The sequence below is a fragment of the Arthrobacter sp. MDT2-34-1 genome, from assembly GCF_059091365.1.
The window spans coordinates 338853-394629 of sequence record NZ_JBNHGO010000001.1 but is presented as its reverse complement, the minus strand read 5'-3'; the positions used below and the strand labels follow the sequence as shown (position 1 = coordinate 394629).

Sequence of the window (55777 nt, the reverse complement as noted above, 5' to 3'; positions counted from 1 at the left end):
ATTGGAGCTGAACAAAGCCGGCTTGACGCCGTTGGCCTTGGCGAATGCCTTGCGGATCGGTTCGAGCAACCCGGTGTAGGTGGCCGGATTGCTGCGCCGGGACCCTTTGATCGCTCCCTGGTCAATCACCACGACGCCGGGGCGGCGGGCGACCGAGCCGTGGATCAGCGAACTCTTGCCCGAGCCGGCGACCCCGGTAATCACCGCGAGTACTCCGAGCGGGACGTCAACGTCCACGTCCTGCAGGTTGTGCGTCGAGGCGCCCCGGACCTCCAAGGCACCGGTGAACGGGCGGACCGACTCCTTCAGGGACGCCCGGTCGTCGAAGTGGCGGCCGGTGGTGGTGTCGCTCCCCCGCAGTTCCTCAACGCTGCCTTCGAAGCAGATCGTCCCGCCCGACGTGCCCGCGCCCGGCCCGAGATCCACGACGTGGTCGGCAATCGCTATGGTCTCGGGCTTGTGCTCCACCACCAGCACGGTGTTGCCCTTGTCCCGCAACTGGAGCAGCAACTGGTTCATCCGCTCGATGTCATGGGGGTGCAATCCGATGGTGGGTTCGTCAAACACGTAGGTGACGTCGGTGAGCGACGAGCCCAGGTGGCGGATCATCTTCGTTCGCTGTGCCTCTCCCCCGGACAGCGTCCCCGCCGGCCGGTCGAGCGACAGGTACCCCAATCCGATCTCCGCAAACGAATCGAGCAGGTGCTGCAGCCCGGTGAGCAACGGCGCGACCGACGGCTCGTCCAGAGCGCGGATCCAGTCGGCCAGGTCGCTGATCTGCATCTGGCAAAGATCCGCGATGTTCTTGCCGCGGATTTTCGACGACAGCGCCTCCTGCGCGAGCCGGGTCCCGTTGCACTCGGGGCAGGTGGCGAAGGTGATTGCGCGGTCCACGAAGGCCCGGATGTGAGGCTGCATCGCCTCACGGTCCTTGGAGAGCATCGATTTCTGGATCTTGGGAATCAAGCCCTCATAGGTGAGGTTGATCCCCTCCACCTTGATCTTGGTCGGCTCCGAATAAAGCAGCTGGTGGAGCTCCTTCTTCGTGTACTTCGCAATCGGCTTGTCCATGGGCAGTCCTGCACCGCTGAAGATGCGGCCGTACCACCCGTCCATGCTGTAGCCGGGTACCGTCAGCGCGCCTTCGGAGAGCGACTTCGTGTCGTCGTAGAGCGCGGACAGGTCGAAATCGCTGACCGAGCCCATGCCTTCGCAACGCGGGCACATCCCGCCGAGGCGGTTGAAGGTGGCCTTCTCCGCCTTGGTCTTGCCGCCGCGCTCGACCGTGATGGCCCCGCTGGCCTTGACCGACGGGACGTTGAAGGAGAAGGCGTTGGGCGACCCGATATACGGGTCTCCCAGCCGGCTGAAGAGGATCCGCAGCATGGCGTTGGCGTCGGTGGCCGTGCCCACGGTGGAACGCGGGTTGGCGCCCATGCGTTCCTGGTCCACGATGATTGCGGTGGTCAGGCCGGCGAGGAAGTCGACCTCGGGACGCGACAATGTCGGCATGAAGCCCTGCACGAACGCGCTGTAGGTCTCGTTGATCAGGCGCTGCGACTCCGCGGCAATGGTGCCGAACACCAGCGAACTCTTGCCCGATCCCGAGACCCCGGTAAACACCGTGAGCCGCCGCTTGGGGATCTCGATATTGATGTCCCTGAGGTTGTTCACCCGCGCGCCCTGCACCCGGATCAGGTCGTGGCTGTCCGCCGAATGCAGCGACGGCTGCTGCAGGTCCCTCGTCGTGGCCGTGCTCATTGCTGTCTCCATCCCTTGGGTGCCTCGCCCGCACGGCCCGACCCTGCGCCGGCGAGACCGCTGTCCGCTCGGTTCGGGGTGCCTTGCCTGCGGGCGCCCTCCGCCCGACGCGGCAACGATTACGTCTCTTTACCTTAATGGACTAGCCCGGAACCCGCTCCGGATTTTTGGTCCGCCGCGCGGCCGGTCGTTACTCCGCCGCCTCGCCGACCGCTTCGAGCGCTTGGCGGATGCGGCGGAACGGTCCGCCCAGGTTCAGGTCCTTCGCGAGCTGCTCAAGCCGCTCTGCCTCTTCGGGGCGCAGCGGCCGGAGGGTGGCATCGAACGTCCCGAGCTCCAGGTCGCGGACCACGCCGACAACGGTCGGTGCGACGTCGAGGTAATCGGAGGCCTCCGTGATCCTGGCCCGCATCCGTGCCGCCATGACAGCCGTGGGATCCGCTGCCGCCGCAACGATCCCGCCGAGGCTGCCGTAGTCCTTCAGCAGCCCGGCCGCCGTCTTGTCGCCGATGCCCGCAACTCCGGGCAGGCCGTCGGACGTGTCCCCGCGCAACGTGGCGAAGTCCGCGTACTGACTGGGCAGCACGCTGTACTTGCGCACCACCGACACATCGGTCATCACCTCGAGGTTGCTCATGCCCCGCGCCGTGTAGATCACCCGCACATCGCGGTCGTCGTCCACCAGCTGGAAGAGGTCCCGGTCCCCTGTGACGATATCCACCGGCACATCGGCCTGGGCCGCGAGACTGCCGATGACGTCGTCCGCCTCATGATGGTCCGCGCCAACGACGGCGACATTGAGCGCGTCGAGCACCTCGCGGATCAGGGGCAGTTGCTCGACCAGGCCCGCCGGTGTCTCCTCGATATCGAGACCGTCGGGCACGCGCCGGGCCACGCGGTGGCCCTTGTAGGTGGGGAGCAGCTCAACCCGCCAGGCGGGGCGCCAGTCGTTGTCCCAGCAGGCCACCAGCCGGGTGGGCCGGTAGTCGGTGATCAGCCGGGCCATGATGTCGAGCAGCCCGCGCACGGCGTTCACGGGGGTGCCGTCCTTGGCCTTGATCGTGTCCGGCAGGGCGTGGAAGGCCCGGAAGTACAGCGACGCGGTGTCGAGGAGCATCAATCGTTCGGCCACAGGTTGCCCTTTCGCTGCCGGTGAGGAGCACGTCCACGGGAGTTGGTACTACCTTAGTGGCATGGCTCCCGGTCCCCTGCGGTACCGCAGCGGCTTGGTGGTGCTGCCGATGACGGCGGCCCTGCTGGCCGCATGTTCGGGCGCTCCCGGGAGCCTCTCCCCTGCTTCCCCGAGCGCCCGGAACGTGATCACTGCTGCCGTGGACCAGAGCCGGGCGGACTACACGGACCGGGTGGTCAGCCTCATGATCACCAACACCTCCGCGCAGCCCCTGCTCGTCACCTCCGCGGCGCTGCATTCCCCGCTTTACGACGACGCCGCCGACTGGAAGCCAACGCGCACCGGCGGGACCAAGGTGGCCCCCGGTGCGACGGTGAGCCTGCCGGCCGACCTGCCGGCCGCCCGGTGCTCCGCCGGTCCGTCCCCGACTGCGGCGGAGTATCGGATAACCGTGACCCTTGACGGCGAGGGCCCCGCGCCGGGCACGGTGGAGGTCCCTGCCGGGGATCCGCACGGTGTCCTCGCGCGCAACCACACCGGGGACTGCCTGGCCCAGGCGGCGGCTTCGGTGGCCGGGCTTCGGGTCAACCCCGGGCTTCAGGTGCTGGCCGGGAGCCGCGCTGCCGTCGTCGAAGTCGAGGTCCGGCCGTCCGGCGGGAAGGGCTCGCTGGTGATCGAATCCTTCGGGACCACCACCTTGCTCAGCGAAGACGCCGAACACCCGTGGCCCAAAAACATCCGGGTGGCCGGGACGGATCCGGCGTCGCGGCTGGCCCTGCATGTCGTGCCGACCCGCTGCGATCCCCATGCGCTGGCCGAAGACAAGCTGGGCACCAAGATTCCGGTAACGATCAGGACGGCGGGCGGAGCCGGCGTGCTGCGGTTGGACGGCGGACGGGATTTCACCCGCGAGGTATACCGGTTTATCGCCGACGCCTGCTCCTCCGCGGACCGAAGCGGCTAGCGGGGGCAGGATGGGACGGAGCGGCCAGCAGCGCAGCAAGGGCCGGCGCCCCTACACTGACAGCTGTGACTGACTACCCTGCGGAACGCCTGCGCGATCTCGTCCATTCGCTGACCGCCTCCGGCGACCTTGCGCCCATCCTGCAGGTCGGCGAGCCCGTGCTGAGGCAGCCTGCCGCGACGTTCGACGGGCAATTGGACGACGCGGAACTGAACGCCCTGCTCGCACTCCTGCGCCGGACCATGCACGCGGCGCCCGGCGTCGGGCTGGCGGCACCGCAGATCGGCATCCCGCTGCGCATCGCGGTCCTCGAGGATGCCTTCCCAACGACGCCCGAGGTGGCCGCGACCCGGGAACGGATCCCGCTACCCTACTTCGCCATCATCAATCCGTCCTACCGCGCCCGCGGCGACGAGACAGCCGCGTTCTACGAGGGGTGCCTGTCCTTCGCGGGCTACCAGGCGGTGGTGGAGCGCCCCCGCAGCGTCGACCTCGACTTCGAGCGGCCCGACGGCGTCCGCGTGCGCGAGACCTTCTCGGGCTGGCAGGCCCGAATCGTGCAGCACGAAACGGACCACCTCTCGGGCACGATCTACGTGGACAAGATGCAGCCCCGGTCTTTGAGCGGCAATGACGAGTACACCCGGCACTGGGCACAGCCGACGATTGACCTGGCACGCGCCGGCCTGGCCTTTTAGGCCCGCTACGGCCCGGCCGCCGTGCTACGCCCGGGCTGCGGGATCCGGTTCGGCGGCTGCCGCGCGTCCGCCGTCGTTGTTCTGCGCCGTGGGAAGGTGGGCCGCCCACCAGCGCAGGATTTCGTCGAAGCGCTGCTTCCGGTGCCACGGCGTACCGGTCCGGGACAGCTCATGGTTCTCCCCGGGGAAGATCAGCAATTGCGTGGGCACGCCGCGCTGCTTGAGGCCCACGTAGTAGCGCTGGGCCTGTTCCAGCGGGCAGCGCAGGTCGTCTTCGGAGTGGATGACGAACACCGGCGTCCGGACCGAATCCAGCCGGGCGAACGGGTTCTGGCTGCGCACCTGCTCGGGATCCGTGCCGGTGTATTCGTCGGAGAAGAACCAGCCGATGTCCGAGGAGCCGACGAATGACGGCGGATCCAGGTAGCCCCGCTCCACGATCGCGGCGGTGAACCGGTGGTCCCGGGACACCGTCCAGGCGGTCAGGTAGCCGCCGTATGATCCGCCCATGATGCCCTGCCGCGTACCGTCCAGCTGCGGGTATTTGGCGATGGAACCCTCCAGGAACGCCAGGACATCGGCCATGGCGAGGGTTCCCATCGCTCCCTTGACGGCGCGCCCGTGCGCCTGCCCGTAGCCCGCGGATCCGCGCGGGTTGCACATGACGACGGCGTAGCCGGCCCGGGCGTAGACCTGTGCCTCGTCAAAAACCTCCCAGCCGTACTGCGCGAACGGCCCGCCGTGGATATTCAGCAGCACGGGATGCGGCCCCCGGCCCCCGGGCAGCAGCACCCAGCCGTGCACCGGGTATCCGTCGGCCGAAGCAAAAGTCTCTTCCCGCGGCGCAATGAGGCCCGAGTCCCGCAGCTCCGCGGAGAAGTCGGTCAGCCGGACGAGTCCGCCGCCGGCCACGAGCCCCAAGTCACCGGCGGTCGACGCGTCGGAGAAACTGACGACGGTGCGGCCCGCCACCCGGTCGGCCGCCGCTGCGTTCAGCGGCCCGTCGACCAGGACCGCCATGCCGCCGGTTGCCGAGACCTCCACCAGTTGCACGGCGCCGCGCTGCCGGTTCAGGGCCAGCACCGCATCCGGGCCGGCCGCCACCAGCATGCCTTCGCCCAGGTCCGTCCCCTCCGGATCGGTCAGGCGGCGCACCTCGTGGGGGGCGGAGACCGGAGCCGCGTACAGCGCGGCATTCTGCGCGACGAAGTCCCTCCCGCCGCCGATGAGGCTGCCGAGGTAGAACAGCCAGCGGCCGTCGGCGCTGGGCTGCGGCGACGCGGCGGCCAGGAGCGGGCCGGAAAGGTTGGACATCAGCCACGGGCTGCCGCCGGCAGCGTCGGGCTCCAGCGCGTACACGTCCCGGCGCAGGTCCTCGTCGGCTCCCTCGTGGAGGGCGGCGGTGAAGTAGAGCGTGCGGCCGTCCGGGCTGAAAGCCGGGCAGTCATGGTCGGCGTCCGCGAACGTCAGCCGGCGCGCTTCGGGCACGGCGGTGAAAGCGGCTTCGCCGTCCCGGCCCGCCCGCCGGGCGGCGCGGCCCACCGGGGCGACCGGCGGTTCGGCCTGCAGATCCGGTGCGTCCACCGCGAACAGCTGGGCCCGCTTGTCGCCGGTGTAGCCGACCCCGTTCAGGCGGTACTTGTAGCCGGTGACCAGCCGGGCATCCTCGGCGCCGGGGCCAACGCCGTCCATCGTACCGTAGCGCCCGTCCGCGGGGACCCGGGCCGCGAAGACCAGGCGGCGTGAGTCCGGGGACCAGACGAACGAGGAGACCCCCAGTTTCTCGTCCGTGACCGCGACCGGCTCCCCGCCCCGGCTGTCCACCACCATCAGTTGCGCCCGTTCCCCCGGTCCGGCCGCGCGGAGGAACGCCAGGCAGAGCCCGTCGGGCGAGTAGGCGGGTGCGGTGTCCCTAAAGCCGCGCGTGAGGCGGCGGGGCGCACCGCCGCCGTCGTCCAGCGGGACTTCCCACAGTTGCCCCACGTAGCTGTCCGACGCGAAGTCGGGATGCGTGGCCGAAACCGCGGCCCGGCCGCCGTCCGGATGGAGCGTCGGGGCGGACACGGAATTTAATAAAGCAATGTCTTCAGATCGCACGCCTGTGAGCCTAGTCTCACCAGTGGGCCGGAGCCAATCGGCGGATCGTGGTCCGGCTTTGCCTAGGATGGAGCATGCCCTCCGCCCCGCACTTCCAGGACCTGATCCCGCTGCTGCTCTGTCCGGTCTGCGGGGAAGGACTGCTGGCCGCCGGGCCCACCCCGGCCCAGGGGCTGCGCTGCGCGGAGGGCCACCAGTACGACGGCGCCCGGCAGGGTTACGTCAATATGCTCACCGGGCGCGGCACCCGGTTCACCCCGGACACGGCCGAAATGGTGTCCGCCCGGGAGGCGTTCCTGGGCGCCGGCCACTACGCACCCCTGGCGGACCAGCTGTCCCGGACGGTCCGCGCCCTCCAGCCCGGCTCCCCCGCTCCCGTGGTGCTGGATGCCGGCGCCGGTACCGGCTACTACCTCGCGGCCGTCCTCATGGGGCTGGGCGACGGGCGGGCCGTGGCGCTGGACCTGTCCAAGTTCGCCCTCCGGCGCGCGGCCCGGATGCTGCCGGACGCCTTGTGCCTGGTCTGGGACCTCTGGAAGCCGCTGCCGCTGGCGGCCGGGACCGTGGACCTGATCCTCAACGTTTTTGCGCCCCGTAACCCGGCCGAATTCGCCCGGGTGCTGAAACCGAACGGGCACCTGGTGGTCGCCACCGCTGCGCCGGGGCACCTGGACGAGCTGCGTGACGTGGTCCCGCTGCTGGCCGTCGACACCGACAAGGCCGACCGGCTGGGGGCGGCCCTGGGCGGCGACTTCGAAGAACTGGCCGCCGATCCGCTGCAGGTGCCGCTTCAGTTGGGCGCCGAGGACATCGTGCGGCTGGTCATGATGGGGCCCAACGCCCACCACACCGACGCCGACGCGGTGCGTGCGGCCGTCGGGGATGCCGGACGGCCGCTGCAGGTCACCGCGCGTTTCACCGTGAGCACGTACCGGCGCCGCGGCCGCGGCGGGGAGCCCGTCCGCCCCGCCGGTTAGCCGCCGCCGGTGTCCGAGCGCCCCCTAGCCGCGGCCGGGCCTGGCGGGGGATTTTTTCCGCACGCCCGGATTCAGGTCGACGAACATCCACTTCAGGAACAGCTGGATCAAGGGTCCGATGGCCAGGACGAACACCAGGGTGCCGAGGCCCACGACGCCGCCGAGCAGCCACCCGGCGAGGGTTGCCGCTGCTTCGATGCCGGTGCGGACTATCCAGACCTGCCAACCGGTCGCGGCGTGCAGGCCGGTCATCAAGCCGTCCCTGGGTCCGGGTCCGAGGCCTGCCCCGATATACAGCGCGCTGGCCGCCGCCAGCAGGACCAGTCCGGCCGTGAACGAGAGGACCTGCGCGGCCAGGTGATCCCAAACCGGGATGAGCAGCAGCCCGAAGTCGGCGAAAAACCCCACGAGGATGGCGTTCGCGACCGTTCCCGCGCCCGGCTTTTGCCGCAGCGGGATCCACAACAGCAGCACGGCTGCGCTGATCGCCACCGTGGCCCAGCCGAAACTGATGCCCGTGGCCTTGGCGACGCCCTGGCTGAGCACATCCCAGGGGGCCGAGCCAAGATTGGCCCTGATCATCAGCGCGATGGCGATCCCGTAGGCGAAGAGGCCGGCCAGCAGCCGCAGCGTCCGCAGGGACAGCCGATTGCTGGTCAGCAGGGTTCGCATGGCCGGTTCCGGGGTGCGCGGCAGGGCGCGGTGTTCAGCACTGGATCATCCTATCCGGCAACGCGCCCAGGCCCGCGGGACGGCCTATCTGGTCACAACTTGGCCACGAAACGCCTCGGAGCGTCCGGAAGTGACGGATTTCACTCCGCCGCGCGTCGTCGTCGGGCATGATGGAGGTACTAAGGGCACCGGCAGCCCGCGGTTTCATGCATGCGTGCAAGAGGCAGGCTCGGGAGACGGCGGCTGCTCCAACATCAGGGGGTACTGATGATCGAATGGCTCGTCGCCAACAGCTGGGTCCTCTGGCTGGCCGTGTTCCTGATCCTGGCCATCGTCGAAATGATGACGCTGGACCTGTTCTTCATCATGATGTCCTCCGGGGCGCTCGTGGCCCTGTTCGCGGCGCTGCTCGGCCTGCCCTTCTGGATGCAGGTGGTCATCTTCTGCGTGGTCGCGTTGCTGATGGTCCTTTTCGTCCGACCGGTAGCGCTGCGGCATCTGCGCAGCGGACCGCGGGACCTGGCTACCAACGTTGACCGGCTGATCGGCGAATCGGCGATGACCCTCGAATCCGTCACCGATCATTCCGGCGTCGTGAAGATCGGCGGCGATACGTGGTCGGCCCGGTCGGCGGACGGCTCGCCCATCCCGGCCGGCCAGCGCGTTTCGGTCGCCCGGATCGAGGGGGCGACCGCCGTCGTGACTCCGCAGCGCGCGGACGGGCCGCTGCCGGCCCAGTAAGACCCGGGCGGGCATCGTGCCGGCACCGTGACCCACTGAAACCACTCTTAGAGGGGAACTATGGATAGCAATATCGGAATCTGGATCGTGCTGCTGGTCCTGATCGTCTTCGTCGTGATCGTGCTCGTCCGCGCCGTGCGGATCATCCCGCAGGCACGGGCGGGCGTCGTGGAACGGCTGGGCAAGTACCAGCGCACGCTGAACCCCGGGTTGACCATCCTGATCCCCTTCGTGGACCGGCTGCTGCCGCTGCTGGATCTGCGCGAACAGGTCGTGTCCTTTCCCCCGCAGCCGGTCATCACCGAAGACAACCTGGTGGTCTCCATCGACACCGTCGTCTACTTCCAGGTGACCGATGCCCGCGCCGCGACCTATGAGATCGCCAACTACATCCAGGCAGTGGAGCAATTGACCACCACCACGCTCCGCAACGTGGTGGGCGGCCTGAACCTGGAAGAGGCGCTCACCTCACGCGACCAGATCAACGGCCAGCTCCGCGGCGTCCTGGACGAGGCGACCGGGCGCTGGGGCATCCGCGTCTCCCGCGTGGAACTCAAGGCGATTGACCCGCCCCACTCCATCCAGGACTCCATGGAAAAGCAGATGCGGGCCGAGCGCGACCGCCGGGCGGCCATCCTGACGGCCGAAGGCACCAAACAGTCCCAGATCCTGACGGCCGAAGGCCAGCGCCAGGCGGCCATCCTCGCCGCCGAAGGCGACGCCAAGGCAGCGATCCTGCGTGCCGACGGCGAGGCCCAGGCAATCCAGAAGGTGTTCGACGCCATCCACAAGGGCAACCCCACGCAGAAGCTGCTGGCCTACCAGTACCTGCAGACGCTGCCCAAGATCGCCGAAGGCGAGTCGAACAAGCTCTGGATCATCCCCAGCGAGGTGGGCGAGGCGCTCAAGGGCATCGGCAGCCTGCTGGGAACGGCCACCCCGGACAGCGAGACGGCCCCGGCCGGCTCAACAATCGGCAGCGAGCTGCGCGGCTGACACAGCAGAAAACAGGCACGGGGCCGGGAGCCCGGAGCGTCAGCCGGTCGGATGCTCCGCGCCCCTGCTTCGGTTTACCCGGGACCGCCGCCCGGACTATAATGGGTGGTTTGCCGGGAAGTTGCCGCCTACAACCATCCTTGACGCAGGCGGGATTCGCGTTATCATCGCGGCCGGGAACAGACGGCCGCCCGCCGACGTTGAGAGTGTTAGCGAGCCATCGCGGACGCGGTCCAGCCGCCGGTCCGCCACAAGACAAGAGGGAGAGATCATGAGCGATCGTAGCCTGCGGGGTATGCGCCTCGGAGCGCAGAGCATGGAGACTGAATCCGGTGTTGAACCGGCTCCGCGCCAGCGCGTTGAGTACCGTTGCGAGGACGGCGAGCAGGTGTTCGTGACCTTTGCCGCAGAAGCCGAGATCCCCCCGGTATGGGTTTCCAAGTCGGGGAAGGAAGCACTCCTGGTCAACGGAGAAAAGCCCGTCGACCCGAATGCCAAGCCGGTGCGCACCCACTGGGACATGCTGCTGGAACGCCGCAGCGTTGAGGAGCTCGAACAGATCCTCGAGGACCGCCTGACCAAGCTGCGCGAACGCCGCGGGGAACGGCGCACGGCTTAAGGCCTGACCGCCCCGTCCTTAAAGAGAGGGAGCGCGCCCGCCGGGGCGCGCTCCCTCTCTTTGTGCCGTGGGGTTGTGTACGGTCGCGGTCAGCCTTTGCGGGCGCGGAGTCTCCGCCACTTGTCCGCGATCCCCCACTTGGTGACCAGCAGTATGGACTCCAGCACGATGCCGCCGCTCATTTTCGAGTCGCCGTATTCGCGTTCGACGAAGGTGATCGGCACTTCACGGACCGCCAGTCCTGCCTTCAGCGTCTGCCAGGTGAGGTCGATCTGGAAGCAGTAACCAACCGATTCCACGCTGTCGAGATCGATGGCGCGCAGGGTCCCGGCCTTGAAAGCGTTGAAGCCGCCGGTGATGTCGCGGATAGCCACGCCGAGCATGAGCCGGGAGTACAGGCTGCCGGCCAACGAGATGGCCTTGCGGTGGAGTGGCCAGTTGACGACCTTCCCGCCCGGAATCCACCGCGAGCCCTTGACCATGTCCGCGCCGCCATCGAGTGCGCCCAGTAACCTGGTCAGCTCCTCGGGCTGGTGTGAGCCGTCGGCGTCCATCTCCACCAGGACGTCGTACCCGGCGTCAAGCCCCCAGCGAAAGCCGGCGATGTAGGCGGCGCCCAGCCCCGCTTTCCCTTCGCGGTGGAGGACATGGATGGCGGAGTCATCGGCCGCCAGCCGATCGGCCAAGGTTCCGGTGCCATCCGGGGAATTGTCGTCGACCACCAGGATGTCCGAGCCGGGTACGGCGGTGCGGAGGCGGGCTACTGTCTTCGGGAGGGACTCGATCTCGTTGTACGTCGGGATGATGGTGACGACCCGCACTCAGTGGCCTTTCGAACGTTGTGCTGCAAACCGCAGATTTCCTCGTGCCGGAGATACCCGGAGGCTTCCGCATCGACGGTCCAGTATAGGCCATGAGTTTGTACCGGAGGCCGGCGGGCACGCCCGGCCGCGCGGCCTGAAGGTGAAAGGAAGGGTAGGTCCACACGCCTTCGGGCCACGAAAGCAAACCTGTGGGGGAACGCAGACATGTTTTCTACTGACGTGCGGACCTACCCCGGAAGTGCCGGTTCGTCAAGGGACGTCGGGCGCAACCGCCCGCAGGCAGGTGCCGCCAGCAGCCTCTCTCCCCGGCACGGACCGGTATCCGCGAAGAAATACCGGCCCATTGAGAGTTCAGCCTACTGGTTGTGCGGGATGTGTCAATACCGCTCTGACCTGCGGTTTTGTCCATACCTGCACGTCAGAGCGGGGCTCCCGGCGGTCGAAAGTTCTCGAAATCAAACAAATCGTTCAGATTTTTCCGCGACCGCCGAAAACGGAACTACCTCAGGAGCCGTCATAAATGGTTACTCCATTCATCACCGTGCGGACACACACCGGCAACCTGCCGCTGTCCAGAGAGGGCAGCATCGGCGTGCCCGCACGCGCATCGGTGCTCCAAGCGGACACCCGCGAGTCGGGAGTCTGGATGGAGAGTTCGTCCGCGTCCCAGACGGCGAACGTCGCGGGAGTACCCGGAGCCAGCTGGCCCTCCATGGGGTTCCGTTCGCCCGCAGCCCGCCAACCGGCCCTGGTGTGCGCCAGGAACGCCGCCCGGGCGGAGATCTGCTCGGACCGGTTATGGTGCTCCAGGCACGCCTTCACGGCGGCCCACGGGCTTTGTTCCGTGACCGGGGCGTCGGACCCGATCGCGACCGGAACGCCCGCAGTCTGCAACGTTCCCACGGCGTTCATGGCGAGTGCAGACTCGGCGCCCAGCCGCGTGGCATACATGCCTTCCGCCCCGCCCCAATAGGCGTCGAAGAGCGGCTGCATGCTGGCGGTCACCCCGTGCCGGAGCATCCGCTCCAGGGCACCCTCGGGCACCATTTCCACATGTTCAAGGCGCGGGCGGGCCGAACGTACCGCAGCGTCCCCGACGCGTTCGGCGGCCAGGTCCAGGGCGTCAAGCACCCGCAGCAACCCGGCATCGCCAATCACGTGGAAACCCGCCTGGATGCCCTGCTTCGCCGTCAGTTCCACATGCCGCGCCGCAGCCTCGGTGTCGAGATAGAGCGTCCCGTGCTCCCCCGGGAGGTCGGCGTAGCCCGCACTGACGGCCGCCGAATGCGATCCGACGGACCCGTCCATGGTCAGGTCCCCGCCCAGCCCCCGCAGGCGGCCGGAGAAGTAGTGCACCGTTTCCTTGACCTGTTCGGCGGAGGTCATCAGCTCCCCCCAATACGGCAAGATCCTCGGCCCGGGCTCGGCATCGCCGAGTTCGAGCAGCGCCAGCAGGTCCTCGGCGGGACCCAGCTGCGGGGCGGCCATTTCCGTGACGGCGACGTACCCGCGGGACGCAGCGTGCCGCAGGGCCAGCCGCTGGAGCTCTTCGCGCCGGCCGGATGCAGGGATCTGGACCGCGGCCCGGGCCCGTGCAAGGGCCGGCCCGCTGGCCGTCCCGGTCTCCGACCAGCCGGGCAACTCCGAGAGCGACAGGCGGGTCGCCAGCGCGGCCGAGACGGCCGCGGAATGGACATCCACCCGCGTCAGGAAGACATCCGCCCCGCCCGACGCGCGATCCAGTTCGGCGGCGGAGGGGGCGCGGTTCTCGGGCCAGCGGGTTTCGTCCCAACCGTGGCCCAGGACGGGGCCGCCGTCCTGCCGGGAAGCGGCGGCGACGGCGTCGAGCAGTTCCACCAGCGACGCGCAGCCGGTCAGGTCGAGCGAGGACAGGGCGAGCCCCGTCTGCGTCACGTGGGCGTGCGCGTCCACGAAACCGGGCGCCACCAGGCGTCCATCGAGGTCGACCACGCGCATGCTGCCGTCCGCGATGGACGTCGCGGCGTGCTCCGACCCGATCCAGGCCACGGTGCCGCCGTCGACGAGCATCGCCGTGGCATACGGGTCGGCGGCGCTGTAGACGCTGCCGTTGCGGTACAGCGTAAGGCCCGTGGCAGCGGGCAGGACAGATTCGCTCATGGAAATCCTTTCAGAAGGTGGTGTGCGCGCGGTAGCCGGGCTATTCGGCCACGGCGGCGTAGGCGACGACGCCCCGGCGGACCAAGCCAATGGCTTGCCTGCCGCGGGCCGCGAGCTGAGGATCGAGGGCGGGCACTTTGATCAGCTGGTCCAGCAGGTCGATCACCTGCTTGGCCCACCGGACAAAGTCGCCGGCGGCGAGGTCCGTGCCCTTGAGCGCGGTCTGCAGGGACCGGCCGCTGGCCCACTTGTACATCGGCCAGGCGAGTCCCAGCTCCGGCTCGCCGGTGAGCGGCAGCCGGTGCTGTTCCTCAAGATCGGTCAGCTGCGACCATTCACGGACGGCGATCATGACCGACGCTTCCATGGCGGCCGAGGGCATCTTGGGCCGGATGCCAGCCTCTTCCCGCTTGGCCTGGTACACGAGGCAGGACACGAAGGCCGCAAGTTCCGCGGCAGTGAGCCCGGCGAAGGCGTCCTGCTCCAGGCACAGCGCCACCAGCAGGTCACGGTCGCCGTAGATGCGCCGCAGCCGTTCCCCGGCGGGGCTGATGGCAACACCGTCGCCGCCGGTCTCCAAGTAGCCATAGCTGTCCAGCACCTGGCAGACCCGGTCGAAGGTCTTGGCGATGGTGTTGGTGCGGCCCTGGATCTGCGTCACCAGCTGGTCGGTTTCCTTGCGGAGGTTCCACCAGCGCTCCGCCCAGCGGGCATGGTCTTCCCGGTCGCTGCAGCCGTGGCAGGGGTGGGCCTTGAGCTTGCGGCGCAGGTCGTTGATCTGCCGCTCGGCCTGTGTCCCGCCGGGGACGATGAAGTCACGGTGCTCGCTCCCCCGCCGCGGCGGGCGCTTGTCGTGCAGGGCATTGCGCAGCGAGGACGCCAGATCGCGGCGTTCCTTGGGGCTGCGCGCGTTGAATGTCTTGGGGATCCGGATGGTGGAGAGTACCTCCACCGGGCCCTGGAAGTCGTCGACGGAAATGCGGCGGATGTGCTTTTCCTGGGTCAGCACCGTGGGGCGGGGCTCGCGGGCGGCTTCGTCCCGGTCCAGCACCACGGCATAGCCGAGGTTCCGGCCCGCCGAAATATCGATGATATCGCCGCGGCGCAGGCGGTCCAGGGACGATGCCGCCGCCGAGCGCAGGTGCCGGGACTGGGTGCGGGAGGCGCGTTTCTCGACCTCGTTCAGGTCCCGGCGCAGGCGGGCGTATTCGTTGAAGTCGCCCAGGTGGCAGCTCATGGCCTTCTCGTAGCCGGCCAGCGACTCTTCCCGGCTGCGCACCTGCTTGGCCAGGCCCACCACGGAGCGGTCGGCCTGGAACTGCGCGAACGAGGTTTCCAGGATCTCCCGGGCCGGGCCGCGGCCAAACTGCGCGATCAGGTTGATGCTCATGTTGTAGGTGGGCCGGAAACTGGAGTTCAGCGGATACGTCCGCCGCGACGCCAGGCCGGCTACGGCTCCCGGATCCGTGCCGGGCTGCCAGAGCACCACGGCATGGCCTTCGACGTCGATGCCCCGCCTGCCGGCGCGGCCGGTGAGTTGCGTGTACTCCCCTGCCGTGATGTCGACGTGCGCCTCGCCGTTGAACTTGTCCAGTTTCTCCAGCACCACCGTCCGCGCCGGCATGTTGACGCCCAGCGCCAGCGTCTCCGTGGCGAAAACGGCGCGGACCAGGTTGTCGGCGAAGAGCTTCTCGACCACTTCCTTGAACGTCGGCAGCATGCCGGCGTGGTGGGCGGAAAAGCCGCGGGACAGTCCTTCGCGCCAGGTCCAAAAGCCCAGCACGTCCAGGTCCTCTTCGGCTATGTCCTGCACGGCCTCGTCCACGCGGCGGACGATGACGGCGCGTTCCTTTTCCGTGGTGAGCAGCAACCCGGATTCCAGGCACTGCTTCACGGCGGCGTCGCAGCCGTTGCGGGAGAAAATGAACGTGATGGCCGGCAGCAGTCCCTCGCTGTCGAGCTTGGCGATGACCTGCGGCCGGCTGGCGCGCCGAATCCGGGTCAGCGCCTGCCGCGGGGGTTCGGGCGCGCGCCGCCCGCGCCGGCCGCCGGAACGGCCCCAGTTGGCGCTGCGGTTGAGCCGGTGCTCGGCCGACGCCAGTTTCAAGAGTTCGGGGTTCACCTCGTAGGCGCGGCCGCTGCCGGTGCCGGATTCCTGCGCGGTTTCGTCGAAGGCGACGTCGCCGGCGAAAAGATCGAACAGGTCCGAGCCGACCATGACGTGCTGCCACAGCGGCACCGGGCGGTGCTCGGACACCACCACGTCGGTGTCGCCGCGGACGGTGTCCAACCAGGCGCCGAACTCCTCCGCGTTCGAGACGGTCGCGGACAGTGAGACCAACTGCACGTCGTCGGGCAGATGGATGATGACCTCTTCCCACACGGCGCCGCGGAACCGGTCGGCCAGGTAGTGGACTTCGTCCATCACCACATAGGCCAGGTCCAGGAGGGTGTCGGAATTGGCGTACAGCATGTTCCGCAATACCTCGGTGGTCATCACCACCACGTCCGCGTGCGGATTGACCGAGGTGTCCCCGGTGAGCAGCCCCACCCGCTCCGCGCCGTAGGTAGCCACCAATTCGTTGTACTTCTGGTTGCTCAGGGCCTTGATCGGCGTCGTATAGAACGCCTTGAGTCCCCGCTGCAGGGCCATGTAGACGGCAAACTCGCCGACGACGGTCTTGCCGGCGCCGGTAGGGGCCGCAACCAGGACGCCGCGGCCGCGCTCCAGGGCCTCGCACGCCTCGCGCTGGAAGGGGTCGAGTTCGAATCCGAGCCTCTGGCTGAACGAGTACAGCCGGGTCTTGGAGAAGGCCACCCGTTCGGCGGCCGCAAGGTAGCGTTCGGAGGGGGAACTCATAGCAAAAGCCTATCCGCTTAAATCCGCCGGCCCGATGGGTGCCGCCGGCCCCTGGCCGGGCCGCAGCCTATTTGGCTCCGTCCTGCTCCGGGTTGTCGGCCTTCAGCTGATCGAGCGGCGTGGCCTGGTCGACGCCGGCGGCTACTTCCGCTTCACGGACCTTGCGCCGCTTGTCCCGGCGCTTGTCGTTGAGCAGGCTGATGCCGGTTGCCACGAAGAACAACGCCAGCAAGGGGGCCGCCAGCAGGAACATGGACATGGCATCCGGGCCGGGGGCGGCCATCGCCGCCACCAGGCAGACCACGAACACCACGATCCGCCAGCTCTTGATCACGCGGCGGCCGGACAGCAGGCCGGCGAAATTCAGCCCCACCAACACCACGGGGAGCAGGAACGCGATGCCGAGGGAGAGGAACATCCGCATCACGAACGTCAGGTAGTCGGTGGCCAGGATCTGGTTCACGCCGCCTTCCGGCGTGAACATGGTCAGCACCTTGACGATCTCCGGGAGCACGATCCAGCCGAAGTAGATCCCCAGCAGGAACAGCGGCACGGCGGCGACCATGAAGCCGAGCGTGTAGCGGCGTTCCTTGGTCTTCAGGCCGGGCGTGATGAAGGCCCACACCTGGTAGATCCACACCGGGGAGCTGACCAGCAGCCCCAGGAAGATGGAGACCTGGATTTTCAGGTCGAACGGAGATCCGACACTGCCGTAGTTGATTTCCGCGCGCCGGCCCTCTTCCGCCGAGATTTCCATCAGCGGTGCCTGGACGGCGACCATCACGGGGTCGTACAGGAACCAGCCGGCGACCGCGCCGAGCAGGACGGCAATGCCGGAAACGATGAGCCGGTTGCGGAGTTCTTTCAGATGGGCCTTGAGCGGCATCCGCCCCTCAGGGTTGGCCTTCCGGCCTTTCTTACCGGCCACGGCCCTTACTGCTGGTGCGGCGATGGGGATCCGCCGTTCGCATTCGGCTGCTGTCCGCGGTTGTCAGTGTTGTTCCGCGGCGGGTTGACCACGCGGCCCTCGACGGGTTCCGAGTCCGGGGCGGCGGTGGACGCGTCGTCGTCCTTCATCTGCTTCACCTCGGACTTGAAGATCCGCATGGACTGGCCCAGGCTCCGGGCAAGGCCCGGCAGCTTCGGTGCGCCAAAGAGCAGCAGCACAATGATCACCAGAATAATGATGGTCCAGGGGTTATCGAAGAGTCGTCCCATGCGTGGTTCCTTTCGTCTAGTCCATCCTATGCCATCGGCGGGTCAGGACAGCCGCAGATCTCGGAGGGACTGCCGCTGGCCGCGGGCGGCGCGCCGGGCGAATCTGCGCTGCCTCCGCTCCTCGCGCCGCCGCTCCTTGCCCTGGACGTATTCCTCCTTGAGTACCGCGGAGTCGGCGAAGAGTGCCAGCCGGGGGCGGTGCGGGTCGGCGGGCTGCCGTTCCGTTTGGAGTCCGCCGGCCAGCCGGTCGGCCGCCGCCTCGAATTCACGCAAAGTTCGCATGAACTGGCGGAAAATGCGCCAGCCGAGCAGGGCGATGAACACGAGGGCCAGCGCACAGAGGGCAACCCAGAGCAGGATCCAGAACCAAAGGGGCATGCTGTCCACTCTAGCTTCCGGCCGAAGCCGGGGCCGCGCTGTAGGCCTCCAGCGCCTGCCGCAGCCATTCCCGGGTCTGGCCGGCCGCCTCCGCCGGTTCCAGCACGGCCACTTCGCCGCCGTGGCGTGCCGCCAGGCCGGGCAGCACCGCCGTGCTGGACAGCCGGATTTCGGCTGCGAGCGAACCGTCGGCAAGGACCGCGCGGCGCCGGGCGTTGTATTGGTCGGCCAGTTCGGCCAGGCGCTCGGAGATCCGCAGCACCACCACCTGGTCCGTCTCCTGCGGGGTGAACAGGCTGTCGGGGAATTCGCTGCTCCGTTCGGCCGGCGGCTCAAAGTGCTCGGCGGTGGCGGCCAGGGAGCGCATGCGGTCTACCCGGAACTGCCGCACGGCCTGCTGGCGGTGGCACCAGGCCTCGGTGTACCAGTGGCCGTCCACGGCGAAGACCCGGAGCGGATCGATCCGGCGGTTCGTCATCTCATCCCGGGACGGCACGAGGTAGTCGATGTCCACGCTGCGCCGGGCGGCCGCGGCTTCCTGCAGCGCGAGCACCTCGGGCGTGCTGTCCTCGGCCGCCAGATCCGCGGCGATGGCCGTGTGGCGGGCGGCAACTCCGCCGGCCGCCGCCAGCAGCTTGCTGAGCGCGCTGCGCAGGGCGGGCTGCTCCCCCACCCCGGGCACGGTCTCGAGGGCCTGCAGGCCGACCACCAGCGAGAGCGCCTCGTCCAGGCTCAGGCGCACCGGCTTGTCGATCTCGTCGGCATTGTTGATGGAGATGGTGCCGTCTTCCCAGAAGGCTTCGATGAGCTGGTCCGGGCCGTAGCCGGGAGTCCCGCAGACGAACAGCAGGTTCAGGTCCTTGATCAGCTGGTTCTTGCCGATCTTGAACTTCTCGGCGGTGGCGTCCAGCGGCACCCCCGGATTCGCCGTGACGTAGGAGACCAGGTCCAGCAGCCGCGGCAGATGGTCCAGGGACCCCGTCTTCCGTGCCGGCCGTGAGCTGTCCTCCAGCAGGGTGTACGACGGCGGTGCCTGGGTGGCGGCGGCCAGGGCGCCTTCCAGCCGGCGCACCACGGCGCCGCGCAGCTCGTCCGGACCCTGGACCAGGGCGTTGGCGCCGTGCGAGGCAATTTCCTCCGCCAGCACCTCCGCGTCGCCGTAGCCAAGCGTGACGGCGTCCCAGCCCGCCGGCGGCCGGACGTCCTCGGCGGGTGCGGCGGCCGCACGCAGCGAGTTGGCCTTGTCCTGCCGGAGCAGGAGGACGGCGGTCCCGTTGTCCTCCGGCGCCTGCAGCCCGTCCAGCACCGTGCGCATGGCGAAGCCTTCCGGGATGCTGTAGGTCCCGTTCAGCTTCTTGATGGTGGAGGTGATCCTGGACAGCCGGAAGGTGCGCTGGGCGTCCCGGTCCAGGTCGCGGCCGGCCAGGTACCAGTGGCCGTAGCGGTTGCCCAGCCCCCAGGGCTCCACCCGCCGCGGCTGCGGCCGGCCGTCTTTGGGCGACCGGTAGTCGAAGGAGACCGGGGTGTGGTCCAACACCGCCTTGAGCAGCGGTTCGAAGGCCGGCTCCGCGGTGCGGATCCGCGGTTCAACCCCGATCAGTGGATCGCCGTCGGCCAGGGCTCCGTGCACGTCGAGCCGGCGGACGGCCCGGGCGGCTGCCGACCCCAGCGAGGCCTGCTGCCACAAGCGGGAGGCCAGCGAGAGCACCGCGCTCTCCCGGGCGGTGAAGTGGAGTTCCGGCAACCGGTACTTGTGCCGGTCGATCCGGTACCGCAGCCCGCTGTTGTCGTTTTCGTAGAGCGTGTCGTCCGGGAACGTCTCCACCGGGATGCCCATTTCCCGCAGGTCCTCTTTGTCCCGCTCGAACAGCCGGTTGAAGGCGTCGTCGCTGGTCGCCTCGCGATACGGCGGGATCAGCGCGCGCAGCTCCTCCTTGCTGTAGCCCCGGCGGCGTTCCAGCAGCGCGATCAGCAGGTTGAGGAGTCGTTCGGTCTTGGAGGCGGACATAGTTGAAACGTTACTGGCTGGAGGGTTTCGGGGTGAAGTCAACGCCGAAGGGGCGGAGTAACGATGAACTAACGTTCTCCGTCGCTCCGCCCCCTGCTGCCGGTCGGGCTCAGCGGACGCCGAGCAGGTCCACCACGAAGATCAGCGATTCGCCCGGCGCGATCGCGGACCCGGCGCCGCGGTCGCCGTACGCGAGGTGCGCCGGGATCTCCAGCCGGCGGCGGCCGCCCACCTTCATGCCCAGCAGGCCCTGGTCCCAGCCCTGGATGACCTGGCCGACGCCAACGCGGAAGTCCAGCGGTGCGCCGCGGTTCCACGATGCGTCGAACTCTTCACCGGTGGACCAGGCGACGCCCACGTAGTGGGTGGACACGGTGTCGCCGGCCTTGGCCTCGGCACCGTCTCCCACGATGATGTCTTCGATCACCAGGTCCTGCGGGGTTTCGGTCCCCGGGAAGTCGATCTCGGGTTTGGTGCGGGCGTATTCGCGCTTGCCAAAAGACATGCTGAACCTCTCTTGCTTGACGTGTATCTGTTGCTGCGTCGGCTACGTTACCGCACGGTGCGGCGGCATCCCTTACCGGACGTCCGTCAGCTCCACATAGAAGATGAGGTCACCCACGGCATCTCCCTGGCCCTGGACGTAGGCCAGTTCGGTGGGAATGGACAGCATGACCTTCGAGCCTTCCTTCAGGCCGGTCAAACCCTTGGTCCAGCCTTCGATGACGCCGTCCAGCGGGAATTCGGTCGCCTCCCCGCGGGAGAAGCTGGAATCAAATTCGGTGCCCTCGGCCCAGTTCCACCCGGCGTAGTTCGCCTTCACTGTGCTGGTTTCGGTGGCTTCCTTGCCGTCGCCTTCTTCGATGACCTTCACGATGAGGTTGTCCGGGGCGTCGTTGCCTTCCGGGATCTTGACCGAGGGGACGCCCTCGTCGTCGAGCGTGATCTCGGGCAGTTTGCCGGCCTTCTCCAGCTCGGCGACCTCGGCGGCGTCGGCCTTGACGCCCTTGTCCTTGACATCCTGCACGGTCAGGAACAGCAGTTGCGGGTTCTGGGCGGGCGCGGAAGCACCGGCATCCGCCGGCGGCTGGACGTAGTAGGCGATTTCGCTGCCCGGGTTGGAACCGAGCAGCGCCTCGTACAGGGCGGGGTCGGCGGTCTCGAAGCCCTCGCTCAGTTCCACCGTCTGGTCGGCCAGCCCGGAGTAGGTCTCGCCGAGCTGTTCCCCGGTGACGGCGTCCTTGGCCAGCAGCCGGTAGCGGATCCACTGGCCCGCGGCAGCACCGTCCCCCTCGCCTTCGGTGATGACTTCGGCCCGGGATTCGGGCAGTTCCAGCGGCGCGGCGAATTCGACGGCGGGGGCGGCGCCCTCGGCGCCGGAGGTCACGGAGATGTCATCCAGGCTGTCCGAACCCGAATCGCCGTTGCCGCCGCACGCGGTGAGCAGCAGGGCGGCCGGCAGGAGGATGGAGAGTATTTTGCGCACAATCGACTTTCTTATCGCGGAACTTGCGGGCACGGGACATTCTCGCAGAGAAATCTGGTGATCCGCTTGGAATACGGGGCGGAGGTCACAAGGTGGCGAGCAGCGCCTCGACCCTGGGGTCCTCGCTTTTGAACGGATCCTTGCAGAGGATGGTCTGCTGGGAGCGGTCGTTGAGCTTCAGGTGGACCCAGTCGACCGTGAAGTCGCGGCCGTTTTCCCGGGCCGCGCGGACGAAGTCGCCGCGCAGCTTGGCGCGGGTGGTCTGCGGCGGCCGGTCCACGGCGTCCTTGACGTCCTGTTCCTCCACCACCCGGGCCACCTCCCCACGTGCCTGCAGCAGGTGGTAGAGGCCGCGCCGGCTGGAGATGTCGTGGTAGGTCAGATCCACCTGCGCGATACGCGGGTGATCCAGGTCGATGGCCTGGCGGTCCATGATCCGGTTGATCAGCCGCTTCTTGATGGCCCAGTCGATCTCCCGCTCGATGCCGCGGTGGTCGCCCGATGCGACGGCCGCCAGGGTCCGTTCCCACAAATCGAGGATGCGTTCCACGTGCGGGCTGTGCGCCCCGTTGGCCTGGACGAACCCGCGCGCCTTGGCCAGGTATTCCTGCTGCATGGCCAGTGCGGACATCTCCCGCCCGCTGGCCAGCTTCAGCGGCCTGCGGCCGGTCAGGTCGTGCGAGATGTCCCGGATGCTGCGGATCGGGTTTTCCAGCCGGAGGTCACGCATGATGACCCCTGCTTCGATCATCCGCAGGAGCAGGTCCACCGTCCCGACCTTGAGCATGGTGGTGGACTCGGACATGTTTGAGTCGCCGTTGATGACATGCAGCCGCCGGTAGTACTCGGCGTCTGCGTGCGGTTCGTCCCTCGTGTTGATGATCGGCCGCGACCGGGTGGTGGCGGACGAGACGCCCTCCCAAATGTGGTCGGCGCGCTGGGAGAAGGCGAAGATGGAGCCGTTCTGCGTCTTGAGCACCTTGCCGGCGCCGACCAGGATCTGCCGCGTGACCAGGAACGGGATCATGATGTCGGCCAGCCGGGAGAATTCCAGTTTGCGCGGGATCAGGTAGTTTTCGTGGCTGCCGTAGGAATTCCCGGCAGAATCGGTGTTGTTCTTGAACAGGTAGACGCTGCCGCCGAAGCCCTCCCGCGCCAGGCGCTCCTGGGCTTCGTTCATCAGGTCTTCGAGGATCAGTTCCCCCGCTCGGTCCTGCGCCACCAGTTGGGCGACGTCGTCGCATTCCGCGGTCGCGTACTCGGGATGGGACCCGACGTCCAGGTACAGCCGGGACCCGTTGGTCAGGAACACGTTGGACGACCTGCCCCACGTGACCACCTTGCGGAAGAGGTAGCGGGCCACCTCTTCGGGCGAGAGCGGGCGCGAATCCGGCGCCGAATAGGAAATGCCGAATTCGGTCTCGATCCCGAAGATGCGTCGGTCCATGGCTAGCCGTCCATTCCCTCGCCTAATATCCGGTGCAGTTCAGCGGTCGGCAACCGGCGGAAGGCGCGCCGGCTCCCCCGGGTGGACAGCGGGTCGCGGTCCAGGACGGCGACTTCCAGGCCCTCGGGACGCAGTTCCCTGCCCTGCCCCGCGTCCTGCTCGCCGGTCCCGCCGGACAGGGCGGCCACCGCCGCGCGGACCGCGTCCGAAAAGTCCCGGTCCGCGGCCGGGTTGCCGCGCAGCCTCTCGCCCACCGCCTCGGCCGAACCGCCCATCACCACGAAGCCGCGTTCGTCGGCGATGGACCCGTCGAAGGTCAGCCGGAACAGCCGGTCGTCGCCCGGCGTATCGCCGACCTCGGCGACGGCAAGCTCCACTTCGAACGGCTTGCTGTCGGCGGTGAACACGGCGCCCAGGCTTTGCGCGTACACGCTGGCGAGGCCACGGCCGGTAACGTCGTCCCGGTCGTAGGAGTAGCCGCGCACGTCGGCGTAGCGGACCCCGGCCTGGCGCAGGCTTTCGAACTCGTTGTATTTGCCGACCGCGGCGAACGCGATCCGGTCGTAGATTTCCCCGATCTTGTGCAGCGCCGGCGAGGGGTTTTCGGCGACCAGCGCGATTCCCTCGGAGCAGCTGAGCACCACCACGGAACGGCCCCGGGCGATGCCTTTCCGGGCGAAGTCCGCCCGGTCCTTCATCAGCTGTTCGGGCGAGACGTAGAACTGCTGCGTCATGCTCACGCCTCCCGTCCGGCCACGGCGCGCGCGCCGATGACGGCCTCGGACGTGGAGGCGAGTTCCCGGTCCGGGATCCGGCGGGCGCCGGCGGCGTTGACGGTGTAGATCACGGGCCACACCTGCCGGACGGCATCCGGTCCCCCGGTCGCCGAGTCGTCGTCGGCGGCGTCGTACAGGGCTTCGACGGCCACCCGGACCGCCGCCGCTTCCTCCAGGTTCGGCTGCCAGAGCTTCTTCAGCGCCCCGCGGGCAAAGACCGATCCGGACCCTACGCTGTGGTGCTCCTGCTCCTCGTAGCGTCCGCCCGTGACATCGTAGGAGAACAGCCGGCCAACCCGCCGCTCGGCATCGAAACCGGCGAAGAGCGGAATGACCGCGAGGCCCTGCATCGCCATGGGCAGGTTCGACCGGATCATCGCGCCCAGTCGGTTGGCCTTGCCGTCGAGGCTGAGCAGTGTGCCTTCGATCTTCTCGTAGTGCTCGAGTTCCACCTGGAAGAGCCGCGTGATGTCCAGGGCGATGCCGGCGGTGCCGGCGATGCCCAGCAGCGAATGGGAATCGGCCGGAAAGACCTTTTCAATGTGCCGGCTGGCAATCAGGTTGCCCATGGTTGCCCGCCGGTCGCCGGCCATGAGCACGCCGCCGGCGAACGTCATCGACACGATGGTGGTGCCGTGGGGCACCATCGGTGCCGCCCCCGCCGGCAGTTGCTGGGCCCCCCGGGCGCCCGGCAGCAGATCCGGGGCGGTGCGCGCCAGATACTCGCTGAAGGAGGCGGTGGCTGAATGGGAAATGTGGGCGAAAACCGAGCCCGGACCGCCGGCCGGCATGTCCATCAATTACTGGCCGCCCTTCTGCACGAAACCGCGCACGAATTCTTCCGCGTTCTGTTCCAGCACGCCGTCGATCTCGTCCAGCAGATCGTCCGTGCCTTCGGTCTCGGCCTGCGCGGCGGGTGCGGCGGCAGGCTCGGGCGTGGGCTCGTCGTCGTACTCTTCGTCGTCGCGGCGCGAGTCCACGTTCTTGCGGTCCTGGGTTGCCATGATGGCCTCCTTCTGGTGGGACGATCGACTCTGTCCTAGTGCTTATGTTGCCACGTGGGGCTCGTCCGCGGGGCCCAGCAACGCCGTGATGAACTCCTCTGCCGACGAAGCTTCCTCGAAGAGCCTGCCGGTCAGCGCGCGGTTGCCGCGCAACGGCTCGCGGGTGGGGATGCGCTGCAGCCGGCGCCGGTCTGGAAGATCGAAAATCACCGAGTCCCAGCTGGCCCCGACGACCTCGCGGGGGAAGTGTTGAATGCACTTGCCGCGGAAGTAGGCCCTGGTGTCCTCGGGTGGCTCGCCCACGGCGGCGTCGATCTGGGCGTCCGAGAGCAGCCGGCGGATCCGGCCGCGTGCGGCCAGGCGGTGGTAGAGGCCCTTCTCGGGCCGCACATCGGCATATTGCAGGTCGATCAGGCCCAGGCGCGGGTCGCCCCACTCCATGCCGTCCCGGTCCCGGTAGGCCTGCAGCAGTTTGAGCTTGGCCACCCAATCCAGTTGGTCGGCGGCGTCCATCGGGTCCCGGCGGAGCGTGTCCAGCACCGCAGCCCAGCGCCGCAGCACGTCCGCGGTCTGGCCGCTGTCGGTCCCGTGCCGGCGGCAATGCTCCACCGCTGCCTGCAGGTAGATCTCCTGCAGGTCCAGGCCGGTGACCATGCTGCCGTCCTTGAGCGCGACCTTCTGCTGCAGGGAGGGGTCGTGGCTGATCGCCTGCAGCGCCTGCACCGGGTCGGCCAGCTGGACGTCCGGTACCTCGCCGTGTTCGATCATGGACAGCACGACGGAGGTGGTGCCCATCTTCAAAAAAATCGACACCTCGCTCAGGTTCGCGTCGCCGATGATCACGTGCAGCCGCCGGTACTTGTCCGCGACCGCGTGCGGTTCGTCCCGGGTGTTGATGATGGGCCGCCGGATGGTGGTCTCCAACCCCACTTCGGCCTCGAAGAAGTCCGCGCGCTGGCTGACCTGGTAGCCAGGGGTGCGGCCGTTGCTGCCCAGCCCCACCCGCCCGGCACCGCACACGACCTGCCGGGACACGAAAAACGGAATCAAGCCGGTGACAATCCGGTTGAACGGCACGCTGCGCGGCATCAGGTAGTTTTCGTGCGCGCCGTAGGAGACCGACTTGTTGTCGGTGTTGTTCTTGTACAGGTTCACCGGCGGGAATCCCGGCGTGGCGGCGATCCTGCGCATCGCGGCGAGCACGACGGCGTCGCCCGCCTTGTCCCAGCGCACCGCATCCAGCGGGTTGGTCACCTCGGGCGAGGAATATTCCGGATGGGCGTGGTCCACGTACAGCCGGGCCCCGTTGCTGAGCACCATGTTCATGAGCACGCCGGAGGATTCGTCCGTGTAGAACTCGTTGCCGGCCGCGCGGCCGCCGGCCAGCGCTATCTGCTCGGCGTCGAGGATCGGCGGGACATCGGTGAGCTGGGATGGGTCCGCCTGGTCACGCGACAGGTCGAATCCGCGGGCATCGTGCAGCGGCTCCTCGTCGGTGTAATCCCACCGGGTGCCGGCCAGGTTCCCCAGGCCCTTCCGCATGGTCGCCGCGTACGCGTTGATCACCTGCGAGGAGAGCACCGTGGAGTTGGCCAGGGGTTCGCCGGGAGCATGGATGCCATACTCCGTCTCCGAACCCATCACGCGATAGACGCTCACAGGTACTGCCCGGTGTTGGACATCGTTTCGATGGCCTTGCCGGCCTCCTGCCCGGCCTTGCCCTGCACGATCGTGCGGATGTAGGTGATCCGTTCGCCCTTCTTGCCGGAAATCCGGGCCCAGTCGTCCGGATTGGTGGTGTTGGGGAGGTCCTCGTGCTCGCGGAATTCGTCCACCACGGCGCTGAGCAGATGCTCGATCCGCAGGCCCTTCTGCTGGTTGGTCAGCAGGTCCTTGATGGCGTTCTTCTTGGCCCGGTCCACCACGTTCTGGATGACGGCGCCGGAATTGAAGTCCTTGAAGTAGAGCATTTCCGTGTCGCCGCTGGCGTAGGTGACTTCCAGGTACTCGTTCGACTTGTCGGTGGAGTACATTTCCTCGACCGTGCGCTGGATCATCGCGTCGATGGTCGCCTTGCGGTCCTGCCCGTGCTCGGCGAGGTCCTCGGCATGGATGGGGAGGTTGGTGGTGAGGTACTTGGCGAAGATGTCCGCGGCCGCCTCGGCGTCGGGCCGGTGGATCTTGATCTTCACGTCCAGCCGGCCGGGGCGCAGGATGGCCGGGTCGATCATGTCCTCGCGGTTGGAGGCGCCGATGACGATCACGTTCTCCAGCTTCTCGACGCCGTCGATTTCGGACAGCAGCTGCGGCACGATGGTCGTTTCGACGTCGGACGAGACGCCGGTGCCGCGGGTGCGGAACAGCGAATCCATTTCGTCGAAGAAGACCACCACCGGGCTGCCGTCGGATGCCTTCTCGCGTGCCCGGGCGAAAATCAGCCGGATGTGCCGCTCGGTCTCGCCCACGTACTTGTCCAGCAGTTCCGGTCCCTTGATGTTCAGGAAGTAGCTGCGGGTGTCCGTGCCGCTGCGCTCGATGGCCTTGGCGGCCAGGGAGTTGGCCACGGCCTTGGCGATCAGCGTCTTGCCGCAGCCGGGAGGGCCGTAGAGCAGGATGCCCTTGGGGGCCTTCAGGCCGTGCTCGCGGTACAGGTCGGGATGCAGGAAGGGAAGCTCGACGGCGTCGCGGATCTGGTCGATCTGCGGGCCCAGGCCGCCGATGTCCTCGTAGGAGATGTCCGGCACCTCCTCGAGGATGAGGTTCTCCACCTCGCTGCGCGGAATCTTCTCCAGCGCGTAACCGCTGCGGGCGTCGATGGACACGGCGTCGCCGACCCGGAGCCGTTCGGTCCGCAGGGCGCCGGACAGCTTGACAACCCGTTCCTCGTCGGCCCGTCCGACCACCAGGACGCGGTCGCCGTCGAGCATTTCCTTGATGGTGACCAGCTCGCCGGAGCGCTCGAAGCCGAGCGCGGCGATCACTGTGAGCGACTCGTTGAGCAGGACTTCCTGGCCGGGGGCGAGGTGGTCCATCTTCACCAGGGGGCTGACCGCGACGCGCAGCTTGCGCCCGGACTGCACGATGTCGACGCTCTCCTGCACCACGGCAGCGTTGCTCGTGCCGGGCCGCGGCCGCTGCGCCTTGTTGACCTGGGTGATGGTCGCGAAGCTGAAGGGGGTTTCGCCGTCGCGTTCGAGGGCGGACTTAAGCCGGACGATTTCGCTCTTCGCGGTCTCGAGCGTGGACACGAGGCGGGAATTGTTTTGGGTGGCCGCGGCCAACTGCTTGTCCAGGTGGCGGAGTTTGTCGCGCAGGACGTTGATCTGGCGCTGGGCGACCGTCAACGCGTCACGCTGGTCGTCCTGCCGTTCAGCCGGTGCCGGTTGGTTGTTCTGGTTCTGGTCGTTCATCACCGCGACCTGCTTCCGTGATCGGTTCCTTCCCTAGACACTAACCGGCCCCCGCCCCGGCTGCACCTGTCTACGAAAGAAAACGCCAAACCGAGACATCTTGTTCCGATGCCCCCACGGAAGCGGCCCGCGCCCCGCCCTCAGTCGGTTTCGGGGTTGATGTCCTTGAACGCTCCGCGTTGCACGGTGGAGGCGGCATCCTTGGCAGCGCGGCGCAGCCGGCGGTCGGACACGGTCCGCTCCCCCAGTGCCTCGGCATTCCAATCCTCCTCGTTGCCGGTCCACGCCTGCACGTCCTCGGCGGCGAAGCCGGTCTTGGACGGACGGCGCTTGGGCGTCAGGCCCGTCTCGCCGCCGGCCAGCCGGCGGGCCGTGAGCAGGAAACCGGTGTGCGCCACCATGCGGTGGTCGGGCCGGACGGCCAGGCCCTCCAGGTGCCAGCCGCGGACCATCGACTCCCAGCCGTCGGGCTCGGTGAACCGGCCGTCGGCCCGGATCGCCTCGGCAGTACGTGACAATTGCGTAACGGTCGCGACGTAGCTGATCCAGACGCCGCCGGGCGCCAGCACCGTCGCCACCGCGTCCAGGCACTCCCACGGCGCCAGCATGTCCAGCACCACCCGGTCCACGCTGCCGGGCTCCTCGGCTTTGACAACTTCGTCCTGGAAATCTCCCAGCGAGATCTGCCAGGCGGGGTGCGGCCCGCCGAAGAACGTTTCCACGTTGCCGCGGGCAACGTCGGCAAATTCCTCGCGCCGCTCGAACGAGTGCAGCCGTCCGCCGTCGCCCACGGCGCGCAGCAGCGAGATGCTCAGGGCACCCGAGCCGACCCCGGCCTCCACCACCCGGGCGCCCGGGAAGATGTCCGCCATGGTCACGATCTGGGCGGCGTCCTTGGGGTAGACCACGGCGGCGCCGCGCGGCATGGAGAGCACGAAGTCCGAAAGCAGCGGGCGCAGGGCCTGGTACCGGTGGCCCACCGTGTTTGCCACGACCGTGCCCTCTTGCCGTCCGATCACCTCGTCATGCGGCAGGAAGCCCTTGTGCGTATGGAACGCGCCACCGGGCGTCAGGGTGATGGTGTTCATCCGGCCCTTTTCGTCCGTGAGCTGGACCCGTTCCCCGGGCCGGAACGGCCCGCGTCGCTGGTCGGCGCCGTGCGCGCTGGTGGTGGAGCTCATGCGTGGGATCACTTCCGGTCGTTGTGTGTGCGGCCGCGGCGGTGTGTGCCGGGCCGGTTCGTCGATTGTATTCCGGCCGGCGGCCGGGTTCCCGGCGCCGACCGGCGGGATCAGAGCCTGCCGGCCTTGCCGGTGATGGCGCGGACCACCGTGCTTTGCTGGAGCACCCCGGTGACGCGGCCCTCGCCGTCGATCACGGCGTACTCGCTGCCGGCCAGCCGGGCCAGGTACTGCACCAGCTCCTGGCCGGCAGCCGCCTCCGGCACGTAGGCCCCCGGCGCCAGAGCCCGGGAGACGGCCGCGGCGGGAGTCCGGGGGGCGGCCGGCGGCGGCACCTGGTCCAGCGCCGTGCGGTCCACGACTGCTTCGGGCTGGCCGGTCGCGGCGGTGAGCACCACGGAGAGCCCGGGGTGCCCCTGGATCAGCTGCCGCACCTGATCCACCGTGGCGGTGGACGGCAGCGACGCGGCCGGAAGCTTGAGCTGCCCGGCGCTGACGGACGGCAGCCGCAAGCGCATCCGGGCGTGCGAGATGGCCGAGCTGGCGCCCATCCAGAGGAAACCGCACACCAGCACCATGAGCACCACCAGCTGGAGGTCCGGCGTGCCGCCACGCAGCAACGGGACGCCGATCACGCCGATCACCAGCAGCACCACGATGGCGCGGCCGGCCCAGCCCGCTGCCACGGTCCCCTTTTCCTGGCTGCCGGTCGCCTTCCAGACGGCGGTCTCCACCAGACGCCCGCCGTCCAACGGGAGCCCCGGAAGGATATTGAAGACGGCCACCAGGAAGTTGGCCCAGATGAAGATGTCGGTCAGCAGGAACGGAATCGGTTCGCCGCGGAACAGCGGCAGAACGAGCATGCCGGCGCCGGCCAGCGCGAAGTTGGCCACGGGCCCGGACAAGGCCACCAGCAGGGACTTGCCCGGCGTGGCGTTGAAGTTGTCGAACTGTGTGTGGCCGCCCCAGAGATTGAGCACGATCTTGGCCGACGGCCACCGGAAGGTCCGGGCCGTCAGGGCGTGGGCGAGTTCGTGCACCAGCACCGAGAACAGCAGCAGCAGCGCGTAACCGAACGCCACGGCGTACGCTCCCACGCCGATCTCCGGCATCAGGCGCTGCACCTGGGGGCCGAAGATCAGCACGATGAAGGCGGCGATCACGAACCAGGACCAGGCCAGGACCACCGGGACGCCGAACATGCGGCCCAGGGGAATGCCTTCGCTGCGTTCCTTTTCCTCGGCCGGCCGGGGGGTTTGCGTGCTCATACTCCTGCTTCCTGGGCGGCGCCCACCAGGACGCCCTCCACGTCCGCCAGGCCCTTTCCGGCCAGGCTGTCCCAGTGCGGGCGCCCCGGTGCCGGCGGAACGGGCACGACGTGTGGGATGGCCACGGTCACGAGGCCGGCGGCTTCGGCGGAGGCAACCCCGGGAACCGAGTCTTCCAGCGCCACGACGTACTGCTTGTCGGCGCCGGGCAGGTGGCCGCTAAGCCAGTCGAAGGCCTGCTGGTACGGTTCCGGGTCCGGCTTGCCGCGCGTGACCATGTCACCGGTGACGACGTGGCGGAAGCTGCCCTCGGGCAGCGCCCTGACCACTTCGGCGGCGAGCTTGGTCTCGCTCATGGTCACCAGGACCGACGGAATGCCTGCCCCGGCCAGCTCCGCGAGCAACTCCCGTGCGCCGGGGCGCCACGGGATGCGCCCGCGGACGCGTTCGGTCACGGCGTCGATCAGCCGGTCGACAATCTCGCGGATGCCCAGTTCGACGCCGGCCTGCTGCAGCACGGCGGCGGATGTCTCCAGCGCATTGCCCACCAGCTTTTTGCCCAGTTCGTCGTCCCACACCCCGCCGAACGAAGCAACCAATTCGGTTTCGGCTTCGATCCAGTACGGCTCGGTGTCGACGAGCGTTCCGTCCATGTCCCAGAAAACGGCCTGCAGGCCGGACGACGGATGGCTGGACGCAGCGGGGGAAGGGGAAATTTCGGGCATGCATCCAGTCTACGGGCCCTTCCTGCCCGGCCCCGGCATCGGCCCCATCACGGGCTCCGGCACGGGGCTACGGCACCGGAATCGGGGGCTATGCTGGGCGCGAATCGAATGTCGGCTCACTGACAAGCCGTGCCGGGAGGATTAGGGTGAAACCGTGAGTACTCAGGACAGTGGCGACCTGCCCACGGAAGGCGACGGCGAGCAGCGCGGTTTGCACTTGCTGTTCCCGCAGACGAAGCCCGGCGAGACACCGCGGCGTTATACCGTGATGCTGGCTGCATTCGAAGGCTGGAACGATGCCGGCGAAGCCGCCACGGACGCCGTCAAGTACCTGAGCCGGCTCTGGGACAGCCACAAGGTGGCCACGGTGGACCCGGATCTTTATTACGACTTCCAGTTCACCCGGCCGGTGGTGCACCGCACCGCCTCCGGGGAACGCCGGATCAAATGGCCGACGACGAAACTGACGCGCAGCAGCATCCCGGGCAGCCGGCTGGACATTATCTTTGTCCACGGGGTGGAGCCGTCCTACCGCTGGCGGGCGTACACCGCGGAACTGTTGGCCCACGCCGAAGAGCTGGGCGTGGACTGCATCATCCTGGTAGGCGCCCTCTTGGCCGACGTGCCGCACACGCGTCCCATTCCCGTCACGGTCACCAGCGACGACGACGACGTCCGCCGCGCCCTGAATACCGAGTCCAGCCAGTACGAAGGCCCCACCGGAATCGTCGGAGTGTTGTCCGATGTCGCCTCGCTGGCCGGCATTCCCACGATGTCCGTCTGGGCCGCGGTGCCGCACTACGTGGGACAGTCGCCCTCCCCCAAGGCCGAGCTTGCTTTGCTGCACCGGCTGGAGGACATCCTGCAGGTCCCGCTGGAAGTGTCCGTCCTGAGCGAAGAAGCCGAAGCGTGGGAGCGCGGCGTGGACGAACTTGCCACCGAGGATCCGGAAGTCGCCGCCTACGTGCGGCAGTTGGAGGAGGCCAAGGACACGGCCGAGCTGCCGGAGGCAACCGGGGAATCCATCGCCCGCGAATTCGAGCGCTACCTCAAAAAGCGCGGTAAAGAGTAGGGGCCTCCACGGGAACCACACGCCGCTTAGCCGGTTGGGGCGGGCCCAGTCGTGTCGACTTCGTCGCCACGCCGGGTCCCTGCCCGCCCCGCCCTTCTCGCTCGGCGATGCGCGGCTTAGTGGTTCCCGCCTCCGGCCCTAACTCTTGGCTTAGAGCCGGATGCCCAGCAGCGCGTCGAGCAGCGCCGCGAACTGCCCGGCGCCGTCACCGGCCTGCCCTCCGGCCTGCTGCCGGGAGTGCTCGGCGAAGCCGTCGATTTCGGCCAGGGCCGCGGGTGCGTTGAGGTCGTTCGAGAGCGCCTGGCGGATTTGCTGTGCCAGCTCGGGTACCTGTTCGGCCTGCACATAGGGGGCCGCGCCGCGCCACGCAGAAAGCCGCGCCTGCGCCTGGCGGAGCAGATCGCCGGTCCAGAACCAGTCGCTGCGGTAGTGCTGGCCCAGCAGCACGGTGCGGATCGCAGCCGGCTCCACGCCTTCTTCGCGCAGGGCCGAGACCAGCACGAGGTTGCCCTTGGACTTGCTCATCTTTTCGCCGTCGAGGCCGACCATGCCAGCGTGCATGAAGTGCTTGGCCAGCGGCTTACCGGTCATCGCATAGGCGTGCCCGGCGCTCATTTCGTGATGCGGAAAGCTCAGGTCCGAGCCGCCGGCCTGGACGTCGAAGGTTTCCGGCAGGAATTTGCGCGCGATCACCGAACACTCGATGTGCCAGCCGGGGCGGCCGGGGCCGAGCGAGGCGCCCGGCCACTCGGGTTCGCCGTCACGGGCAACGCGCCACAACAGTGCGTCCAGCGGGTGCTTCTTGCCCGGGCGCTCCGGATCGCCGCCGCGCTCGGCAAAGAGCGGCAGCATTTGATCTTCGGTCAGCCTGGAGGTGGCGCCGTTGTGCCAGCCCGGTCCCGCTGCGGCAACGGAATCGAAGTACACGTCGCCGTGGGGCTCGCCGCCGGTGCCCGGTACGCGGTACGCGAGGCCGCGGGCCAGCAGGTCCTCCACCACCGGAACGATCCACTCAATCGATTCCACCGCTCCGATGTACTCGCCGGGCGGGATGACGTTGAGTTCTTCCATGTCCGTGCGGAAAAGCTCGGTCTGGTCCTTCGCCAGCAGCTGCCAGTCCATGCCGGTGGCCGCGGCGCGTTCCAGCAGCGGATCGTCAATGTCCGTGACATTCTGCACATAGTTGACGGTGCGCCCGGCGTCGCGCCAATAGCGGTTGAGCAGGTCGAAGGCCACGTAGGTGGCGGCATGGCCCATGTGCGTGGCGTCGTACGGGGTGATGCCGCAGACGTACAGGCTTCCCGTCGAGGACGGCTCAAGCCGTACCAGCGACCCCACGGAGGTGTCGTGGATGGTCAGTTCGTCTTTGCCGCCCGGAATTTCGGGTACGGCACGGGCATTCCAACCAAGCACTCTTGGGTTTCCTTCCGATGAGGTGAACGGACGCGGATGGCGGGCGGGACCGCCGTCGTAAATGACGCTCCTAACATTCAAGGATGCAGGAGCCGGATAAATTCCCGCAGGTCAGGCGTTGATGACTCCGGCGCCCAGCAGCACGAACAACAGCGCGCCGAGGGCGATCCGGTACCAGACGAAGAGCCGGTAGCTGCGGGTGGACACATACTTCAAGAACCACCCGATGATCACGAAGCCGACGCCGAAGGCCACCACCGTGGCCAGCGCCGTCTCCCCCAGCCCGTACGGCCCGGGCTCGCCGAAGCTCTTGGCCAGCTGGTACAGGCCCGAGGCGAAGACCGCCGGAATCGCCAGCAGGAACGAATACCGGGCGGCGGCCTCGCGGGTGTAGCCCATCAATAGGCCGGCCGTGATGGTGCCGCCCGAGCGGGAGACGCCCGGGACCAGGGCCAGCGCCTGGGCCAGCCCGTACAGGATGCCGTGCTTGTAGGTGAGCTTGTCCAGCGTGCGCACCTGGCGGCCGATGGAGTCGGCGATGGCCAGGAACACGCCGAAGACAATCAGCATGGTGGCCACGATCCACAGGCTGCGGAAGGTGGATTCGATCTGGTCCTGGAACAGCAGCCCGAGCACACCGATGGGGATCGAGCCGATGATGACCAGCCAGCCCATCCGGGCGTCCGGGTCGTTCCGCGGCACCTTGCCGGTGAGCGAGCCGAACCAGGCCTTGAGGATGTTGACGATATCGCGCCAGAAATAGACGACGACGGCGGTTTCCGTGCCCAGCTGGGTGATGGCGGTGAAGGCGGCCCCGGGATCGGCGGCACCGGGCAGAACCTCTCCGATGATGCGCAGGTGCGCACTGGATGAGATCGGGAGGAACTCGGTCAGGCCCTGCACGAGCCCCAGGATGATTGCTTCTAGCCAATTCACATCCTCGACCTTATGGCACCAAGGCCCGCGGAACGGAAAGGGACACAGCCGCGGCGGCGAAGATCCGCCCACGGCACGACGCCGGGTGCCCGGCGCGGGACCGGGGCGGATGGGCTGCCCGTGCGGGAGGACGAGGCACGCGCCTGCGTCGGCGGGCCGCTGCCAAGGGCGCGGCAGCGCAGGCCATAAGCTGGCTTTATGGAGCACAATCGCTTGGGTCACAGCGGGCTGAAGGTCCCGCAGCTGTCGCTGGGGACGATGACGTGGGGAGAGGAAACGGACGAGGAGGCCGCGGGCACCATGCTGCGCGCCTACCTGGACGCCGGCGGCACCCTCCTGGACACCGCCGCGCCGTACGCCGAAGGCCGCAGCGAGGCCATGCTCGGGGCGTTCCTGGGCGAACTCGTTCCCCGGCAGGAGGTGCTGGTGGTCTCCAAGGCGGGCGTGACGCGCAGCGAGGGCCGGCGCGAGGTGGACACGTCCCGCGGCGCCATGTTGCGCAGCCTGGACGCCAGCCTGGCCCGGCTGGGCACGGACTACCTGGACCTGTGGCTGGTCCATCTCTGGGACGACGGCGGCGCGCCGCTGGAAGAGACCCTGTCCGCCCTCGAGCACGCGGTGTCGTCGGGCCGCGCCCGCTATGTGGGAGTCTCCAACTACTCCGGCTGGCAGCTGGCCCGGGCTGCCTCGATCAGCCCGGTTCCGCTGGTCGCGGTGCAGAACGAATATTCGCTGCTGCACCGCCGGGCCGAACACGAAGTCATTCCGGCGGCGCGGGCCCTCGGGCCGGGCCTGATGGCCTGGTCGCCGCTGGGACGCGGCGTCCTGACCGGCAAGTACCGCACCGGCATTCCGGCCGATTCCCGGGCCGCCTCCGAGCAGCGCGCCGGGTACGTGGAACCGTACCTAAGCGGCCGGCCGGCCCGGATTGTGGATGCGCTGGCCACGGCGGCGCGCGGCCTGGACGTCCGGCCGCTGGACCTGGCGTTGAGCTGGGTGCTGCAGCGGCCCGCCGTCGGCACGGCCGTGGTGGGTCCCCGCACCCCCGCCCAGCTGGCAGAAATCTTGAAGGCGCCCTTGGACGCCCTGCCCGCCGCGATTGGCCAGGCGCTGGACGAGATTTCCACGCCGTAACGTTCCGTCCCGGGCGCGGCGGCGCCGGCCCGTCAACGCTTGATCGGGTCCGGGCGGCCTCGGGGGCGTGCTACTTTTCTTCGATCTCCAGATCGTCGTCGAAGGGGTCCACCACGTCGTCGGGCTCGTCCATGCCCTCGTCGTCCGACTCGTCGTAAATGACCAGCGGGGTAACTTCGCCGTAAGCATCGTAGAGCGCGTCCTCGTAGGTTTCGAACGATTCCATAATGGACGAGAAGGCCGCTTCCACGGCAGGATCGTCATCACCCCGGCGGCTGGATGCGGCGGCCAGGTGCTCTTGCAGGGCGGAAACCAGTGACTCGAGTGCGACGCGCGGATCAATGCTCATGCTGTAGACGTTAGCCGCATTGTGGAGAATAAGTGAAGAGAACAGGAGGGCAATGAGAGAACAATTTCTGGGTGCCGCCGTCACCCGCGAACGCGACTACGCCCGGCAGTACGAATACCTGGTCCTGACCGTGAACAAAGACGAATCCGTCGGCGAGGCCCGCCGCGCGCTGACCGAGCACGCCGAGTACGGCAAGTGGGATCTGGTCCGGACCCGGTTGTACCTGGGCGGCGGCCGCAAGTACTGGCTCCGCCGCAGGGTGCTGAAGGTCGAACGCACCGCCTGACCCCCGGCAGGCGGTGCGCGGCCCGCGTCAGTCTTCCAGCGGCCCCAGCCAGGCCGTTGCAACAGTGCTGTGCGCGGACTCGTCGTCCGAGGGGTGGTAGAGCCCGGCCAGCACGTCGCGGTACAGCCGCTCCAGTTCACCGCCGCGGAAGTACCCGCCGCCGCCGGAGACGCGTACGGCCTTCTCCACCACGTCCTTGGCGGTTTCGGTGGCCCTGATCTTGATGCCGGACAGTTTGGCGAACCAGAACCTGCCGTGGTCGGCCAGCGTATCCACGTCGCGGGCAATGGACGCCAGCTGCGGGTACAGCCCGTCCATGGCCAGGGCGGCGTCGGCCACCCGCCAGCGGATGTCCGGATCCTGCGCGTAGCTTTTGCCCGTTTTCAGCGAACGACGGCGGTGCACGGCTTCCACCGCGAGGTCCAGGGCCCGGGTGCCGATCCCCGCATAGACGGACGAGAGCAGGATTTCGAAGCACGCGAAGATGCCGAAGATCAACGGATCCGGGTTGGGTCCCACCGGCAGTTTCCGGAAGATCCGCTCCGGCGCGGCGACCGCGCCTTCCAGCACCGTGGTGTTGGACTGGCTGGCGCGCATGCCCAGTGTGTTCCAGTCGTCCTTGATCCGGTAGCCGGGCTTGTCCCGGTCGATGAACCCCCACACCAGCTGCGGTTCGGTGCCGGAATCGTCGCGGCCGAAGACACCGAGCCGCGTCCAGGCGGGCGAGAGGCTGGTGAACACTTTCGTGCCGGTGAACCCGTACCCGCCGTCCCCGCGGGGTGCGGCGACGGTGCGCGAATCGAAGAGGACCTGGTCGTTTCCGGCCTCGGAGACCCCGAACCCGAAGACTTCGCCGCGGCCGGCCTCGGCGAGGACGTAGTCCATGCTGTCGTCGCCACGGGCCTGGAGGACCCGCGCGACGCCGGTCCACACCAGATGCATGTTGACGGCCAGCGCCGTGGCGGGCGCCGCGGTGGCCAGCCGCATCTGTGCCCGGGTTGCCTCCTCCAAGGTGTAGCCCAGGCCGCCGTCTTCCTCCGGGACGAACATTTTCAGGTAGCCCGCCTCGACGAGGTCGGCGAAGTCTTCGTGGAAGAAGCTGTTCGCTTCGTCGTAACCTGCGGCCCGGCCCCTGATGGTCTCAAGCAGGTCGTCCGGGAGCAGTTCTTCAACACTGGCGGGCATGCCGGTGGTCCTTTCGTCGTCGTTCCAAGTGGTCAGTAGGTGGTGAGCAGGCGCTGCAGGACGCGGGTGCCGAACTTCAGCGAGTCAACCGGCACCCGTTCGTCCACGCCGTGGAACATCCCGGTGAAGTCCAGGTCGTCGGGCAACCGCAGCGGAGCGAAGCCGTAGCCGGTGATGCCCAGCCGGGCCAGCGCCTTGTTGTCCGTGCCGCCGGAGAGCGTGTACGGGAGCACCACGGCGTCCGGATCCTCGTGCGCCAGCGAATCGATCATGGCGTCCACCAGGTTCCCGGCGAACGGCACCTCCAGCGACCTGTCCTGGTGCACGTAGCTGACCTGCACGTCGGGGCCCGCCAGTTCGCGGATGGTGGCCAGCACGAGCTCTTCCTGTCCGGGCAGTGTCCGGGCGTCGATCCGCGCCTCGGCCAGCCCGGGGATCACGTTTTCCTTGTAGCCGGCCTTCAACACCGTGGGGTTGGACGTGTTCTGCAGGGTGGCGCCGACGAAGCGGGCCAGGGTGCCCAGTTCCTTGAGCAGGATGTCCGGGTTGTCCGGGTCGAATTCGACGCCGGTCAGCTCGGTCACCCCGTCGAGGAACCGGCGGGTGGTGTCCGTCAGCTCGATTGGCCACTGGTGGGCCCCGATCCGGGCCACCGCCGCCGCCAGCGTGGTTACCGCGTTGTCCGTGTTGATCTGGGAACCGTGCCCGGCCCGGCCGGCGACTGCCAGCCGCAGCCACGCGATCCCCTTCTCCGCGGTCTGGAGCAGGTAGGCGCGGCGGCCGCCAATGGTGGCCGAGAAGCCGCCCACCTCCGATATGGCCTCGGTGGCGCCGTCGAAAAGCTCGGGACGGTTCTCTACCGCCCAGCGCGCCCCGTAGGTGCCGCCGGCCTCTTCGTCGGCGAAGAACGCGAAGACGATGTCCCGGCGCGGGCGGGTGCCGCTGCGTGCCATGTGCCGCGCCACCGAGAGGATCATCGCGTCCATGTCCTTCATGTCCACGGCGCCCCGGCCCCAGATGAGGCCGTCCCGCTCCTCGCCGCTGAACGGGTCCACCTGCCAGTCATCGGCTTGCGCCGGCACCACGTCCAGGTGGCCGTGCACGACCAGCGCCGGCGCCGAGGGGTCCGTGCCGGCCATCCTCGTGACCACCGACGTCCGGCCGGGCGCGGACTCGAACACATCGGTGGCCAGTCCGGCTTCTTCCAGCAGACCGGCCGCGTACTCGGCGGCCAGCCGCTCCCCCGGCCCCTCGTTGCCGCCGTAGTTGGAGGTGTCGATCCGGATCAGTTCCTGGCAGATCTGGGCCACTTCTTCGTGCGGGCTCGGTACAGTCATGAAGGCTCCTCGGAATCGATGTCTGTCCCCAGCCTAACGAGCGGGAGCGGTCGAAGGCAGCAGCTGTCCGCAGGAGGCGCCGCAGGTGGCGCCGCAGTTGGTACAGCCGGAGTCGGGCCCCGGTGCCGGCTCCGTCGCGCGCACGGAGGGCCCGATTCAACAGTTCGGGCAAAACATGTTAGAGTTTTTCTCGCTGCTTTCGACGGAATCGGTGCGCCTGAGGGCCTCTGGAGAACCGGCGAAAGTCCACCTGCGCGGGTGGCGGAATGGTAGACGCGCTAGCTTGAGGTGCTAGTCCTCTTATTGAGGGTGAGGGTTCGAGTCCCTTCCTGCGCACAGAGAAAGCCCCGGACTTCCGGGGCTTTTTTGTGCCCGCAGCGCGCGAAGAGTACAGGCGGCCCGGCGCAGCCACGGGTCCTCGTCTTCCGCCCACCGATCGAGGATTGCTTCCGCACGCATGCGGGACCGGCCGGTCAGCCCCTGGATCAAGGGACCGACGACGTCAATGGCGAGCGGGTCCGCCAAGGCCGCCAGGCGCGCGTCGCGCAGGAAGCCTTCCAGCCGGGTGAGGTCCGAGCTTCGCAACAGGCGTTGGTTCGACTGCAGCAGCACGACGGCGGCCAGGCGCCGCTCGAAGACCGGCCGGGCCCACAGTTCGGAGCTGAGGGCGGTCACCTCGTCGTGCGAGAGCAGCCGGAACTTCCGCCCGGCGTCCCGGACCGTACCCCGGACCGCACCGACCGACGCACCGTAGTAGCGCAATCCGTCGCCCGCCTCGTTCTGCGCTTCCGCCCGTGCCCAGGAGGCTTCCCGCCGCAACGTGCGGTCGATGAATTCTGCCGCCTCGCTCATCCAGCAATTCTTTCATTCACTCACCGTCCCGGCAGCTACCCTCCTATCCGGATGCCCGATCGTTGCCGGCTTCTTACTGGCCGGGCGCCGGTTCGTGACCGGCTTCTTCCTGGCCGGTGTAGGTGCGCAGCAGGTCTTTCGCGCCCTCGGCCGCCTGCCCTTCCTGATCCAGCGTCCGCTGCATGGTTTCCGCGTTCTCCCGGCCGGCCGGGAACGGCGGGAGCAGCGGAACGTCGGGATCGGTGAGCACCTCGATAAGATACGGCCGGTCGGCGGCCAGTGCCTCGTCCCATACGGCCCCGAGCTGCTCGGGGTCCTCGACCCGTTTCCCGTGCAGTCCGAGCAACCGTGCGTAGCCCGCGTAGTCGACATCGGGCAGGGCCTGGCTGTCGGCAAACCGCGGCTCGGCCTCCATCTCCCGCTGTTCCCAGGTCACTTCGGCGAGTTCCCGGTTGTTCAGGACGCACACCACAAAACGAGGGTCCATCCACCGCTGCCAGAGTCGGCCGACGGTAATCAGTTCGGCCAGGCCGCTCATCTGCATGGCTCCGTCTCCCGTGAGGGCGACAACCACCCGTTCCGGGGCGGCCAGCTTGGCGGCGATGCCGTACGGTATCGAACAGCCCATGCTTGCCAAGGTGCTGGAGAGGTGCGCCTGGGCCCCTGCCGGCAGCCGCAGCTGCCGGGCATACCAGTAGACGGAACTGCCGACATCGACGGCGAGCAGGCCGTCCGGCGGGAATCGTTCGCTCAGCTCAAAGGCCACCCGTTCGGGGTTGACCGGTTGCGCCGGCGTCATGGCCCGCTGCCGCGACAGCTCGCGAGACTGCCGCACCCAGCCTTCCACCTGCTCGCGCCACCCGCCGCCTGCGCGGTCCTCAAGCAGCGGCAGCAGCGCCGCCAGGGTGGTGGCGGCGTCGCCGGTGAGCGCCGCCTCGACCGGATAGCGGTTGCCGATGGCACTGGCGTCATTGTCGATCTGCACCGCTCGGGCAGCACCGGGCGGCGGGTAGAACTCAGTCCAGGGGTCATTGGAGCCCACGATCAGCAAGGTGTCGCAGTGTCCCAGCAGTTGGCCGCTGGCGGCGGTACCCAGATGCCCCATGGTTCCGGCCGCGAAGGGCAGCGACTCGTCCACATAGGGTTTGCCCAGCAGGCTGGTGGCAATGCCGGCCCCGAGCTTCTCCGCCACCGCGACCACCTGCCCGCGGGCATCCCGCGCTCCCTGTCCTACCAGCAGGGCAACCCGCTGCCCGGCGTTGAGCACGTCCGCGGCCGCGCGCAGGTCGTCCGGGTCCGGGACCACGTGCGGGGCACGCCAGATCGGCGCGGTGGTCACCACGCCATGGGTGTGCTCAAGTTCGGGGGCGGGAAGTTTCTGGATGTCGTGCGGAATGATCACCACGGCCGGGCCGCGGCCGCTCAGGGCCGCCTTGAAGGCGCGGTCCAGCACCAGCGGAACCTGCTCAGGGGTGCTCACCTGCTGCCGGAAGGTGGCCACGTCCTTCGTCAGGTTGGCCAGGTCCACTTCCTGCATGTACCCGGAGCCGAGCGCGGTGCGCGACTGCTGCCCGACGATGGCCACTACCGGGACGCTGTCGAGTTTGGCGTCGTACAGGCCGTTGAGCAGGTGCACGGCTCCGGGACCCTGGGTGGCCGTGACCACCCCCACCCCGCCCGTGTACTTGGCGTGCCCCACCGCCATGAAGGCGGCATTTTCCTCGTGCCGGGCCTGGACGAATTCGACCGTCCCCGCGCGCCGCAGCGCGCCCATGAACGTGTTGATGCCGTCCCCGCTGTAGCCAAAAATCCGCGAGACCTGCCACGCGCGAAGCCGATCGACAATAAGGTCTGCAACGAGCCGCTGGGCCATATCCACTCCACTCGCAATTCTCAGGGTGCTTACTGTTTAACATCCCTATCATCCGCTGCCTCCGTTTTGAACCGTCCCTGAGCCGCCCCGCGGCCGGCATGCAAAGATGGCGGCATGGAACTGGACGGAGAACTGGCGGCCCATCCCGTCAGGCAGGGCGCGGCGGATCAGCGGGACATCGACCTGTACCGCACGCTCAGCGCCGACATTGCCGCCGGCGTCGCGGTGGTGTCGACGCGGTGGCGGAACCGGGACTATGCGGCGACCGTCAGCGGCTATCTCTCGGTGTCCTACGATCCGCCCACCATGCTGGTCAGCCTCTTCGAGGAGTCGAGGATTTGCGACGCCGTGGCCGACTCGGGGACCTGGGCCTTGAGCCTGCTGGCCTCGCAGCACCAGGGCACGGCGAACTGGCTGGCGAGCCCGGGCAATCCGATGGAAGGCCTGCTCAACCAGGTGGCGTACCGGCGCGGCCCGGCCACCGGTGCCGCCGTGATCGGCGGCGCCCCGGCATGGTTCGAGTTGAGGACGACAGCGGTGCATCCGGCGGCCACCCACCTGCTGATCGTCGGCGAGGTGCTGGCCATGGGCCGGGACGCTGCCGGTTCGGAAAGCGCCGACCCGCTCATCCACTTCGGCTCCTCCTACCGGCGTTTGGGCCGCTAGGAGCGCCGGGCCACGGCCCGAGCCGGCGAGGCCGGAGTTGGTCAGGGCAGCGCCGGCGGCCCGGAGTAGGCGCCTTCCCAGACCGCCCGTGTTCCGGATTCGCCGGTCAGCACCACTGCCACCGTGGCACCGGCACACACGGCCAGCACGGCGGCGGCGACCACCGCCGCGATGACGCGGTATCCGGCGCCAAGCCTGCGCCGGGAGGAGGCGTCCGCCGTCGTTCCGTAGCGGAACCACAGCCACAGTCCCAGCGCCGCGGCGAAAAGACCGGCCACCCACGGCAGCAGCATGTCGCCCAACCGCATGTGTTCGACGGCCAGCGGCGTCTGGTCGATCCTGAGGAACAGCCAGTGGCCGGCCTGTTGGGTGACCGGCACCAGCACCAGGGCCAGCAGGGCGATCAGCGGGGTGGCAATCCCCAGGCGCCGCCTCACCGCCGGCCAGAGCAGGGTGAGCGCAACGCACAGCGCCGCCAGCGGAACGAACACCACGGTGGCGTGGACCAGGAGCACGTGCAGCGGCAGGGAATTAATTTCGTACTCCACCGGATCCGCTCCTTGTGTACCGGCTTGGCCCGTCAACCGGTAAGACGACCGCGTATTACGTAGCGGTTCAGCCGGGAGCCGGGCGGGCGGTCCATTGTCTTACCCGGCTGCCTGCTCTATGAATGGACTATGACGGCCACGCTGCGAGCCCTGGAAACCGCTGTTCCGGATACCATCCTGATCCAGTCGGAGGCGCGGGACGTGTTCTCCACGCAACCGGGCCTGACGCGCCTGGGACAGCGCCTGGTGACCACATCGTTCGACCAGTCCGGCATCGACACCCGGTACACCGCCGTCGAGGAACTCACGACGGCCAAGCGGGCGGACAACCCGGTGTTCTTCGACGCCGAATCCCGGCAGCTGCTCTCTCCCAGCACGAAGGTGCGCAACGACATCTTCGCGGACAAGGCAACCCCGCTGTTCATCGAGGCGGCCGGCAAGGCGCTTGCCTCCTGCGAGGGGATCGGCCCGGCGGACATCACACACCTCATCACCGTCTCCTGCACCGGGTTCTTCAACCCGGGACCCGACTACAAGATCGTGCGTGCGCTGGGGCTCAATCCCGCCGTCCAGCGCTACCATCTCGGCTTCATGGGCTGCTACGCGGCGTTCCCGGCCCTGCGGGCGGCCAAGTCGTTCTGCGACGCAGATCCGCAGGCGGTGGTGATGGTCGTATCGGCAGAACTCTGCACGCTGCACGTGCGCACCTCCAACGACCCGGACACCATTGTCGGGTCCTCCCTGTTCGCGGACGGTGCGGCGGCAGCGGTCATCACCGGGCGCGGCCTGGACGAGACCGGGCCTGCCATCCGGCTGGATCACTTCGAATCCGTCCTCACCCCGGTCGGCGAGGAATCCATGGCCTGGAACATCGGTGACGAGGGCTTCGAGATGGTCCTGGGGACCTATGTTCCGCACATTATCGACGAACACATCGTTGGTGCGCTGGAGCCGTTGCTGGCCCGTGAACCGGACGTGGCGGCAAGACCATACCGCGATATTGAGCACTGGGCGATCCATCCGGGCGGCCGCAGCATCTTGGACAAGGTCGAGGCCAAGCTGGAGCTGACCGGGGAACAGCTCGTGCCAGCCCGGGAAACGCTGCGGCGGTACGGGAACATGTCCAGCGCCACCGTGATGTTTGTGCTGAAGCACATCCTGGAGCAACCGGCAGGGTCCGGGGAGGAGCGGATCTGCTCGATGGCCTTCGGCCCGGGCCTGACGGTGGAAACCGGCCTGTTCACCAAGACCGTGCCCGCCGCCACCCTCGAGGCCCGCCAGGTTTCCGCGGCAGCGGCGGTGTAGGGCGGGAACGGACCGCCGTGGCCGCCCGCCTGCCGGATCGCAAGGCGTCGACGTTCCTGGCCCTCCGCGCCACGGACGCCGTGGAGGAAATGGACAAGCCGGACTGCGACCCCGCGATGCTTCGGCGCACCTACGCTCAGTTTCCGCTGATCAACCGGGCGGTGTCGGGTTGGCACGGCATCTACCGGCGCCTGCTCCGCCCGCGCCTGGCCGGCCTCGAGGCCCCCTCCCTGCTCGATATCGGCTCCGGCGGCGGCGACGTTCCCCGGCTGCTCGCCCGCCTGGCCGCCCGGGACGGCCTGGACCTGCGGATCACGGCGATCGATCCCGATCCGCGCGCGCATGCCTTCGCCGTGTCCCGGCCGCGGTCGCCGGGCCTCGAGTTCCGGCAGGCGTTCAGTTCGGAGCTGGTGGCCGAAGGACGCAGCTTCGACGCCGTCGTGTCCAACCACTTGCTGCACCACCTGACCGCCCCCGAGCTGGCAGGCCTGCTGGCGGACTCGCAGCGGTTGTCGCGCGCCCTGGCAGTCCACAGCGACATCATCCGCAGCCGCACGGCATATGTGCTGTTCGCCGCCGGGACGCTGCCGTTTTTCCACCGCTCCTTCATCCGCCGGGACGGGCTGACCTCCATCCGCCGCAGCTACACCCCGGAGGAATTGCGCGCCGCCGTCCCGCCGGAGTGGCGGGTGCTGCCCGATTCGCGTTTCCGCCAGCTGGTGATCCATGAGCCCGATGCCTGAGGCGGCGCTCCCCCGGGGCCGGCCTGATGCAGCGCCCGGCGGCCGCCTGCTCGATGTCGCCGTGGTGGGCGGCGGCCCGGTGGGTTTGCTGATGGCCATCCTGCTGGCCCGGCGCGGGGTGGACGTCGCGGTCCTGGAACGGCGCAGCGCCCGCAGCAGCCACTCCCGGGCGATCGGGATCCATCCGCCGGCGTTGGCCGTGCTCGACGACGCGGGCGTGGGTCCGGAGCTGTTGGCGGCCGGCGTCCGCATCCGTCGGGGCGTGGCCCGCAGCCGCGGCCGGGACGTCGCGTCGCTCTCGTTTGACGGCATTCCCGGCGCGCATCCCTACGTGCTGGCCGTGCCGCAGGTCATCACCGAACGGCTGCTGGAAGAACGGCTGGAGGCGCTGCGTCCCGGGGCGGTGCGCCGCGCGGTGGCGGTGCAGGGGGCGTACGACGACGGCGCGACCGTGACGTTGTCCTGTCGCCGGGGCGCGGGACCGGAACCGGCGGCGGCGGGCAAAGGCACGGGCAGGGCTCCGGCACCGGCTGCCGGCGTGGCACCGGCTGCCGCTGCGGAGACGGTGCGGGCCAGGCTGGTGGTGGCGGCCGACGGCGCCTATTCCGCCCTGCGCCGCCAACTCGGCGTCCCGGTGCGGACGCGGGTGTATCCGGACGCCTACCTGATGGGAGACTTCGCCGACACCACCGGCGACGGCAGCACCGCCGTGCTCTATTTGGAGGCCGGCGGCATCGTCGAATCCTTCCCGCTCCCCGGGGGTACCCGGCGCTGGGTGGCCAGGATGCCCGGCGTGGTCAGCCATCCGACGCCGGACGGCCTCGCCTCCCTGGTCGCGCGGCGCACCGGGACGGGGCCGGACCCCGGCAGCTGCTCCATGCTCAGCGCCTTCGCCGTCAGCTCCCGGACGCCGCGGCGGCTGGTAGCCGGACGCGTCGCGCTGGTCGGCGACGCAGCACACCAGGTGAGTCCGATCGGCGGGCAGGGCATGAATTTGGGCTGGCTGGATGCCGCAGCCCTGGCTCCGATCGTGGCCGCGGCCCTGGCGGGCGAGCCGACGGGCATGGCGTTGCGGAGATTCGAGGCGGACCGGCGGCGGGCGGCCAACACCGCCGTCTGGCAGGCGCACCTCAACATGGCCCTGGGCAGGCCGTTGCCGCCGCCGGTGCTCGCGGCCCGCAACCGCCTGTTCAGCACGCTCACCCGCTTCCCCGGAGTGCAGGACACGGTGGCCAGCCGCTTCACCATGCACTGATCCGTCATCAAGCGGCCGGGGCCTACCCGGGCGGCTAAAGTGGCTGCTAGACAAATTCGGCGGCACGTCGATTTTCCCGAGCCGGAGACGTCCCGGCTGACACGGTCTGGAGGTGGGCATGGTCGGCGCGGAGCGCATCGCCGTGCTGTCGCTGCACACCTCGCCGCTGGCCCTCCCCGGCGGGGGCGATGCCGGCGGGATGAACGTTTACGTGCGCGCCCTGGCGCGGGAACAGGCGGCGCTGGGCACCGCCGTCGACGTTTTCACCCGCTCCCTGCATGACGGGCAGGAACCCGTGGAACATCCCCGGGCCGGCGTCCGCGTGATCCATCTGGACGGAGCCCCCGCCGACACGGTAACCAAGGAAGACCTGCCGCAGCGGTTGGCCGCGCTGGAGGCTTCGCTGCGGCAGTTCACGCAGCAGGACGGGGCACGGTACGACGTGCTGCACTCGCACTACTGGCTTTCGGGTGCCGTGGGGCTGCGGCTGCAGCACGACTGGCACATTCCGCTGGTGCACTCGATGCACACGATGGGGCTGGTCAAAAACCTGCACCTGCAGCCCGGCGAACCGCCCGAGCCGGCCTCCCGGATCGACGGGGAGCAAGCCATAGCGTCCGGAGCCGGCCGGCTGATTGCCAATACCCTGACCGAGGCGGCCGAGTTGGTCGATCTCTACGGCGCGGACGAGGGGACGGTGGACGTGATCCCGCCCGGGGTGGACCTGCACACCTTCCGCCCCGACGGCCGCCGCGCGGACCGGGAGGCGGCGGGCATCGGCCCGGATACCTTCCACCTGGTGTTTGCCGGCCGCATCCAGGTACTGAAAGGGCCGCAGGTCCTGCTGGCCGCCGCGGCCGAACTGCGCCGCCAACGGCCCGACATCCGGCTGCGCGTGTCCATCATCGGCGAGATCAGCGGGTCCGCCGGGCTTGACCTGCCGGCGCTGGCCGGGAAGCTGGGGCTGGCGGACACCGTGACGCTCTCGCCCCCCGTGGAGCCGCGGGCCTTGGCGGCCACCTTCCGCAGCGCCGATGTGGTGGCGGTCCCGTCCTTCAGCGAATCCTTCGGCTTGGTCGCCCTGGAAGCGCAGGCGTGCGGTACGCCCGTCGTTGCCACCAACGTGGGCGGGCTGCCGGTGGCGGTCAGCCACGGGCTCACCGGGCTGCTGGTGGACGGGCACGACCCGGTCCGGTGGGCGGGGGCCCTCCGCGAGCTCCACGACTACCCGGAGTTCCGCCGGCGGCTGGGCGCCAATGCCGCGGTGCACGCCTCGTCCTTTGGCTGGGAGCAGACCGCCGCGCTGACGGCGCACAGCTACCAGCTCGCGGTCGACCACTTCCGCCGCTGAGCCTTGCGGTGTCGGCATGATCTGGGATCCGGGCAGCCGCACGGCTAGGATTCATGGGTGCCAACCCCCGATTTCCGCATCCGCCGCGCCACCCCAGACGACATCCCGGCCACACTCGACATGAAGCTCGCCGCCTGGCGGGAAACATACTCGTCCCAGCGGCCGGAGAGCTTCTTCGCCGCCGAAGCGGCCCGGCGGGACCAGCAGATCGACTGGTGGTCGCGCGGGCTGGCGGCGGGGGCGGAGCTGTGGGTCGCCGAAGACCCCGCCGGACGGATCATCGGCTGCTCGGGCGGCGGCCCCGTGCAGGACGACGACGCCGACGCCGGCGTGCCGCACGAACTGCAGATGCTCTACGTGCTGGCGGAGGCCTACGGGACCGGGCTCGGGCGGCAACTGCTGGAGGCGGCGATCGGTGGCGGGCCCGCGCTGCTCTGGGTCCTCGAGGACAACCCGCGCGCCCAGGCGTTCTACCGCAAGCACGGATTCGGCCCGGACGGACGCCGCGAGCCCCTGACCGGCCTGTGGGAGGGCCTGCACGAGATCCGGATGGTCCGGCGGGGCGGCTAAACCCGTTCGAGCTCGGCGCGAATGGCGGCGATGCCGCGCCACACCTCCTGGAAGCTGGTGGACAGCGGCGAGAGCCCCAGCCGGAGGCCGTCGGGCTCGCGGAAGTCTGGTATCACTCCCTGCTCCCAGAGCCTGCCGGTGATTTGCTTGAAGTCCGGGTGGTCGATGGTGACGTGGCCGCCGCGTTCCGCCGGATCAAGCGGCGAGGCGATGGCTACGCCGAAACCGGCCAGCGCCTCCTGCACGGCCTCGACGGCAAACCTGGTCAGGGCGATCGACTTTTCCCGGACCGCCGCCAGCCCGGCCTCGTCGATGAGGGCGACCATGTCCTGGAGGGCGGTCATGCCGATGATCGGCGGAGTTCCGGACGTGAACCGGCGGATCCCGCCGGCCGGCTGATACCCCTGACCCATCTCGAAGGGTTTGGCGCTGCCCAACCAGCCCTGGATCGGCTGGCTCAGGTGCTGGTGCTCGGTCCGCACGTAGGCCCAGGCCGGGGCGCCCGGACCGCCGTTAAGGTACTTGTAGCTGCAGCCTGCGGCCAGGTCGACGCCCCAGCCGTCCAGTTCCACGGGCAGCACCCCGGCGGAATGGCACAGGTCCCACAAAACCAGGGCACCGGCATCGTGCGCGGCGGCGGTGATGGCCGGGATGTCCGCAACATAGCCGGAGCGGTAGGCCACGTGGCTGAGCAGCACGAGCGCTGTGTCGGGCCCCACGGCGGCCCGGACCGCTTCTGCCGTCACTCCCCCGGCGTGCGGGGGCTCGAGCCAGTCCAGCTCCAGGCCGCACTCGGCGGCGATGCCTTCCACGATAAAGCGGTCGGACGGAAAATTGTCCCGGTCCACCAGGATGCGCCGTCGCCCTGGCCGCGCATCGATCGCGGCGCGGGCCAGCTTGTACAGCAGCACCGTGGTGGAGTCGGCCACCACGCATTGGCCCGGCGCGGCTCCCAGCACGACCCGGCCCAGCTCGTCGCCGATCTGCTCCGGCAGCTGGAGCCAGACCTCGTCCCAGGCCCGGATCAGCCGGCCGCCCCACTGCTGCGCCATGACGTCCCGGACGCGCTCGATGCTGGCGGCCAGCGGCCGGCCCAGCGAATTGCCGTCGAGGTAGGCCACGACGGCGTCGTCGTCGTGGCCCGCGAACCGGGTCCGGTATCCGGCCAGCGGGTCTGCGGCGTCAAGCATCCGGGCGCGGTCACGCAACTGATCGTCGTTGGTCATACGGCAAGCATAGAGGCGGCTGCCGCGGGGCCGCCGAACCGCGGCGCGAAGATTCCGAAAATAGTTTCCGGGCATGTCGATATCCACGGCCCCCGTTCGACGGCATAGTAGAAGGCGCATGCCTGCGTCTCGTTCCAAGAAGGAGAAAAGCCATGAAGTACATGTTCATCATGCGGTCCACGGATGAAGCCCTTGAGGCGTCCAAATCCATGCCGTTCGAAGAAATGATCAACAAGATGGGCGCCTACAACGAGGCGATGATCAACGCCGGCGTCATGCTGGCGGGAGAAGGCCTGGCGGATCTTTCCGACGGCAGCGGATTCGTCGTGGACTTCTCGGAGGAGCCGCCGATTGTGACCGACGGCCCGTACGGCGAAACGCACGAACTGTTCAACGGTTTTTGGATCGTCCAGGTGGCCTCCAAGGAGGAAGCCGCGGAGTGGGCCAGCCGCTGCCCGCTGGGACCGGGCTCAAAGCTGGAGGTCCGCCGCGTGACCGAGGCCGCCGATTTCGCGGACTTCGCCGACAACGAGTACATCCGGAAGGAAGAAGGATGGCGCGAGGAAGAGGCGAGGCTCCGCTCGGAGAACGCCTGACCCCCGGAGCCGAGGCCCGGGAGCCCGGGGCGGCGGGAGCCGAGGCCCAGGCGCCCGGGGAGGCGGGGGTTGAGGCCCAGGCGGCAATCCGGCGCCGGATCGATGCGTTGTGGCGGATCGAGGGCGCCCGGATTGTCGCCGCCCTGGCCCGTGCCACCGGGGATGTCGGTTTCGCCGAGGACGTCGCGCAGGAAGCCGTGGCCGATGCGCTGGCCCGGTGGCCGCACGCCGGCGTCCCCAGCAACCCGGCGGCGTGGCTGACCACCGTGGCCAAGCGCCGGGCCATCGACTCCTGGCGCCGGGCCGAACGCCTGGAGGACCGTTACCAGGTGCTGGCCCGCGGGCTGCGGGACGAGGAAGACCTGGGGTGGGACCCGGTACCCGACGACGTGCTCCGGCTCGTCTTTACCGCCTGCCACCCGGTGCTCTCGCGGGAAGCGCAGGTGTGCCTGACGCTGCGGGTCGTCGCCGGCCTGTCCGCCGAGGAGATCGGCCGGCTCTTCGTGATTCCGGTGGCCACGGTGCAGCAGCGCATCGTCCGGGCCAAGAAAACCCTGGCCGCGGCGAAGGTCCCCTTCGAAGTCCCCGAACCGAACGACTGGGGCCCGCGGCTGGGCGCCGTCCTGCGGGTGGTCTACCTCCTGTTCACGGAAGGGTACGCGGCGACCTCCGGGAACCGTTGGATCCGGTCTGACCTGGCCGGCGAAGCCCTGCGGATCGGACGCGTCCTGGTGTCACTGGTGCCCCGGGAGCCTGAAGCGCACGCACTGGTGGCCCTGATGGAGTTCCAGGCGTCGCGTTTCGGCGCCCGCACCCGGCCCGACGGCAGCGCGGTCCTGCTCGCCGACCAGGACCGGACGCGTTGGGACCGCGCCCAGATTGAACGCGGCCGAGCCGCCCTGGCCAGGGCCGACGCGCTGGGCCGCGGCCGGGGCAGCTACGCCCTGCAGGCGGCCATCGCCGCATGCCATGCGGCCGCCCCCAGCGTCGCCGGCACCGACTGGGCGCAGATCGTGCTGCTCTACGAAGCGCTTGGCCGGGTGGCGCCGAGCCCGGTGGTGGAGCTCAACCGTGCTGTGGCAGTGTCCATGGCCACCGGCCCCGCCACCGCCCTGGCGATCGTGGACCGGCTGGCCTCGGAAGGCGCCCTGAGCGGCTCCCACCTGCTCCCGAGCGTCCGCGGCGAGCTGCTGGCCCGGCTCGGCCGGGCGGACGAGGCCCGCTCCGAGTTCGCCGCCGCCGCCGCACTGGCGAAGAATGATCGCGAACGGGAGGTCCTCGAACGCCGGGCCGTCACCGGCTGACCCGGTCCGGCCACGCCGCTCAGCCGGCGAGCGTGTGGACGCTGCCCGTGAAGTGCAGCCGGTGGCTGCGCTCCCCCCAGCCGGTGAACTCGGAAGCTTCCCAAGACCCGTCGCGTTCCGTGTCATGGATCCTGACGGCCACGGTGGCGGGCAGGAAGACCGGAGCGGCAAAGTCGATGCGCCAGCTGAAGGGTTCGCTGGCCGTGGCTTCCACGCTGGTCAGGACCCGGGAGGCCAGGTACATCCCGTGGGCGATGGACCGCTTGAGCCCCAGCATCTTCGCGGACACCGCGCTCAGGTGGATGGGGTTGAAGTCGCCGGAGACCCCGGCGTACTCGCGCCCGGCCTCCGGACCGAGCCGCCAGCGGGCCGTCGGCTGCGGCGGCGTGAAATCGGCGCGCTCGGGGCGGGCTGCCTTGTCCAGGCCGGGCAGGTAGACCGCCTTGGCCAGGTAGTCCGAGACACCTTCCCACACGGCCTCGCCGCCGGCCTCGATCCGGGTGTGCAGTTCGACCTGCGTGCCCGCGTGGTGGCCACGGAGGCCCTCGGCCCAGGCCGTGACGGCCAGGGGCTCGGTGAAGTGGACCGGCCGCAAGTGCCGCACCCGGTTGGCCAGATGGACCATACCGAGCAGCGGCAGCGGAAAGTCCGGCCGCGTCATCACGCTCATCGCCACGGGGAACGCGACCGAGTGCAGGAACACGGAGGGCAGGGTGTCCCGCACGGTGCCGTGGACCAACTGCTGGAACCCGCTGATCCGCTCGGGGGTGATCTGCACTCCGTGCAGGGTATGCCGCGCCGCCGGGACCTGCTCGGCGTGCTGGCCCACGCCCAGCTTGTGCCGCGCGGCAGTCGACGCCGCCGTCAGGTAGAGGCGCGAGAGCGTGGGCATCTCCCCCAGGATGACTTCGTTCATGCGCCGACCATGCTCTGCCCGCAGACCCGCAGGGTTTGGCCGTTGATGCCGCCCGCAGCATCGCTGGCCAGGAAGGAGACGGCCTCGGCGACATCGCGCGGCTGTCCGCCTTGTTGCAGCGAGGAGAGCCGGCGTGCCACTTCCCGGGTCAGGAACGGCATCCGGGCGGTCATGTCCGTCTCGATGAAGCCCGGTGCCACGGCGTTGATGCTGCCGCCGGCGTCGGCGAACCCGGCAGCCGAGGCCCGGACCATGCCGATGATTCCCGCCTTCGACGCGGCGTAATTGGTTTGCCCGCGGTTGCCCGCAATGCCGCTGGTTGAGGCCAGCGAAACCACGCGCGGCCGCCCACGGAACGCGCCCGAGGCCAGCAGCTGCCCGTTCATCGTCAGCTGCGAGGTGAGGTTGACGGCGATCACGGAGTCCCATTTGGCCTGGTCCATGTTGGCCAACAGTTTGTCGCGGGTGATGCCGGCGTTGTGGATCACGATGTCCAGTCCGTGGTGCCGCCCCACGGCATGGGCGGCGATCTTCGCGCCGGCATCGGCCGCGGTGATGTCCAACTGCAGGGCGGTGCCGCCCACCCGGTTCGCGACCTGCGCCAGCTGCTCCCCCGCCGCGGGGACATCGACGACAACGAGCTGTGCGCCGTCGCGGTGCAGGGTCTCGGCGATGGCAGCGCCAATGCCGCGCGCGGCGCCGGTGACGACGGCGACCTTGCCGGCTAGCGGACGGTCCGGATCCCCGGGGAGCGAGCCGTCGTCGGAGCCGACCAGCAGGAACTGCCCGCTGACGTAGGCGCTCCGGGCCGAGAGCAGGAAGCGCAGGGGTCCCAGGACGGCCGGTGCTCCGGCGTCCACGCCTTCGCCGAGCAGGATGCCGTTGGCGGTGGCACCCCCGCGCAGCTCGTGGGCCAGTGACCGCAGCGACCCGTCCACCGCCTGGCGCGCGGCGGCCTGCGCGGGCCGGGCGGCACCGTCGGCGGGACGGGATACGGTGATCACGCGGCCGCCGGGGGCCAGGTCCCTGAGGCTGGCGCCGGCGCTGAGCATGGGCTCTGACAGGTCCTCGGGCAATTCCAGCTCGTCGAGCACCAGCACGATGCCGCCGAGGGGTTCCTTTGGTGCCGCATGCCGGCGAACGTCGAGGTCCCACCCGAGCATTTCCTTGGCCACCGTGTCGGCGCCGGCGCCCGCGCCGAGCACCAGGACAGGTCCGGGCAGCAGCGGTGCGCCGGGCCGGTAGCGCCGCAGCACGGCGGGCTGCGGCAGCCCCAGCTTCTTGGCCAGGCTTTTAACCGGTCCGGCGTTGACCAAATCCACGTACCGGTCGGTCATCAGTTCGCCTCCAGGATGGCGACGACGCCCATGCCGCCTGCGGCGCAGACGGAAATCAGGCCGCGGGTGGTGCGGGACTCGGCGTCGGCCTTCTCGCGCAGCATCTTGGCCAGGCTGGCCACCAGGCGTCCGCCGGTGGCCGCGAAGGGATGGCCGGTGGCCAGGGAGGAGCCATTGATGTTGAGGCGGGTCCGGTCGATGGCGCCCAGGGGCTTCTCGAGGCCCAGCTTGTTGCGGCAGAACTCCTCGCTTTCCCACGCGGCCAGGTGGCACAGCACCGTCGCGGCGAAGGCCTCGTGGATCTCGAAGAAATCGAAGTCGGCGAACGTCAGGGCCTGCCGGGCCAGCAGCCGGGGCACGGCATAGGCCGGCGCCATCAGCAGTCCTTCCTTGCCGTGCACAAAATCAACGGCGGCGGCCTCGGAGTCCACCACCTCCGCCAGCACCGGCAGGTCGTTGCTCCGGGCGTACTCTTCCGAACTGAGCAGCACGGTGGAGGCCCCGTCGGTCAGCGGCGTGGAGTTGCCGGCCGTCATGGTTGCCTCGGCGCCGAGGTTCTTGCCGAACACCGGCTGCAGCTTGCCCAGCTTCTCCAGGGTGGTGTCGGCGCGCAGGTTGGAGTCCTTGGCCAGGCCCCGGTAGGGCGTCATGAGGTCATCGAAAAACCCGCGCTCGTAAGCTGCCGCCAGGTTGTGGTGGCTGGCCAGGGCAAGTTCGTCCTGCGCGTCGCGGCTGATGTTCCAGGCCGCGGTGGTCAGCGCCTGGTGCTCGCCCATCGACAGCCCTGTCCGCGGCTCGGCCGTGCCCGGCGCGTTGGGTGCCAGGTCCTTGGGGCGCAGCTTGGCGATGGCGGTCAGCTTCTGCTGCATGCTCTTGGCGCGGTTCAGTTCCAGGAGGACGGCCCGGAGGCCCTCGCTGACGGCGATCGGTGCGTCCGAGGCGGAGTCCACGCCGCCGGCGATGGCGGAGTCGATCTGCCCCAGTTTGATCTTGTTCGCCAGGCCCATCACGGTTTCCAACCCGGTGGCGCACGCCTGCTGCAGGTCGTACGCAGGTGTTTGCGGTGAAAGCGCCGAGCCCAGCACCGCCTCGCGGGTGAGGTTGAAGTCGCGCGAGTGCTTGAGGACAGCGCCGGCGGCCACCTCGCCGATGCGTTCGTCCTGCAGCCCGAACCGTGCCACCAGCCCGTCCAGGGCCGCGGTGAGCATGTCCTGGTTGCTGGCCTGGGTGTAGGCTCCGTTCGCGCGGGCGAAGGGGATGCGATTGCCGCCGACGACTACTGCCCTGCGCAGTCCGTTGGCGGAGCGGGTGCCGGTGGCGTCAGGTGAAGTGGCCATGTGGGCTCTCCTCGGGGATTGGGTGCGGAGCGGAACAAACGACAGTTACCGTTACCAAGCGTACCTGATACGCTGAGTTACGTGAACACCGCCACAGGCCGCCAGGCCGCCTCGAATCCGGCGACGCCCGCGGACGGCCGCTCGGCCCGCTGGGACCGTCACCGGACGGAACGCCGCCGGGAGCTGATCCGGGCTGCGCGGCACGCGGTGCACCGGCTTGGCCCCGATGCATCGATGGAGGAGATCGCGGCGGCGGCCGGGACGTCCAAGCCCGTCTTCTACCGCTACTTCGGCGACAAGGCCGGCCTGCAGCGGGCCATGGGCGAGGTGGTGATCGGCCGGATGCAGGCCCGGCTCCAGGAGGCCGCCGCCACCGCGACCACGGCCCGGGAGGGCCTGCACGCAATGGTGTCGGTCTACCTGCAAATGGCCGAATCCTCGCCGCACGTGTACGCGTTCGTCACCCGCGCCGCGCCGTCCGAGCCGCCGGCCGCACCGCAACCCGGCGCGGAGGAGGCCCGGCCGGCCGGTGCACCGGCCGCCGCACCGGAGGACGGCAGTTCCGCCGTCCTGCAGGACTTTTTCGCCAACGTCACCGCCATGATCGAGGCCCCGCTGCGCGACCACCTGGCCGCGGCAGCGGGGAATGCCGCGGAATTGGCGGCCGCATCCTACTGGCCCCGGGCCGCCATCGGCATGGTGCGTGCGGCCGGTGAATGCTGGTTGGCGGCTCCCGCCGATGAAACCAAGCCGAGCCGGGAAGTCATGACGGGCCTGCTCACCCAATGGCTGCTGGGTGGCGTCG

The 55777-nt window shown here is 69.0% G+C and carries 52 protein-coding genes and 1 tRNA gene (2 of these 53 only partly in view); 19 read left to right on the top strand and 34 right to left on the bottom strand.

All coding sequences use genetic code 11. The annotated features are described in order from the left end of the window. Both AC5RVV_RS01835 and AC5RVV_RS01830 read right to left on the bottom strand, forming a co-directional pair. On the bottom strand, nucleotides 1-1761 hold the 5' portion of the coding sequence (locus tag AC5RVV_RS01835; protein WP_493999737.1) for an ATP-binding cassette domain-containing protein. It extends 627 nt beyond the left edge of the window; the window shows 1761 of its 2388 coding nt (coding positions 1-1761); its start codon is at nucleotides 1759-1761; its stop codon lies off the left edge, out of view. 190 nt (nucleotides 1762-1951) lie between these two features. Continuing rightward, nucleotides 1952-2893 (bottom strand): 5'-3' exonuclease, encoded by a 942-nt coding sequence (locus tag AC5RVV_RS01830; protein ID WP_493999736.1) that lies wholly within the window; start codon nucleotides 2891-2893, stop codon nucleotides 1952-1954. A gap of 61 nt (nucleotides 2894-2954) precedes the next feature. Between AC5RVV_RS01830 and AC5RVV_RS01825 the strand changes: the two genes are divergently transcribed. Further along, nucleotides 2955-3857, top strand: a complete 903-nt coding sequence (locus AC5RVV_RS01825) for a putative periplasmic lipoprotein (RefSeq protein WP_493999735.1) — start codon at nucleotides 2955-2957, stop codon at nucleotides 3855-3857. A gap of 65 nt (nucleotides 3858-3922) precedes the next feature. Then, nucleotides 3923-4555 carry a peptide deformylase gene (locus AC5RVV_RS01820; protein WP_493999734.1) on the top strand — a complete coding sequence of 211 codons (633 nt, stop codon included), beginning with the start codon at nucleotides 3923-3925 and terminating at the stop codon, nucleotides 4553-4555. Nucleotides 4556-4579: 24 nt separating this feature from the next. Here the strand turns inward: AC5RVV_RS01820 and AC5RVV_RS01815 are convergent, their stop codons facing one another. After that, a complete protein-coding gene (locus AC5RVV_RS01815) occupies nucleotides 4580-6652 on the bottom strand; it encodes a S9 family peptidase (protein WP_493999733.1) in 2073 nt (690 codons plus the stop codon). 74 nt (nucleotides 6653-6726) lie between these two features. On the opposite strand from AC5RVV_RS01815, the gene AC5RVV_RS01810 reads away from it, so the two are divergent. Then, nucleotides 6727-7629, top strand: coding sequence for a methyltransferase domain-containing protein (locus AC5RVV_RS01810; protein WP_493999732.1), 903 nt, complete (start codon nucleotides 6727-6729; stop codon nucleotides 7627-7629). Nucleotides 7630-7653: 24 nt separating this feature from the next. Here the strand turns inward: AC5RVV_RS01810 and yczE are convergent, their stop codons facing one another. After that, a complete protein-coding gene (gene yczE / locus AC5RVV_RS01805) occupies nucleotides 7654-8301 on the bottom strand; it encodes a membrane protein YczE (RefSeq protein ID WP_493999731.1) in 648 nt (215 codons plus the stop codon). A gap of 267 nt (nucleotides 8302-8568) precedes the next feature. Between yczE and AC5RVV_RS01800 the strand changes: the two genes are divergently transcribed. The 3 genes from AC5RVV_RS01800 (at nucleotide 8569) to AC5RVV_RS01790 (ending at nucleotide 10657) form a co-directional block, all read left to right on the top strand. Beyond that, complete coding sequence (locus AC5RVV_RS01800; protein WP_493999730.1) at nucleotides 8569-9042, top strand: NfeD family protein; 474 nt, start codon at nucleotides 8569-8571, stop codon at nucleotides 9040-9042. A 60-nt stretch (nucleotides 9043-9102) separates the two neighbouring features. Continuing rightward, complete coding sequence (locus AC5RVV_RS01795) at nucleotides 9103-10038, top strand: SPFH domain-containing protein (RefSeq protein WP_493999729.1); 936 nt, start codon at nucleotides 9103-9105, stop codon at nucleotides 10036-10038. A 271-nt stretch (nucleotides 10039-10309) separates the two neighbouring features. Further along, nucleotides 10310-10657 (top strand): RNA polymerase-binding protein RbpA, encoded by a 348-nt coding sequence (locus AC5RVV_RS01790; protein WP_493978444.1) that lies wholly within the window; start codon nucleotides 10310-10312, stop codon nucleotides 10655-10657. Nucleotides 10658-10746: 89 nt separating this feature from the next. On the opposite strand, the gene AC5RVV_RS01785 is transcribed toward AC5RVV_RS01790, so the two are convergent. The 18 genes from AC5RVV_RS01785 to AC5RVV_RS01700 form a co-directional block, all read right to left on the bottom strand. After that, complete coding sequence (locus AC5RVV_RS01785; RefSeq protein ID WP_493999728.1) at nucleotides 10747-11478, bottom strand: polyprenol monophosphomannose synthase; 732 nt, start codon at nucleotides 11476-11478, stop codon at nucleotides 10747-10749. 507 nt (nucleotides 11479-11985) lie between these two features. Continuing rightward, nucleotides 11986-13620 (bottom strand): amidohydrolase, encoded by a 1635-nt coding sequence (locus AC5RVV_RS01780; protein WP_493999727.1) that lies wholly within the window; start codon nucleotides 13618-13620, stop codon nucleotides 11986-11988. Nucleotides 13621-13660: 40 nt separating this feature from the next. Beyond that, complete coding sequence (locus AC5RVV_RS01775) at nucleotides 13661-16480, bottom strand: DEAD/DEAH box helicase (protein WP_493999726.1); 2820 nt, start codon at nucleotides 16478-16480, stop codon at nucleotides 13661-13663. Nucleotides 16481-16547: 67 nt separating this feature from the next. Continuing rightward, complete coding sequence (gene tatC / locus AC5RVV_RS01770; protein WP_493999725.1) at nucleotides 16548-17408, bottom strand: twin-arginine translocase subunit TatC; 861 nt, start codon at nucleotides 17406-17408, stop codon at nucleotides 16548-16550. 5 nt (nucleotides 17409-17413) lie between these two features. Continuing rightward, a complete protein-coding gene (gene tatA, locus AC5RVV_RS01765) occupies nucleotides 17414-17698 on the bottom strand; it encodes a Sec-independent protein translocase subunit TatA (protein ID WP_493999724.1) in 285 nt (94 codons plus the stop codon). A 42-nt stretch (nucleotides 17699-17740) separates the two neighbouring features. After that, nucleotides 17741-18076 (bottom strand): hypothetical protein, encoded by a 336-nt coding sequence (locus AC5RVV_RS01760; protein ID WP_493999723.1) that lies wholly within the window; start codon nucleotides 18074-18076, stop codon nucleotides 17741-17743. 10 nt (nucleotides 18077-18086) lie between these two features. Beyond that, on the bottom strand, nucleotides 18087-20084 hold the full coding sequence (locus AC5RVV_RS01755; RefSeq protein ID WP_493999722.1) for a helix-turn-helix transcriptional regulator: 1998 nt from the start codon (nucleotides 20082-20084) through the stop codon (nucleotides 18087-18089). Nucleotides 20085-20193: 109 nt separating this feature from the next. Continuing rightward, a complete protein-coding gene (locus tag AC5RVV_RS01750; RefSeq protein WP_493999721.1) occupies nucleotides 20194-20589 on the bottom strand; it encodes an FKBP-type peptidyl-prolyl cis-trans isomerase in 396 nt (131 codons plus the stop codon). A gap of 72 nt (nucleotides 20590-20661) precedes the next feature. Then, entirely contained in the window at nucleotides 20662-21570 is a 909-nt protein-coding gene (locus tag AC5RVV_RS01745; protein WP_493999720.1) for an FKBP-type peptidyl-prolyl cis-trans isomerase, read from the bottom strand. 85 nt (nucleotides 21571-21655) lie between these two features. Beyond that, nucleotides 21656-23017 (bottom strand): Pup--protein ligase, encoded by a 1362-nt coding sequence (gene pafA / locus AC5RVV_RS01740; RefSeq protein ID WP_493999719.1) that lies wholly within the window; start codon nucleotides 23015-23017, stop codon nucleotides 21656-21658. Nucleotides 23018-23019: 2 nt separating this feature from the next. Continuing rightward, nucleotides 23020-23751 carry a proteasome subunit alpha gene (prcA, locus tag AC5RVV_RS01735; protein ID WP_493999718.1) on the bottom strand — a complete coding sequence of 244 codons (732 nt, stop codon included), beginning with the start codon at nucleotides 23749-23751 and terminating at the stop codon, nucleotides 23020-23022. Nucleotides 23752-23753: 2 nt separating this feature from the next. Further along, complete coding sequence (gene prcB / locus AC5RVV_RS01730; protein WP_494001256.1) at nucleotides 23754-24590, bottom strand: proteasome subunit beta; 837 nt, start codon at nucleotides 24588-24590, stop codon at nucleotides 23754-23756. Nucleotides 24591-24593: 3 nt separating this feature from the next. Further along, entirely contained in the window at nucleotides 24594-24797 is a 204-nt protein-coding gene (locus AC5RVV_RS01725) for a ubiquitin-like protein Pup (protein WP_493978456.1), read from the bottom strand. A gap of 42 nt (nucleotides 24798-24839) precedes the next feature. Continuing rightward, on the bottom strand, nucleotides 24840-26438 hold the full coding sequence (gene dop, locus AC5RVV_RS01720) for a depupylase/deamidase Dop (protein WP_494001255.1): 1599 nt from the start codon (nucleotides 26436-26438) through the stop codon (nucleotides 24840-24842). Nucleotides 26439-26452: 14 nt separating this feature from the next. Further along, the gene (gene arc, locus AC5RVV_RS01715; protein ID WP_493978557.1) at nucleotides 26453-28141 is read right to left on the bottom strand and encodes a proteasome ATPase; all 1689 of its coding nucleotides are present in this window, start codon (nucleotides 28139-28141) and stop codon (nucleotides 26453-26455) included. 206 nt (nucleotides 28142-28347) lie between these two features. Continuing rightward, nucleotides 28348-29388: a tRNA (adenine-N1)-methyltransferase gene (locus AC5RVV_RS01710; protein ID WP_493999717.1), complete on the bottom strand. Its 1041-nt coding sequence runs from the start codon at nucleotides 29386-29388 to the stop codon at nucleotides 28348-28350. Between the two features lie 110 nt (nucleotides 29389-29498). Further along, on the bottom strand, nucleotides 29499-30656 hold the full coding sequence (locus AC5RVV_RS01705; RefSeq protein ID WP_493999716.1) for a site-2 protease family protein: 1158 nt from the start codon (nucleotides 30654-30656) through the stop codon (nucleotides 29499-29501). Next, entirely contained in the window at nucleotides 30653-31381 is a 729-nt protein-coding gene (locus AC5RVV_RS01700; RefSeq protein ID WP_493999715.1) for an HAD family hydrolase, read from the bottom strand. The genes AC5RVV_RS01705 and AC5RVV_RS01700 overlap by 4 nt, the downstream gene beginning before the upstream one ends. Nucleotides 31382-31592: 211 nt before the next feature. On the opposite strand from AC5RVV_RS01700, the gene AC5RVV_RS01695 reads away from it, so the two are divergent. Further along, the gene (locus tag AC5RVV_RS01695) at nucleotides 31593-32453 is read left to right on the top strand and encodes a PAC2 family protein (protein ID WP_494001254.1); all 861 of its coding nucleotides are present in this window, start codon (nucleotides 31593-31595) and stop codon (nucleotides 32451-32453) included. Between the two features lie 150 nt (nucleotides 32454-32603). Here the strand turns inward: AC5RVV_RS01695 and mshC are convergent, their stop codons facing one another. After that, entirely contained in the window at nucleotides 32604-33866 is a 1263-nt protein-coding gene (gene mshC, locus AC5RVV_RS01690) for a cysteine--1-D-myo-inosityl 2-amino-2-deoxy-alpha-D-glucopyranoside ligase (protein WP_493999714.1), read from the bottom strand. 111 nt (nucleotides 33867-33977) lie between these two features. Next, nucleotides 33978-34802 carry an undecaprenyl-diphosphate phosphatase gene (locus AC5RVV_RS01685; RefSeq protein WP_493999713.1) on the bottom strand — a complete coding sequence of 275 codons (825 nt, stop codon included), beginning with the start codon at nucleotides 34800-34802 and terminating at the stop codon, nucleotides 33978-33980. A 198-nt stretch (nucleotides 34803-35000) separates the two neighbouring features. Between AC5RVV_RS01685 and AC5RVV_RS01680 the strand changes: the two genes are divergently transcribed. After that, nucleotides 35001-35936 (top strand): aldo/keto reductase, encoded by a 936-nt coding sequence (locus tag AC5RVV_RS01680; protein ID WP_493999712.1) that lies wholly within the window; start codon nucleotides 35001-35003, stop codon nucleotides 35934-35936. 70 nt (nucleotides 35937-36006) lie between these two features. Here the strand turns inward: AC5RVV_RS01680 and AC5RVV_RS01675 are convergent, their stop codons facing one another. After that, the gene (locus AC5RVV_RS01675) at nucleotides 36007-36285 is read right to left on the bottom strand and encodes a hypothetical protein (RefSeq protein ID WP_493978463.1); all 279 of its coding nucleotides are present in this window, start codon (nucleotides 36283-36285) and stop codon (nucleotides 36007-36009) included. A gap of 52 nt (nucleotides 36286-36337) precedes the next feature. Here AC5RVV_RS01675 and AC5RVV_RS01670 point away from each other — a divergent pair, with 52 nt between their 5' ends. Then, the gene (locus AC5RVV_RS01670) at nucleotides 36338-36571 is read left to right on the top strand and encodes a DUF5703 family protein (protein WP_493999711.1); all 234 of its coding nucleotides are present in this window, start codon (nucleotides 36338-36340) and stop codon (nucleotides 36569-36571) included. Nucleotides 36572-36598: 27 nt separating this feature from the next. Here the strand turns inward: AC5RVV_RS01670 and AC5RVV_RS01665 are convergent, their stop codons facing one another. Next, entirely contained in the window at nucleotides 36599-37756 is a 1158-nt protein-coding gene (locus AC5RVV_RS01665) for an acyl-CoA dehydrogenase family protein (RefSeq protein ID WP_493999710.1), read from the bottom strand. A gap of 32 nt (nucleotides 37757-37788) precedes the next feature. After that, a complete protein-coding gene (locus AC5RVV_RS01660) occupies nucleotides 37789-39093 on the bottom strand; it encodes a M20/M25/M40 family metallo-hydrolase (protein ID WP_493999709.1) in 1305 nt (434 codons plus the stop codon). 252 nt (nucleotides 39094-39345) lie between these two features. Between AC5RVV_RS01660 and AC5RVV_RS01655 the strand changes: the two genes are divergently transcribed. Further along, a tRNA-Leu gene (locus AC5RVV_RS01655) sits at nucleotides 39346-39429 on the top strand. Here AC5RVV_RS01655 and AC5RVV_RS01650 read toward each other — a convergent pair. Beyond that, nucleotides 39394-39945 (bottom strand): DNA alkylation repair protein, encoded by a 552-nt coding sequence (locus tag AC5RVV_RS01650; RefSeq protein ID WP_493999708.1) that lies wholly within the window; start codon nucleotides 39943-39945, stop codon nucleotides 39394-39396. The two genes, AC5RVV_RS01655 and AC5RVV_RS01650, sit on opposite strands and share 36 nt — an antisense overlap. Before the next feature lie 73 nt (nucleotides 39946-40018). Then, nucleotides 40019-41818, bottom strand: a complete 1800-nt coding sequence (locus AC5RVV_RS01645) for a thiamine pyrophosphate-requiring protein (protein WP_493999707.1) — start codon at nucleotides 41816-41818, stop codon at nucleotides 40019-40021. Nucleotides 41819-41932: 114 nt separating this feature from the next. Between AC5RVV_RS01645 and AC5RVV_RS01640 the strand changes: the two genes are divergently transcribed. After that, nucleotides 41933-42484: a flavin reductase family protein gene (locus tag AC5RVV_RS01640; RefSeq protein WP_493999706.1), complete on the top strand. Its 552-nt coding sequence runs from the start codon at nucleotides 41933-41935 to the stop codon at nucleotides 42482-42484. 41 nt (nucleotides 42485-42525) lie between these two features. Here AC5RVV_RS01640 and AC5RVV_RS01635 read toward each other — a convergent pair whose 3' ends face one another. Next, nucleotides 42526-43032, bottom strand: coding sequence for a hypothetical protein (locus AC5RVV_RS01635; protein WP_493999705.1), 507 nt, complete (start codon nucleotides 43030-43032; stop codon nucleotides 42526-42528). 129 nt (nucleotides 43033-43161) lie between these two features. Here AC5RVV_RS01635 and AC5RVV_RS01630 point away from each other — a divergent pair, with 129 nt between their 5' ends. The 5 genes from AC5RVV_RS01630 to AC5RVV_RS01610 all read left to right on the top strand — a co-directional run bounded on the left by AC5RVV_RS01630 (nucleotide 43162) and on the right by AC5RVV_RS01610 (nucleotide 48256). After that, the gene (locus AC5RVV_RS01630) at nucleotides 43162-44337 is read left to right on the top strand and encodes a type III polyketide synthase (RefSeq protein WP_493999704.1); all 1176 of its coding nucleotides are present in this window, start codon (nucleotides 43162-43164) and stop codon (nucleotides 44335-44337) included. A 17-nt stretch (nucleotides 44338-44354) separates the two neighbouring features. After that, complete coding sequence (locus tag AC5RVV_RS01625) at nucleotides 44355-45080, top strand: class I SAM-dependent methyltransferase (RefSeq protein ID WP_493999703.1); 726 nt, start codon at nucleotides 44355-44357, stop codon at nucleotides 45078-45080. Beyond that, complete coding sequence (locus AC5RVV_RS01620; protein ID WP_493999702.1) at nucleotides 45064-46335, top strand: FAD-dependent oxidoreductase; 1272 nt, start codon at nucleotides 45064-45066, stop codon at nucleotides 46333-46335. The genes AC5RVV_RS01625 and AC5RVV_RS01620 overlap by 17 nt, the downstream gene beginning before the upstream one ends. 118 nt (nucleotides 46336-46453) lie before the next feature. Continuing rightward, nucleotides 46454-47686: a D-inositol-3-phosphate glycosyltransferase gene (gene mshA, locus AC5RVV_RS01615; RefSeq protein WP_493999701.1), complete on the top strand. Its 1233-nt coding sequence runs from the start codon at nucleotides 46454-46456 to the stop codon at nucleotides 47684-47686. A 57-nt stretch (nucleotides 47687-47743) separates the two neighbouring features. Next, nucleotides 47744-48256 (top strand): GNAT family N-acetyltransferase, encoded by a 513-nt coding sequence (locus tag AC5RVV_RS01610; RefSeq protein WP_493999700.1) that lies wholly within the window; start codon nucleotides 47744-47746, stop codon nucleotides 48254-48256. On the opposite strand, the gene AC5RVV_RS01605 is transcribed toward AC5RVV_RS01610, so the two are convergent. After that, nucleotides 48253-49482 (bottom strand): kynureninase, encoded by a 1230-nt coding sequence (locus tag AC5RVV_RS01605; protein WP_493999699.1) that lies wholly within the window; start codon nucleotides 49480-49482, stop codon nucleotides 48253-48255. The two genes, AC5RVV_RS01610 and AC5RVV_RS01605, sit on opposite strands and share 4 nt — an antisense overlap. 152 nt (nucleotides 49483-49634) lie before the next feature. On the opposite strand from AC5RVV_RS01605, the gene AC5RVV_RS01600 reads away from it, so the two are divergent. Continuing rightward, nucleotides 49635-50078 carry a YciI family protein gene (locus tag AC5RVV_RS01600; RefSeq protein ID WP_493999698.1) on the top strand — a complete coding sequence of 148 codons (444 nt, stop codon included), beginning with the start codon at nucleotides 49635-49637 and terminating at the stop codon, nucleotides 50076-50078. Beyond that, nucleotides 50036-51382 carry an RNA polymerase sigma factor gene (locus AC5RVV_RS01595; RefSeq protein ID WP_493999697.1) on the top strand — a complete coding sequence of 449 codons (1347 nt, stop codon included), beginning with the start codon at nucleotides 50036-50038 and terminating at the stop codon, nucleotides 51380-51382. Before AC5RVV_RS01600 ends, AC5RVV_RS01595 begins: the two co-directional genes overlap by 43 nt. Before the next feature lie 19 nt (nucleotides 51383-51401). On the opposite strand, the gene AC5RVV_RS01590 is transcribed toward AC5RVV_RS01595, so the two are convergent. The 3 genes from AC5RVV_RS01590 to AC5RVV_RS01580 are packed head-to-tail and all read right to left on the bottom strand — an operon-like array spanning nucleotide 51402 to nucleotide 54972. After that, a complete protein-coding gene (locus AC5RVV_RS01590; RefSeq protein ID WP_493999696.1) occupies nucleotides 51402-52298 on the bottom strand; it encodes a MaoC family dehydratase in 897 nt (298 codons plus the stop codon). Continuing rightward, nucleotides 52295-53635 carry a 3-oxoacyl-ACP reductase gene (locus tag AC5RVV_RS01585; protein WP_493999695.1) on the bottom strand — a complete coding sequence of 447 codons (1341 nt, stop codon included), beginning with the start codon at nucleotides 53633-53635 and terminating at the stop codon, nucleotides 52295-52297. Before AC5RVV_RS01585 ends, AC5RVV_RS01590 begins: the two co-directional genes overlap by 4 nt. Continuing rightward, the gene (locus tag AC5RVV_RS01580; protein ID WP_493999694.1) at nucleotides 53635-54972 is read right to left on the bottom strand and encodes an acetyl-CoA C-acetyltransferase; all 1338 of its coding nucleotides are present in this window, start codon (nucleotides 54970-54972) and stop codon (nucleotides 53635-53637) included. Before AC5RVV_RS01580 ends, AC5RVV_RS01585 begins: the two co-directional genes overlap by 1 nt. An 81-nt stretch (nucleotides 54973-55053) precedes the next feature. On the opposite strand from AC5RVV_RS01580, the gene AC5RVV_RS01575 reads away from it, so the two are divergent. Then, on the top strand, nucleotides 55054-55777 hold the 5' portion of the coding sequence (locus AC5RVV_RS01575; RefSeq protein ID WP_493999693.1) for a TetR/AcrR family transcriptional regulator. Its footprint extends 74 nt past the window's final position; 724 of the gene's 798 nt are visible here — the first part of the coding sequence; its start codon is at nucleotides 55054-55056; the stop codon falls past the right edge of the window.

What these genes read in the sequence shown, in the direction of transcription:
- AC5RVV_RS01665 (WP_493999710.1), bottom strand. Translation starts at nt 37,756, where the DNA reads ATGCCCGCCAGTGTTGAAGAACTGCTCCCGGACGACCTGCTTGAGACC.
- dop (WP_494001255.1), bottom strand. Translation starts at nt 26,438, where the DNA reads ATGGGTTCGGAGACGGAGTATGGCATCCATGCTCCCGGCGAACCCCTG.
- prcA (WP_493999718.1), bottom strand. Translation starts at nt 23,751, where the DNA reads ATGACGCAGCAGTTCTACGTCTCGCCCGAACAGCTGATGAAGGACCGG.
- yczE (WP_493999731.1), bottom strand. Translation starts at nt 8,301, where the DNA reads ATGCGAACCCTGCTGACCAGCAATCGGCTGTCCCTGCGGACGCTGCGG.
- pafA (WP_493999719.1), bottom strand. Translation starts at nt 23,017, where the DNA reads ATGGACCGACGCATCTTCGGGATCGAGACCGAATTCGGCATTTCCTAT.
- AC5RVV_RS01595 (WP_493999697.1), top strand. Translation starts at nt 50,036, where the DNA reads ATGGCGCGAGGAAGAGGCGAGGCTCCGCTCGGAGAACGCCTGACCCCC.
- AC5RVV_RS01650 (WP_493999708.1), bottom strand. Translation starts at nt 39,945, where the DNA reads ATGAGCGAGGCGGCAGAATTCATCGACCGCACGTTGCGGCGGGAAGCC.
- AC5RVV_RS01710 (WP_493999717.1), bottom strand. Translation starts at nt 29,388, where the DNA reads ATGAGCTCCACCACCAGCGCGCACGGCGCCGACCAGCGACGCGGGCCG.
- AC5RVV_RS01775 (WP_493999726.1), bottom strand. Translation starts at nt 16,480, where the DNA reads ATGAGTTCCCCCTCCGAACGCTACCTTGCGGCCGCCGAACGGGTGGCC.
- AC5RVV_RS01620 (WP_493999702.1), top strand. Translation starts at nt 45,064, where the DNA reads ATGAGCCCGATGCCTGAGGCGGCGCTCCCCCGGGGCCGGCCTGATGCA.
- AC5RVV_RS01760 (WP_493999723.1), bottom strand. Translation starts at nt 18,076, where the DNA reads ATGCCCCTTTGGTTCTGGATCCTGCTCTGGGTTGCCCTCTGTGCGCTG.
- AC5RVV_RS01630 (WP_493999704.1), top strand. Translation starts at nt 43,162, where the DNA reads ATGACGGCCACGCTGCGAGCCCTGGAAACCGCTGTTCCGGATACCATC.
- AC5RVV_RS01660 (WP_493999709.1), bottom strand. Translation starts at nt 39,093, where the DNA reads ATGACTGTACCGAGCCCGCACGAAGAAGTGGCCCAGATCTGCCAGGAA.
- AC5RVV_RS01675 (WP_493978463.1), bottom strand. Translation starts at nt 36,285, where the DNA reads ATGAGCATTGATCCGCGCGTCGCACTCGAGTCACTGGTTTCCGCCCTG.
- AC5RVV_RS01725 (WP_493978456.1), bottom strand. Translation starts at nt 24,797, where the DNA reads ATGGCAACCCAGGACCGCAAGAACGTGGACTCGCGCCGCGACGACGAA.
- prcB (WP_494001256.1), bottom strand. Translation starts at nt 24,590, where the DNA reads ATGGACATGCCGGCCGGCGGTCCGGGCTCGGTTTTCGCCCACATTTCC.
- AC5RVV_RS01810 (WP_493999732.1), top strand. Translation starts at nt 6,727, where the DNA reads ATGCCCTCCGCCCCGCACTTCCAGGACCTGATCCCGCTGCTGCTCTGT.
- tatA (WP_493999724.1), bottom strand. Translation starts at nt 17,698, where the DNA reads ATGGGACGACTCTTCGATAACCCCTGGACCATCATTATTCTGGTGATC.
- AC5RVV_RS01645 (WP_493999707.1), bottom strand. Translation starts at nt 41,818, where the DNA reads ATGGCCCAGCGGCTCGTTGCAGACCTTATTGTCGATCGGCTTCGCGCG.
- AC5RVV_RS01800 (WP_493999730.1), top strand. Translation starts at nt 8,569, where the DNA reads ATGATCGAATGGCTCGTCGCCAACAGCTGGGTCCTCTGGCTGGCCGTG.
- AC5RVV_RS01600 (WP_493999698.1), top strand. Translation starts at nt 49,635, where the DNA reads ATGAAGTACATGTTCATCATGCGGTCCACGGATGAAGCCCTTGAGGCG.
- AC5RVV_RS01790 (WP_493978444.1), top strand. Translation starts at nt 10,310, where the DNA reads ATGAGCGATCGTAGCCTGCGGGGTATGCGCCTCGGAGCGCAGAGCATG.
- AC5RVV_RS01605 (WP_493999699.1), bottom strand. Translation starts at nt 49,482, where the DNA reads ATGACCAACGACGATCAGTTGCGTGACCGCGCCCGGATGCTTGACGCC.
- AC5RVV_RS01680 (WP_493999712.1), top strand. Translation starts at nt 35,001, where the DNA reads ATGGAGCACAATCGCTTGGGTCACAGCGGGCTGAAGGTCCCGCAGCTG.
- AC5RVV_RS01705 (WP_493999716.1), bottom strand. Translation starts at nt 30,656, where the DNA reads ATGAGCACGCAAACCCCCCGGCCGGCCGAGGAAAAGGAACGCAGCGAA.
- AC5RVV_RS01580 (WP_493999694.1), bottom strand. Translation starts at nt 54,972, where the DNA reads ATGGCCACTTCACCTGACGCCACCGGCACCCGCTCCGCCAACGGACTG.
- AC5RVV_RS01825 (WP_493999735.1), top strand. Translation starts at nt 2,955, where the DNA reads ATGGCTCCCGGTCCCCTGCGGTACCGCAGCGGCTTGGTGGTGCTGCCG.
- AC5RVV_RS01670 (WP_493999711.1), top strand. Translation starts at nt 36,338, where the DNA reads ATGAGAGAACAATTTCTGGGTGCCGCCGTCACCCGCGAACGCGACTAC.
- mshA (WP_493999701.1), top strand. Translation starts at nt 46,454, where the DNA reads ATGGTCGGCGCGGAGCGCATCGCCGTGCTGTCGCTGCACACCTCGCCG.
- AC5RVV_RS01700 (WP_493999715.1), bottom strand. Translation starts at nt 31,381, where the DNA reads ATGCCCGAAATTTCCCCTTCCCCCGCTGCGTCCAGCCATCCGTCGTCC.
- AC5RVV_RS01780 (WP_493999727.1), bottom strand. Translation starts at nt 13,620, where the DNA reads ATGAGCGAATCTGTCCTGCCCGCTGCCACGGGCCTTACGCTGTACCGC.
- AC5RVV_RS01590 (WP_493999696.1), bottom strand. Translation starts at nt 52,298, where the DNA reads ATGAACGAAGTCATCCTGGGGGAGATGCCCACGCTCTCGCGCCTCTAC.
- AC5RVV_RS01795 (WP_493999729.1), top strand. Translation starts at nt 9,103, where the DNA reads ATGGATAGCAATATCGGAATCTGGATCGTGCTGCTGGTCCTGATCGTC.
- AC5RVV_RS01585 (WP_493999695.1), bottom strand. Translation starts at nt 53,635, where the DNA reads ATGACCGACCGGTACGTGGATTTGGTCAACGCCGGACCGGTTAAAAGC.
- AC5RVV_RS01755 (WP_493999722.1), bottom strand. Translation starts at nt 20,084, where the DNA reads ATGTCCGCCTCCAAGACCGAACGACTCCTCAACCTGCTGATCGCGCTG.
- AC5RVV_RS01750 (WP_493999721.1), bottom strand. Translation starts at nt 20,589, where the DNA reads ATGTCTTTTGGCAAGCGCGAATACGCCCGCACCAAACCCGAGATCGAC.
- AC5RVV_RS01640 (WP_493999706.1), top strand. Translation starts at nt 41,933, where the DNA reads ATGGAACTGGACGGAGAACTGGCGGCCCATCCCGTCAGGCAGGGCGCG.